Below are 54,746 nucleotides of genomic sequence, written 5' to 3' on the forward strand. Positions count from 1 at the left end.
CCAGCGCCAATGCGTCCACTTTTGTGGCGCTAGTCGAATGATGCCCAATCGGCTTCTTATAATTCGTTATCCCGAATTAATAATTCCGATCGACGAACAAGTCACGCGGGCCAAGCGCGCGGACATTCTCATACATGAGATGGTGAGCCAAAGCCGCCTGACGTTTTCGGACACACATCACGTCAATCAGATCCGACCGATTGACGCACTCACACGCGCCACCAGTAATCGCGGCGCGGCCAGCACACGTTGGCCGCTGATCTGCTATCGTCATCGGTATTCTTCCGAACGGGTGGCGACAATGGATCTCGGGCTGAAAGACAAAGTGGTGCTGATCACGGGCGGCAGCAAGGGAATCGGCTTTGCGTGCGCCCGGGCTTTCGCGCTGGAAGGTGCGAAGGTGGCGATCGTTTCGCGTGATCCCGCCAATCTGGCGCGCGCCTACGAACAGTTGAAACAGGAAGGCTTGCATGTGCATCGCACGCGCGCCGATCTGCATGAACCGCATAGCGCCGCCGACATCGTCGAGGAAGTGAGCACGGCCGTCGGCCCGATCGACGTGCTCGTCAACAGCGCCGGCGCGGCGCGTCGCTACGACCCCGAAACGCTCGATGCAGACGCGTTTCGCGCCACGATGGAAGCGAAGTATTTCCCTTACATCTACCCGCAGCAGGAAGTGCTGCGCCGCATGGCCGAGCGCGCGAAAAGCGGCGATCGTGGTGAACCCGGCACGATCGTCAACATCATCGGCATGGGCGGGAAGATCGCGAGCGATATCCATATCGCCGGCGGCGCCGCCAACGCCGCCCTGATGCTGGCCACGGTCGGCCTCGCTCATTACTACGCGCGCTACGGCATTCGCATCAACGCGATCAATCCGGGAGCGACGCTCACCGAGCGCGTCGAAGAAGCAGTCAAGCTCGAAGCAACACAACAAGGCATTCAGAGCGCGGAGGCGCTAGCGCGTGGGCAGGCCAGAGTGCCGCTTGGGCGTTACGCAAAGCCGGAGGAGATTGCAGACGTCGCGCTGTTTCTGGCGAGCCGCCGCGCGAGCTATGTGACGGGCGCGATCGTCCCGATGGATGGAGGCAGCGCGCCGCTAATCTGAGCGACACGCGTCGTGCGTCGAGGCTGTAGCACGGCGCTGCGGCTGCGGGGCGGACGGCCCTGCCGTCCGCCCCGCAGCCTGCCAGTTACAGGAAGTGGTGGCCGAGCCACCAGGCGGCGGCGGCGAGCGCCGCTGACGCCGGAATAGTCAGAATCCATGCCCAGACGATGTTGCCGGCCACGCCCCAGCGAACCGCGCTCAGCTTCTGCGTCGCGCCCACGCCGACGATCGCGCCGGTGATCGTGTGCGTGGTAGATACCGGAATACCGAGCCAGGACGCGGTGAACAACGTGATCGCCCCACCCGATTCGGCACAAAAACCGCCTACGGGCTTGAGCTTGGTAATTTTCTGACCCATGGTACGGACGATTCGCCAGCCGCCGAACAATGTGCCAACCCCCATCGACAGATAGCAGCCGCCAATCACCCACAGCGGCGGCGCCTCCGCGATCGACGACGCATAGCCCGTTGCGATCAGCAGCATCCAGATAATGCCGATGGTTTTCTGCGCGTCGTTCCCACCGTGGCCAAGGCTGTACAGACCCGCCGACACGAGTTGCAGACGCCGGAAGCGCCGGTCGACCTTGCTCGGCGGCGTACGGAAATAGATCCACGACACAGCCAGCATGAAAAACGAACCGAGCACAAAGCCGAGCAGCGGCGAAATAAAAATAAACGCCACCGTCTTGAGCAAGCCGTCGAAGTTGAGCGAACCCCAGCCAGACTTGGCAAGCGCCGAGCCGACCAGCCCGCCGATCAGTGCGTGCGAGGAACTCGACGGAATGCCATAGTGCCACGTGATCACGTTCCAGCCGATTGCGCCCACCAGGGCGCCGAAAATTACGTAATGATCGACGATGCCGGGGTCTATCGTGCCTTTGCCGACAGTCGCCGCCACTTTCAGGTGAAACACGAAATACGCGACGACGTTGAATGCCGCGGCGAAAGCCACTGCCTGCTGCGGCTTCAGGACGCCTGTCGAGACGACGGTGGCAATCGAATTGGCCGCGTCGTGAAAGCCGTTCATGAAGTCGAAAATGAGCGCGACGGCGACCAGGCCGGCCACGGCCCAGATAGCGAGTTGTATCGATTGCATTATGCGTTTTCCAGCACGATGCCTTCGATGATGTTTGCTACGTCTTCACACTTGTCCGTGATCGTTTCAAGCAATTCGTAAATGGCTTTGAGCTTGATCAGGGTTTTGACGTTGTCTTCTTCGCGAAAGAGCTTGGACATGGCCGAGCGCAATACCCGGTCGGCCTCGGACTCCAGCCGGTCGATGTCCTCGCACGCCTTGAGAATCTGGCTCGCCTGCTTCATGTCGGACAACAGGCTGACGGCGAATTGCACCCGCTCCGAAGTCGCCGTGCAGATGTGCGCAAGCTGACTTGCCTCGGAGGTGACCGACTGGACGTCGTAAAGGGAAATAGCGGTGGCGACGTCCTCCATCAGATCGAGGATGTCGTCCATCGTGGTGATCAGCTTATGGATCTCATCGCGGTCAAGCGGCGTGATGAAGGTCTTGTGCAGCAGGTCGATGGTTTCGTGCGTGAGCTTGTCTGCAGCCTTCTCGGCTTTCTGCACGTTTTGCTTATGAGTTTCGGCGTCTTGCAGGTTGTCGATCAGGAGCTCGAGTTCGCGGCTCGCCGAGACGATGCACTGTGCGTGCGCATTGAAAATATCAAAGAACTTGCCCTCGGTGGGCATGAATCGACCGAACATTGGGATCCCGAAAATTGGTCACTTAATGGCTGACATAAAACCGCCATATTGTACCGTTGCGGGCCCGATGTAGCACTTTGCAAAGCGCGGTTACAACAGCGGCTATTGCGTTTGCGCGATTTTCCGGTCGCGCCGCCGCTATTCGCGGTTAATCGCCGTAAAAATTCTGCGCGCCTGCAAAGTTGTCGAACTTCGTGTATTGGCCGTGGAACGTGAGCCGAACCGGTCCGATCGGGCCATTCCGCTGCTTGCCGATAATGATTTCCGCCGTACCTTTATCCTGGCTGTCGGGGTTATACACTTCGTCGCGGTAAATGAACAGGATCACGTCGGCGTCCTGCTCGATAGCGCCCGATTCCCGCAGATCCGACATGATCGGCCGCTTGTTCGGGCGTTGCTCCAGACCGCGATTGAGCTGCGACAAAGCGATGACTGGCACGTCCAGTTCTTTCGCGAGGCTCTTGAGCGATCGCGAGATTTCCGAGATTTCGGTGGCGCGGTTTTCACCCGACGACGATCCGCTCATCAACTGCAAGTAGTCGATGATAATGAGCCCGAGCTTTCCGCACTGACGCGACAGCCGCCGCGCGCGCGAGCGCAATTCCATCGGATTCAGACCGCCGGTTTCGTCGATGAAAATCTGCGCCTCGCTCATTTTCTGCACGGCGTGCGTGAGCTTCGGCCAATCCTCGTCGGTCAGGCGGCCGGTACGCATGCGGTGCTGATCGAGGCGGCCGACCGAGCCGAGCATACGCATGGTCAGTTGAGAGCCCGGCATTTCCATTGAGAACACAGCGACCGGCAAGCCGTATTCGACCGCGACGTACTCGCCGATGTTCATTGAAAACGCCGTCTTACCCATCGACGGACGTCCCGCAACAATAATCAGCTCGCCGCCGTGCATGCCCGAAGTCATGCGGTCGAGGTCGACAAAACCGGTCGGCGTGCCCGTCACGTCGCTCGGATTCGCCGTGTGATACAGGGTGTCGATCCGCTCGACGACCTGAGTCAGTAGCGGGCCGATTTCAAGAAAGCCCTGCGTGCCACGCGCACCGTCTTCCGCGATCGAAAACACCTTCGATTCCGCCTCGTCCAGCAATTGCCGGACTTCCTTGCCTTGCGGATTGAAAGCGTCGGCCGAGATTTCGTCGGCAACGGAAACCAGACGACGCAGCACCGCGCGGTCACGCACGATTTCCGCATAGCGCCGGATATTCGCCGCGCTCGGCGTGTTCTGCGCGAGTGCGTTCAGATACGCGAGGCCACCGACTTCTTCCGCCTTGCCCGATGTTCCGAGCGCTTCGTAAACGGTAATGACGTCGGCCGGACGCGTCGCCGCGATGAGCTTGCCGATGTGCTCGTAGATGATGCGGTGATCGTAGCGATAGAAATCGCTTTGCGACAGGAAATCGGCAATCCGGTCCCATGCCGCATTGTCCAACAGCAAACCGCCCAGCACCGATTGCTCGGCCTCGATCGAATGCGGCGGGACTTTCAGCGACTCGAGTTGGGGATCTTTGGACGGTGCGTTCATGGAGAGGAATTATCGTGGAAATCAGGCGACCGCGGCCAGCGGAACGAGCAAAAAATAACGCGCACAAAAAAGGCAGGGGCCGGTTGCCCGGCCCCTGCCCTCAGCCAGCAACAACCTGGCCAACACTATCTGATGCTTGATGCGGTCGATTCAGACGTGCTCTTAAACGTGCTCGCCGAGTACCGACACCGTCACGTCGACAACCACGTCGGTGTGCAGCGAAACCTGAATCGGGTGGTCGCCCACCGTCTTCAGCGGGCCTTCCGGCAGGCGAACTTGCGCCTTTTCAACCGCGAAGCCTTGCTTGCCCAGTGCTTCGGCGATGTCGGCGTTCGTCACCGAGCCGAACAGACGGCCGTCCACACCGGCCTTCTGGCCGATCTGAACCGTCGAACCGGCCAGCTTTTCGCCTTGAGCTTGAGCAGCAGCCAGCTTTTCAGCGGCGGTCTTTTCGAGTTCAGCGCGGCGGACTTCGAATTCGGCCAGCGCTTCCTTCGTTGCACGGCGAGCTTGCTTGTTCGGGATCAGGAAGTTACGTGCGTAACCGTCCTTGACCTTCACGATATCGCCCAGGTTGCCCAGATTGACGACTTTTTCCAGAAGAATGATTTGCATTCGGATGCTCCTTATCGCGTCGTCGGGTTAGGCCTTGTGCTGGTCGGTGTACGGCACGAGCGCGAGGAAACGTGCGCGCTTGATTGCCGTGTCCAGCTGGCGTTGATAGTGCGACTTCGTACCCGTGAGACGCGCCGGCGTGATCTTGCCGTTTTCGCCGATGAAGTCTTTCAGCGTTTCGATGTCTTTGTAGTCGATGTATTCGACGCCAGCAGCCGTGAAACGGCAAAACTTCTTACGCTTGAAAAGCGGATTTTGTTGCTGACGACGCTTGTCGAATTTCTTACCAGTCGGGCGGGGCATGTTCAGTCCTTTCCAATGTCCTGCAATGCTGTGATGTGAAATACCAGAGTTCTTGCGTTGCGGTGCTTTTTTGCCAGAAAGCCTGTGAAGAGCGTTTCCACGCCCATCGGACAGCTTTCCAGCTTACCGCTCGCCTCGCCTGCGGCTACCGCCTGCATGGTCAGTTCGACTTGCCGGGCGATACCGGCTTCGACGACTTCCGTGCGGTGGTGCAACGTGCAGCTGGCAATCGGAACGCCGGCGGGGGTGTACCGCACCGGTTCGCGTTCGACGACGCTGGCTGTGAGCTGCAGCCGGTTCATGAAGCCTTTGACAAGGGCGACGCTTGATCTGGTAGCTTAAATAGTGTGTCTTAAGCCTGCGCTTCGGACGGTTGCGTAGCAGCCGACTTCTTGGCTTCTTCGCGCTGCACTTCCTTCATCATCGGCGAAGGGCCGGTTTCGGCTTTCTTCATCTTGACGATGAGGTGACGCAGAACGGCGTCGTTGAACTTGAACGCGTGTTCCAGCTCGTCGAGCGTGGTCTGGTCGCATTCGATGTTCATGCAGACGTAGTGAGCCTTCGCGAGTTTCTCGATCATGTAGGCCAGTTGGCGACGGCCCCAGTCTTCGATACGGTGGATCTGGCCACCGTGCGACGTGATCGTGCTCTTGTAACGCTCGATCATGGCGGGCACCTGCTCGCTCTGATCGGGATGCACGATAAAGACGATTTCATAATGACGCATACACACTCCTTGTGCTGACTTTTGGATAGAAGCCACCCGGGCGTCGAACCGGTGTGGCAAGTGAGAAGCCGAAGATTGTAGCCCGATCGGGGACGGACTGCAAGACATTGCACCGTCCCGAGCTGCGATTGAGGCGTGTTTTCAACGATTTAGCATCCAACCTGAACGTGGCGCATGAACCAACGCCGTTCAAATTTAGCCTTCATGCGCTGCGGGCAGCTGCCGGCGCTGCTCCCTCACGCAGCTTCGCGGCCCGCGCCTATAGAGGCCGCTCCAAGCCTCGGCCCCATGCACAACACCGCGCCGCAGCGCAACCGAGCGCACCGCTCGCCCATGCGTGGTCGAGCGTCAGCGCTAAAGCGCGCTAATACCCCGGCCGGTTCCAATAATCCTCGCTTGCGTAGATCTCTTTCAGATAATCGATGAAATAGCGCACCTTGGCCGGCACGTAACGCTGCTGCGGGTAGACCGCCAGAATGTCGTAGTCGGGTAGCGCGAATTCGTCGAGCACCGTTTCCAGTTCACCGCGCGCGAGCTGTTGCTGGATTTCCCACGTGGACCGCCAGCCGAGTCCGAGCCCTTCGGACACCCAGCGGTGCAATAGTTCGCCGTCGTTGCAATCGAGCGTGCCGCCTACCCGCACCGTGACCAGCTTGCCGTTGCGGCGAAAATACCAGCCACGGTTCTGGCCGCCTTGCAGGTTGAATGCGAGACAGTTGTGCCGCGGCAGGTCTTCGAGCGTTTTGGGCCTGCCGTGCTGGCGAAAGTAATCCGGTGTGCCGCACACCACGCGCCGGTTTGACGCGAGTTTCACCGCCACGAAGTTCGGATCCACCGCGCCGCCGATCCGTATCGACAGGTCATAACCCTCCCGCACCAGATCCACGACGCGGTCGGTCAGGTTGAACGACACCTGCAATTCCGGCTTGTCGGCGACAAACGCCGGCGCGAGCGGCGCGACGTGCTTGCGGCCAAACGCAGCCGGCGCCGACACGATCAGATGCCCGTTCACCGCGCGCCGCCCGGCGCTCAGTTCGTTCTCGGCCTGGTCCCATTCGGTCAACAATCCGCGGCAACGTTCGAGAAAGGCCGCGCCGTCCTCGCTGACGACGAGCCGCCGCGTCGAGCGATACATCAGCTTTACGCCGAGGCGCTTTTCGAGCGCGTCGATGCGCCGCCCGAGGATCACCGGCGACACGCCCTCCTCCAGAGCCGCGGCCGCAAGGCTACCCGCGTCGGCGACGCGCACGAAGGTTTCAATCTGCTTGAATCGATCCATGTCGGTCTCCTTGCGGCTGCACGCTACCTATGCCCGCATTCCATACTTTTTGTTTCGAAATAAGCGACGCGGACTGATCTTATCAAACCTTTAGGTCAAGCCTAAAGTGCGTTCAAGAGCCTTATTCGCCAATTTCCAAACATTGAGGAGACATTCATGGCCAAGATGAGAGCCGTCGACGCCGCCGTGCTGGTGCTCGAAAAAGAAGGTATCGACACCGCGTTCGGCGTGCCGGGCGCAGCGATCAACCCGTTTTACTCGGCCATGCGTCGCGCGGGCAACATCAGCCACGTTCTCGCGCGGCACGTCGAGGGCGCTTCGCACATGGCCGAAGGCTATACGCGCGCGCAGCCCGGCAATATCGGCGTGTGCATCGGCACGTCGGGGCCTGCCGGCACCGACATGATCACCGGTTTGTACTCCGCTCAGGCCGACTCGATCCCTATTCTGGCTATCACCGGACAAGCGCCGCGCGCGCGCCTGTACAAAGAAGACTTCCAGGCCGTCGACATCGAATCGATTGCGAAGCCGGTCACCAAGTGGGCCGTGACCGTGCGCGAGCCGGCGCTCGTGCCGCGCGTGTTCCAGCAGGCTTTCCATCTGATGCGCTCGGGCCGTCCGGGACCCGTGCTGGTCGACTTGCCCATTGACGTGCAGCTCGCCGAAATCGAATTCGACATTGACACGTACGAACCGCTGCCGGTCTACAAGCCGAAGGCGACGCGCAAGCAGATCGAGGCCGCGCTCACCTTGCTCAACGATTCCGAGAAGCCGCTGATCGTCTCCGGCGGCGGCGTGCTGAACGCGGCCGCCGAGGAACTGCTCGTGCGCTTCGCCGAAACCGTCGGCGTGCCGGTGATCCCCACGCTGATGTCGTGGGGCGCGATTCCCGACGACCATCCGCTGATGGCCGGCATGGTCGGCCTGCAAACCTCGCACCGTTACGGCAACGCGACGATGCTCGCGTCCGACTTCGTGCTCGGCATCGGCAACCGCTGGGCGAACCGTCACACGGGCAGCATCGACGTTTATACGAAGGGCCGCAAGTTCGTGCACGTGGACATCGAGCCGACGCAAATCGGCCGTGTGTTCGGTCCGGACCTCGGCATCGTGTCGGACGCGAAGGCCGCGCTCGAACTGTTCGTCGAAGTCGCGAGCGAATGGAAGGCCGCAGGCAAGCTGAAGGATCGCAGCGCCTGGGTCGCCGATTGCCAGCAACGCAAGCAGACCATGCATCGCAAGACTCACTTCGACAACGTGCCGATGAAGCCGCAGCGCGTCTACGAAGAAATGAACCAGGTGTTTGGCCGCGACACGTGCTACGTGAGCACGATCGGCCTTTCGCAGATCGCCGGCGCACAGTTTCTTCATGTCTACAAGGCACGCAACTGGATCAACTGCGGCCAGGCCGGCCCCCTCGGCTGGACGATTCCGGCTGCGCTCGGCGTGCGTGCAGCGGATCCGCAACGGCCGATCGTCGCGCTCTCAGGCGACTACGACTTCCAGTTCATGATCGAAGAACTCGCGGCCGGCGCGCAATTCAAGCTGCCGTACGTGCATGTGGTCGTGAACAACTCGTACCTGGGCCTGATCCGCCAGGCGCAGCGCGCATTCGACATGGACTTCTGCGTGCAGCTCGGCTTCGAGAACATCAATTCGCCGGAGACCAACGGCTATGGCGTGGATCACGTTGCGGTAGCCGAAGGTCTCGGTTGCAAGGCGATTCGCGTATTCAAGCCGGAGGAACTCAAACCGGCGCTGCAAAAAGCACAGTCGATGCTCTCAGAGTTCAACGTGCCGGTGGTCGTCGAAGTGATTCTCGAACGCGTGACCAACATCTCGATGGGCACGGAGATCGACGCGATCAACGAGTTCGAGGAACTCGCCGTGACGCGCGAAGACGCGCCGACTGCAATCAGCATTCTCGACTGAGCTTGACGGCCGAAACCGCGGGGGCGCGATTGCACGACTGCACTGCAATCGCGCTATGAAGTTTTTCAATGACCGACCAGAGAGACCTGAGCACCATGCCCAAATTCGCAGCGAATCTCACGATGCTTTTCAACGAAGTTCCGTTCCTCGACCGCTTCGCGGCCGCAGCCGACGCGGGCTTTAACGCCGTCGAATTCCTGTTTCCGTATCCGTACCGGATCGCCGAGTTGAGCGAGCGTCTTCAGCAGAACCGGCTGAAGCTCGTGCTGCACAACCTGCCCGCGGGCAACTGGGAAGCTGGCGAGCGTGGCATTGCCTGCCTGCCCGATCGCGTAACCGAGTTCCAGGAAGGCGTTGGCCGTGCGATCGAATACGCGAGCGCGCTGAAGGTGCCGCAACTGAATTGCCTCGTCGGCATTCCGACGGCGGGTGTCGATGCCGACAAGGCGCGCGCGACCATCGTCGATAACCTGCGTTTTGCAGCGGGTGAATTGAAGAAGGCCGGTATCAGACTGCTAGTCGAGCCGTGCAACTCCTACGACATTCCGGGCTTCGCGTTGAATCGCTCAAGCGAAGGCCTCGACGTGATTCGCGCCGTGGGGTCGGACAATCTGTTCCTGCAATACGACATCTATCACATGCAACGGATGGAAGGCGAACTCGCGGCAACGATCAAAAAGAATCTGCCGCAAATCGCGCATATCCAGCTTGCCGACAACCCGGGGCGCAACGAACCCGGCACCGGCGAAATCAACTACCCGTTCCTGTTCGACCTGCTCGACACGATTGGCTACGACGGCTACGTGGGCTGCGAATACAAGCCGCGCACGAACACCAGTGCCGGCTTGTGCTGGGTGCAGAGCGTGGCCGGGCAAAGGCGCGGCGCCGCGCACGTCGCCGCCTGAACGATGCGCTGAACACCGCGTCGTGCAGATCGGGCGCGTGACGCGTCGAAAGAAGTCCCGTCAAGGGGCCGCAAACAACACTGGAAACACTGGAGATTCAGACACATGGCAAAGATCGGTTTCATCGGGCTCGGCATCATGGGCGCGCATATGGCGCGCAACCTCCTCAAGGGCGGTCACACGCTGTTCGTGAACGGCGCGTACCCGGTGCCCGAAGATCTGGGCAAGAGCACGAACGTGGTGGCCAATTCGACCGCTGTCGCGCAAGCCGCCGACATCGTCATCATCATGGTGCCCGACACGCCTGACGTGGCCAACGTTCTTTTCGCCGACGACGGCGTCGCCGCGGGCCTCACGGCAGGCAAGCTCGTGATCGACATGAGCTCGATCTCGCCGCTCGATACTCAGGCGTTCGCGAAGAAGATCAATGCGCTCGGCGTCGATTATCTCGATGCGCCGGTGTCCGGCGGCGAAGTCGGTGCACGCGAGGCAACGCTCACGATCATGGTCGGCGGCCCGGAGAAAGCCTTTGCGCAGGCAAAGCCGCTCTTCGAACTGATCGGCAAGAATATCTCGCTGATCGGCGACAACGGCGCGGGACAGACGTGCAAGGTCGCGAACCAGATCATCGTGGCGCTGAACATCGAGGCGGTGGCCGAAGCGCTACTGTTCGCATCGCGCTCGGGCGCCGATCCGGAACGTGTGCGCAAGGCGTTGATGGGCGGCTTCGCTTCATCGCGCATTCTGGAAGTGCACGGCGAGCGCATGACGAAGCGCACTTTCAATCCGGGCTTCCGGATCGAACTGCATCAGAAGGATCTGAACCTCGCACTCGACGGCGCGCGCAAGCTCGGCATCGCGCTGCCGCATACCGCGAGCGCACAGCAACTGTTCAGCATCTGCGCGGCGAACGGCGGCAAGGCGTGGGATCACTCTGCGATGGTTCGCGCACTCGAAATCATGGCGAATTACGAAGTCGCACAAGCGCCGGATACCGAAGCGAAAGCAGCTTGATCTTGCAACGTTTCTTCGCGGCCTGCGAAGCAGCAACAGCAACGGCCGCATGCATGGAGAAGCGTAAATAGCCCGGCAATACCGGTTGCCGCAGATATTGCCTCGTCAACGCTACGGCAATCGCAAGTGGGGCGCCCGGTTCGTCGCGCGGCATCGCGGCGGAACGGGCAAATCGTGCCGCTCTGGGCTGAGAGCGGCAAAGTGGGGTCCGCAGCGGCACCCGGCGGCGCCGGGGAAGCCTTGGTCGGTCAGACGTCGTCGTCGGGTGTCCGGCTGTCGGATTCATTCTCAGGTTTTCTCCGCCACTCACTGGCGTAGCGCACCCCCATGCGGCGCCGGGATGCACGCACGTTTGCATTTGCTTGCAACTTCGTTCGCTCTTCCTGATCTTTCTTGACACTTCGTCACCCGCTATCTCCTACACTCGTGTGTCGTTGCATGCATCCGGGCGCGCCTGCCGCCTGATCAACGCATTCGCGCTGTGCGGCGTGTTCCGCATCGCAACGAGTGCTTAACTCGTACGCAAAGCATGCTTGCGTACCAACATGAGGAGTGTGATCGATGGGTATTCTCAGTTTCATCAAGGAAGCCGGCGAAAAATTGTTCACCGCCGCGTCCACGACGGCCAAGGCCGAATCCGCGCCCGCCGCACCGGACCTCGCCGCGCTGAACAAGACCGCAGGCGACGCGATCGCCACTTACATCCGCAGCCAGGGTCTGAACGCAACGAATCTGCAGGTGACCTACGACGGCACGAGCCATACGGTCACCGTAGCGGGAGAAGCCGCCGACCAGCCGACCAAGGACAAGATCCTCGTGGCAGCCGGCAATGTGCAGAACGTCGACAAGGTCGACGACCAGTTGAGCGTGACCGCGCCCGCCGCAGCGCCCACGCAGTTCCACACGGTGGTGCCGGGCGACAACCTGTGGAAGATCGCGGAAAAGTACTACGGCAGCGGCGCTAAAAACGACGTGATCTTCCAGGCGAATACGCCGATGCTTAAAAGCCCGGACAAGATTTATCCCGGCCAGGTGCTGGTGATCCCGGCTGCGTAATAGTTGATCGCAAAGTTGATCGCAAACGCCCGCATCGGCGGGCAAAAACGCTGCGGTCAAACGCAACGCGGCGCTCGAAGTCATTACTCGAGCGCCGCGTTTTCTTTGAACAACTTTTGTTGAGCGCCGCGAGGCGTCAATACGTATCGAACGCTTTTTGCAGAGCGACAGGTCCGGCGCCGCCTGCGGCCAACGCCACCATCAGCAACACCCGCGCCTTGTACGGATTAAGCGAGCCGGCGCTGACAAAGCCGAGTGCATCGTCGGCAGCCGCGCCATTGCGCATCACATGCCCTGAGCCCACACGCGACGAACGCACTACCGCGACGCCCTGCGAAGCGGCATCGGCCAGAGCCTGCGTCAGCGACGCGTGAATCGAACCATTACCCGTGCCCGCAACGACGATGCCGCGCACGCCGGCTGTCACGAGCGCATCGACGGCAATGCGCGACACGCCGGCATAGCTCGCGACAATTTCCACATGCGGCCAGTTCGCACCGATCACGAATTCAGTCGACAACGTATGCGGACGTACGACGCTGCGCTGAAATTCGACGCGCCCGTCCTGCACCCAGCCAAGCGCGCCGACTTCGGGCGACTGAAATGCATCGACGGCATAGGTGCTCGTCTTGACCACGTCACGTGCACTGTGAATCTTGTTGTTGAATGCAACTAGAACGCCCTGTCCGCGCGCGCCGACATTTGCCGCGACGGTCACGGCGTTCAGCAGATTGAGCGGCCCATCGGCGGAAAGCGCGGACGCGGGGCGCATTGCCGCTGTCAGCACCACCGGTTTGTCGGACTTGACAGTCAGATGCAGCAGATACGCCGTTTCTTCGAGCGTATCGGTGCCATGCGTAACCACCACGCCGTCGATGTCGTCGTCAGCAAGCAGCACGTTGATGCGTTGCGCGAGCGCGGTCCACAGCGGCATCGCCATGTCCTTGCTGTCGACGCTCGCGATCTGCTCCGGCGCGATGCGGGCCACCGTCGACAACGACGGCACCACGGCCAGCAATTGCTCGACGCCGACCACGCCGGCCTGGTAGCCCGACGTATTGGTGGCGTCCGCGGCCGCGCCGGCAATCGTGCCGCCGGTGGCGAGCACGGCGATGCGCGGCAGCGGCGCGGCGGCGCTGGAAGAGGAAGAAGAAGTCTGTGGGTTCATGGCGGCGATTGTAAGCGATGACGCGCCGCCGGCGCGCGCCTTTAAAGCGGCCAGAAAAGCTTTCCCCGTCAGCGCTTCACACCGCCTCGCGCAACTGCGCGGCGATTTCCGCCTCGGTCAGTTGCGGTGCGAACATCTCGATCAAACGGTATGCATATGCGCGCAAAAACGCGCCCTTTCGCAAGCCGACCCGCGTCGTGCTCGCCTCGAACAGGTGCTGCGTGTCGAGCGCGACCAGTTCGCTGTCGCGCTTCGGGTCGTAGGCCATTGCCGCGACCACGCCGATACCCATGCCGAGTTCGACATAGGTCTTGATCACGTCGGCGTCGATCGCGGTCAGCACCACGTCGGGCAGCGCCCCCGCTTTCGCGAACGCCTGGTCGATATGCGAGCGGCCCGTGAAGTCCTGGTCATACGTGACGATCGGAAATTCGGCGATCTCGTCCAGCGTCAGATTGGGACGGCCGACGAGCGGATGATCTTTCGGCACGACCACGACGTGATGCCACGAATAGCATGGAAACGTGACGATGTCGGGGAAACGGTCGAGCGCTTCCGTCGAAATGCCGATATCCGCCTCGCCGTTGATGATCATCTGCGCGATCTGTTGCGGGCTACCCTGGCGCAGCGCCAGATGCACCTTCGGAAAAACCTCGGTGAATTGACGAATCACCTTCGGCAACGCGTAGCGTGCCTGCGTGTGCGTGGTCGCGACCACCAGATGGCCACTGTCCTGGTCCGCGTACTGGCGCGCGACGCGACGCAAATTTTCCGCGTCCAGCAGCATTCGCTCGATCAGTTGGTGCACCGCCTTGCCCGGCTCCGTGAGACCCGTGAGCCGCTTTCCGCGTCGAATGAAAATGTCGACGCCGAGTTCGTCCTCGAGATCCTTGATCTGTTTCGATACGCCCGACTGCGACGTGTAGAGCACGTTCGCCACTTCGGTCAGGTTCATGTTCTGACGCACGGCCTCGCGCACGAAGCGCAATTGCTGGAAGTTCATCTTGAAGAGTCCGGTTCAGCGAGAGTTGAGTTGTTCGAGTTATTTCAGTTCATCCGCGATGAGTCGCATCGGGTCATGCGCTCATTGCGCCGGGAAGACCCGCAGCGCACGCGGCACCGCCGTCACGCCGTCGCCGATCGAGAGTCGCAGCTCGCGCCATGCTTCCCGATCGAGTTCGGCTTCGAGCAGGTTGCCCTCGCGGCCCGCGAGCTCGACCCGCACGGAGCCGCCCAGTGTCACGACGCGCCGCACATCGACGACGATACCCTCGCGGTGCCCCGCCGACTGCGGATACAACTGCAAATCGTGCGGACGTACATAAGCGAAAGCCGGACCGTTGAAGTCGGTGCTGATGGCGACCGGCAACGCGGCGCCGTCTACCACGAATCCGCTCGCGTCGACGTTGCCGTGCAGTCGGTTCGCCGCGCCGAGAAACTCATACACAAACGACGTTTGCGGATGGTCGTACACGTCCTGCGGACTGCCGACCTGCTCCACGTGTCCACGATTGAGCACGACGATACGGTCTGCCACTTCGAGCGCCTCTTCCTGATCGTGCGTGACGAAAATCGTCGAGATATGCAGATCGTCGTGCAGACGCCGCAGCCAGCTGCGCAATTCCTTTCGGACCTTCGCATCGAGCGCGCCGAACGGTTCGTCGAGCAGCAGCACTTTCGGTTCGACAGCAAGCGCGCGTGCCAGCGCGATACGCTGCCGCTGCCCGCCCGACAATTCCGACGGATAGCGTTGCGCGAGCCAGTCGAGTTGCACGAGCTTGAGCAACTCATGCACCTTCTCGCGGATCACCGCTTCGGACGGACGCTCCTTCCGAGGCTTGACTCGCAGCCCGAACGCCACGTTCTCGAACACCGTCATATGACGGAACAGCGCGTAATGCTGGAACACGAAACCCACTTCGCGTTCACGCGCGCCGACGGTCGCAACGTCCTGGCCCTGCAGGACGACCTGGCCGCCGTCCGCGTATTCAAGGCCCGCGATCACGCGCAGCAACGTGGTCTTGCCGCACCCCGAGGGCCCGAGCAGCGCAACCAGTTCGCCCGGCGGAAAATCGAGCGAGACGTTATCGAGCGCGACGAAATCGCCGAAGCGCTTCTGCAGGTTACGTACGGTGATACCCATTACAGCTCTCCTTGCTTGAGCGGGTGTTGCTGCGAAGATTGCATGTTCAGCGAGTGCGCGGTCGACGGCAAAGCGGACGGCAGCGTGACGGGTCCGGCGTGCGCCGGCACGTCGCGGGCGTCCGACAGTTCCGCCGACATATGACGCTCGGCGAGCAGTTTCAGTGCGAGCGTCACGAGCGCGAGCAAGGCCAGCACCGACGCCACGGCGAACGCCGCCGAGAAGTTGTATTCGTTGTAGAGAATTTCGACGTGCAGCGGCATGGTGTCCGTCTGGCCGCGAATATGGCCCGATACGACCGACACCGCGCCGAACTCGCCCATCGCGCGTGCGTTGCACAGAATCACGCCATACAGCAGGCCCCATTTCACATTGGGCAGCGTGACGCGGCGAAAGATCTGCCAGCCGGACGCGCCGAGCACATGCGCGGCTTCCTCTTCGTCGTTACCTTGCGCCTGCATCAGCGGGATCAGTTCGCGCGCGACGAACGGGAACGTCACGAAGATCGTTGCGAGCACAATGCCGGGCACGGCGAAGATGATCTGCACGTTATGCGCTTGCAGCCACGGACCGAACCATCCTTGCGCGCCGAACATCAACACGTAGATAAGACCGGAGATCACGGGCGAGACCGAGAACGGCAGATCGATCAGCGTGGTGAGGAGCGCCTTGCCGCGAAACTCGAACTTCGCGATGCACCACGAAGCCGCGAGGCCGAACACCAGATTGAGCGGCACGGCGATTCCCGCTGTAATCGCCGTCAGCTTGATGGCCGCCAGTGCGTCCGGATCGGCGAGCGACTCCAGATAAAAGCCAAGCCCCTTGTTCAACGCCTGATAAAACACGGCGACGAGCGGCACGACGAGAAACAGCCCGAGAAACAGCAGCGCAATGCCGGTCAGAATCCAGCGTACGAGCGGCGGTTCAGTGACCGGATCGGGCCGGCGCGCAATGTTCAGTGGCGCGCGCGGAGCCACGGCGTGCGCCTTGACGCTGCCGGGGTTATCGACGTGACCTGCTGAATGGCGGCTCATTGCGCACCTCCGCCAATGCTTGCAACGCTCGCTGCGCCGGGCGCCGGACCTGCGTTGCCGCGACTCGTGCGGCGCTGCAAATACCACTGCAGCGTATTGATGAAAAGCAGCATCAGAAACGAGACGACGAGCATCACGACGGCGAGCGCCGTCGCGCCGGCGTAGTCATACTGCTCGAGCTTCGTGATGATGAGCAGCGATGTGATTTCCGACTTCATCGGCACATTGCCCGCAATGAAAATGACCGAGCCGTATTCGCCCAGTGCGCGCGCGAACGCGAGCGCGAAGCCCGTCAGCAGTGCCGGCAACACCGCCGGCAACACCACGCGCCGAAATGTCAGCCAGCGCGATGCACCGAGGCAAGCGGCAGCCTCTTCCTGCTCGCGCTCGAACTCTTCGAGCACCGGCTGCACCGTGCGCACGACGAACGGCAAACCGATAAAGGTCAGCGCGACGAGCACGCCCACCGGCGTAAAAGCGACCTTCAGACCGAGCGGCTCCAGGAATTGTCCAATCCAGCCGTTGCCCGCGTACACGGCCGCGAGCGAAATGCCCGCCACCGACGTGGGCAGTGCAAACGGCAGATCGACCACGGCGTCGACGATGCGCTTGAACGGAAACCTGTACCGCACGAGCACCCATGCGACCAGAAAGCCGAACACCGCGTTGATCAGTGCGCCGCCGAGCGCGGAGAAGAATGTCAGCCGGTACGAGGCCAACACGCGCGGCGAGCTGACGGCGCGCACGAACTGACTCCAGTCGAGGGTGGCTGTCTTCAGAAAAGTCGCCGCGAGCGGAATCAGCACCACGAGGCTCAGATAAGCCACCGTGATGCCGAGTGTCAGGCCGAAACCGGGCAAGGCGCTTGGTTTGCGGAAGGTCAACGTGGTCATGCTCGATACTCTTTCGGTTGATGCTCGTGTTGCTGGCCGCCTGGTCCTGATCGGCCAAAAGCGCGCCAGTGGCGCGCTCCGGAAAGTGCCGCGCCGTGGCGCGTCGCGTTGCCTCGGTCTGCGCCTGCCGCGGCGCGGACCTAAGCTATGTTACTGAGGCTGGTAGATCGAATCGAACACGCCGCCGTCGGCAAAGTGCGTCTTCTGCGCGTTGGCCCAGCCGCCGAACGAATCGTCGACCGTGTACAGCTTCAGCTTCGGAAACTTCGCGGTCAGTTCGGCCGGAACCTTGTTAGAACGCGGACGGTAGAAGTTCTTCGCGGCGATTTCCTGGCCCTGCTCGCTGTACAGGAAATTCAGATACGCTTCGGCCAGCTTGCGCGTGCCATGCTTGTCGACGACCTTATCCACCACCGCAACCGGCGGCTCGGCCAGAATGCTCACGGACGGCACGACGATTTCGAACTTGTCCGGACCGAATTCCTTCAGCGACAGGAACGCCTCGTTTTCCCACGCAATCAGCACGTCGCCGATGCCGCGTTGCACGAAGCTGGTAGTCGCGCCGCGCGCTCCGGAATCGAGCACGCCGGCATTCTTGTACAGCTTGCCGACAAACTCCTTGGCCTTCTGGTCATTGCCGCCCGGCTGATGCGCTGCATACGCCCATGCCGCGAGATAGTTCCAGCGCGCGCCGCCCGAGGTCTTCGGATTCGGCGTCACGATCGACACGCCGGGTTTGGTCAGATCGTCCCAATCCTTGATGTGCTTCGGATTGCCCTTGCGCACCAGAAACACGATCGTCGACGTGTACGGCGACGCGTTGTCGGGCAAGCGCTTCTGCCAGCCTTTATCGATCAAACCCTTGTTCGCGATGGCGTCGATGTCATAAGCGAGCGCGAGCGTCACGACGTCGGCCTGCAAGCCGTCGAGCACCGAGCGCGCCTGCGCCCCCGAGCCGCCGTGCGACTGCTTGAACGTGACGGTCTCGCCGGTCTTCGCCTTCCACTCTTTGGCGAAAGCCTGATTCACGTCCTGGTAGAGCTCGCGCGTGGGGTCGTAGGAAACATTCAACAGCGTCGTGTCGGCGGCTTGCGCCTGGCCTGCCGCGCCAAGGGCGCCGAGCACGGCTGCCGCGCCGAACGCGAGCGCTGCGATAAGTTTTCGGCTCCTGCCTGCAGGGCCCGCTTCGTGATGGTTCATGCCAAGTTCTCCGCGTATTGGTGCGCTGATACAGCGTGTGTGTTGTTTTGCGTCGGGTCACGTGCACATGAGCGACTGGAGGCCAGTCTATCCAGGGGCTTTCATCATTAAAAATAATGTTTATTCATTTTTTAATACGCAAAAGTGGTAATGACAGCCAGATAAGGCGTTGCGGCATGAAAACGGATGTCTTGACGCCGATTTACGACGTTGCAGCGAGGGGTCGGCTCCCAAACTTAAAGTAAAGCTTGAATTGCGTCGGATACTGTATAAAAATACAGGCACCTGTTCATCCATACAGTGGCGCCATGACCAAACTCACCGCACGACAGCAGCAGGTTTTCGATCTGATCCGCCGGGCCATAGAGCGCACCGGTTTTCCGCCCACGCGTGCGGAAATCGCCGCCGAACTGGGCTTCAGTTCGGCCAATTCGGCCGAAGAGCATCTGCGGGCGCTTGCACGCAAGGGCGTGATCGAACTCGCGGCCGGCGCGTCGCGCGGTATTCGGCTGCTTGCTGGACCGGACGAGGCGCCGCATCAGTTCACGTTGCCGCACGCCAGCATCATGCAACTGTCGCTGCCGCTCATCGGCCGGGTTGCCGCCGGTAGCCCGATCCTCGCGCAGGAACATATCGCCCAACACTATGCGTGCGACCCGGCGCTCTTCTCGAGCAAGCCCGATTACCTGCTCAAGGTGCGCGGGCTGTCCATGCGCGACGCGGGTATCTTCGACGGCGATCTGCTCGCGGTGCAGAAAAGAAGCGAGGCCAAAGACGGCCAGATCATCATTGCCCGACTTGGCGACGACGTCACGGTCAAGCGCCTGAAGCGCCGCGCGAACGGTATCGAGTTGATTGCCGAGAACCCCGATTACGAGAACATCTTCGTTGAGACAGGCAGCGCGGATTTCGCGCTGGAAGGCATCGCTGTCGGGCTGATCCGCCCGGGCGAATTCTGATAGCACGGGGTTGGCTCAATGAGCGACAAGCTCAGTGCGTCATTAGCCAACCGCTCGCCTGCTCACCGACTAAAGCAGTACTCATGTTGAATCGCCCGGAGAGACTCATGGAACGCCTTGCCCGCCTGTTGCCATTTCGCCAGTTCGGCCGTCTGCGCCATCTGCGCAAGCTGGTGCCTTGCTCACTGATCGAAGCGTCCACGGCCGCTACCGCGTCGCTGTTCGACTCGCCCGCTCACGGGTCCGACCTGCGGGCTGCGTTGCCGTCTTCACTGCCCGCATTCGCTCGCGTGTCGCTGAATTCGGGGCTCAATACTGCCGAGCCTGAGCGCCGTGCGCCGGTGCGCGTGTACCACGGGCCGTCGCGGCTCATCATGGTCGGCACCGTAGACGCGGTGTGCCGCATGATTGACCGTTGCATCGCCGAGGAAACCAACGTCCACGGTGCGGTGTTCGAGTCCTGATGAGTTGTGAGGTGTGGGGCGCGTCGCTCACATGGTTTGTGGCAGCGCACGGATCGTTTCAGCGCGGTTGCGGTCCACGTTAGATCACACCTGATGGAGATTTCCGCTCGATGGCAGTTTCGACACCCAGGAAGCGCAGCACACGTCCGCTTGCAGTCACGCTTATTGTCACGTTGATAGTGATCGCGTTGATCGCGGCGTTGGGCTTCGCTTATGCCTCCCCGTATATCGCGCTCAATAACCTCAAACGCGCCGCCGACGCACGTGACGCGCAGACGGTGAATCGGTACGTCGATTTTCCCGCGTTGCGCGAGAGCCTGAAGCAGCAAGTCACGGGCTTGCTGACGCGGCGGCTGGACTCACACGGAAACGGCAATCCGTTGGCTGCGATCGGCGCGATGATTGGCGTCGCATTGATCGGCCCGCTCGTCGACGCGTATGCAACACCCGACGGCGTGGCTGCGCTGTTGAACGGCATGCCGCCGCGCGGCAAGCCGGGTGAGCGGCCCAATGCCGCGCCGGTCACCGGCAATCCGCCCGCCGCGAATGCGCCCGCCCCCGAATCGTCCGGTGCGGACAGCCGCACGCCCGGCGGCGCTACGGGTGATCCGAACGGCAACGCGGTTAGCAGGGCCACCCCGCCGCAACCGCCGCAACCGCCGCAAACCACAGCCGGCTATCGCGGCATCAACGAGTTCGCCGTCACATACCAGCACGGTGCGGGGGACGCGCGTTACTCCGCCATCTTCATGCGCGAGGGTCTTTTCACGTGGAAGCTGGCGGCGGTCAATCTGAACGAGTGAGCGCCAGCGGCTTGTCAGATCGAACGCGCACGCGGCCGATCTGACGCAATGCACTCGTAATGCACGCGCCGCCCGCTACTCCGTCCTCCGCGTTCATCCGGCCCAAAGCTCACGAGCACCCACCCGCACGAAGGCTGCACGCCTGGCGCGGGTGGTCGTGCACCCGAACCGCATCGTCAGGCCGCTTCCTGCTGCTGCTCATGCGCTGAAGAGCACGCGACCAGAATGCTGCATGACACCCGGTCGAGCAGCGGTGTATTGCCAGCACCCATCCACCACCGGGACAAGCCTGTGCGGCAACGGTGGCCCACCACCACCAGGTCGACGTGCAACTCGTTGGCAAGATTGGCGATCTCGTCGATCGGATGGCCGAACGCAAAGTGACCCTGCGCGTTGACGCCGCGCTCGGTCAGCCAGTCCACGCCCTCTTGCAGGATGTCCCGCGCCGTCTTTTCGAAGCTGCCGCACGCGACGTCGGTCAGCAGGCCCGCGCTTTGCGCAATGCTCGAGCGCATGTCGACCACCGAAAGCAGATGCGTTTGCGCCTTCAGATCCAGCGCAAGGTCGGCGCCGCAACGCAGAGCCTTGCGGCCTTCGCGCGAGCCGTCGTAGCACAGCAGGATTTTCTGGTAGCTCGCCATCGTTTTTCCCCTTTCCGCAAAAGCGCGGTCTGAATCAATCATGGTGCGCCGCAATTCAGCTTGCAAGGGATGGAAAACGCTAAGTGCGATCGATGCACGCCCCGCCCTTGTGCATAGGAGGCACACTCAGTGAGGACAACGCTAGCGACGCCTCTGCGGCAGTGCAAGAACGCGGCGCGTGGCGCGCTCCTTAACCCGCCATTTCCCCGCTGATGACCTAGAATGAGCAGCCTTCCCGTCGATTCGCCTCTTTTGCCTGAGCCTCGATCCCTATCCATGCCCGACACCGCTATCGAATTCCAGCAGGTTGAAAAAAGTTACGGCGAAAAGAAAGTTGTCGACGGACTGTCGTTTCATGTCGACGTCGGAGAGTGTTTCGGCCTGCTTGGACCGAACGGCGCCGGCAAGACCACCACATTGCGCATGCTGCTCGGCATCGCCGCGCCCGACGGCGGCTCGATCCGCCTGTGCGGCGAGCCGATTCCCGGCCGGGCGCGCATCGCGCGGGCACGCGTGGGCGTGGTGCCGCAGTTCGATAATCTCGATCCCGACTTTACCGTCCGCGAAAACCTGCTGGTGTTCGGCCGCTACTTTGGCCTGAGCGCCGCGCAATGCCGCGCGATGGTGCCGTCGCTGCTGGAATTCGCGCGGCTGGAGAGCAAGGCCGACGCGCGTGTGAGCGAACTGTCGGGCGGCATGAAGCGGCGCCTCACGCTCGCGCGGGCGCTCGTCAACGATCCCGACGTACTGATCATGGACGAGCCGACTACCGGCCTCGACCCGCAGGCACGGCATCTCATCTGGGAGCGACTGCGCTCGCTGCTCGCGCGTGGCAAGACGATCTTGTTGACCACCCACTTCATGGAAGAGGCCGAGCGGCTATGCGACCGGCTGTGCGTGATCGAAGAAGGACGCAAGATTGCGGAAGGCGCGCCAAGGGAGTTGATCGAGTCGGAAATCGGCTGCGACGTCATCGAGATCTTCGGCCCCGATCCGTTCGCATTACGCGATGAGCTTGCGCCGCTCGCACAGCGAACCGAGATCAGCGGTGAGACGCTCTTCTGTTATGTGAACGACGCCGGGCCAGTGCATGCGCGACTGAAGCAGCGAGCGGACCTGCGCTATCTGCACCGCCCGGCGAATCTCGAGGACGTATTCCTGCGTCTCACGGGTCGTGAGATGCAGGACTGACTTCCATCGACACTGCACGAGACACGCAATGGATGCACGCACTTACCGAAGCAACGAAGCCACGCCACCCATGCAGGCCCCTTTCGCCGCGTTGCCCGCGAACGCAGTCAACTGGATTGCGGTGTGGCGCCGCAATTACCTTGTGTGGAAGAAGCTTGCGCTCGCCTCCATGTTCGGCAATCTCGCCGATCCGATGATCTACCTGTTCGGCCTCGGCTTCGGTCTCGGGCTGATGGTCGGCCGCGTCGACGGCGTGTCGTATATCGCCTTCCTCGCAGCGGGCACCGTTGCGTCGAGCGTCATGATGTCCGCGAGTTTCGAGTCGATGTATTCGGGCTTCTCGCGCATGCACGTGCAACGCACGTGGGAAGCAATCATGCACACGCCGTTGACGCTCGGCGATATCGTGCTTGGCGAAGTGATCTGGGCGGCCAGCAAGTCGGTGCTGTCGGGCGCCGCGATCATGCTGGTGGCGGGCGCGCTCGGCTACGCCAATTTTCCGTCAGTGCTGCTCGCGTTGCCCGTAATCGTGCTGACCGGCCTAGCGTTCGCAAGTCTCGCGATGGTCGTGACCGCGCTCGCGCCGTCGTACGACTTTTTTATGTTTTATCAAACGCTGGTGTTGACGCCGATGCTGTTGCTCTCCGGCGTGTTCTTTCCGATTTCGCAGTTGCCTGCCGCCGCGCGGGGTGCGGCCGAGGTCCTGCCGCTGGCGCACGCGGTCGATCTGATACGGCCTGCGATGCTTGGTCGCCCGCTCGACAACGCCCTGTGGCACGTGGCCGTGCTGGCGGGTTATGCGGTGGGCGGGTTTATCGTCGCCGCCGTGCTGTTTCGGCGCCGGATGATGAAGTAACTCGTGCCCCGCGTCAGATGGGCGCGGACAATTAGAGGGCGGCTGACCCGAGCGGTCAGCGCCCTCGAATGAACTTGTTGCACGGACGCGAGCTCAGTCCTCTTCGTCGGTCCAGGGAATGTCGACGTCCGAGATGAACGCGACTGTCGCAAACGGGCCGCCTTCGTGACGCCCGATCTTGCCGTCGGCACGCTGCCATTCCACCCGGAACATCGTGCCCGGATCGTCGGCAATCAGCCGCACGGTGCGGATTTCGTCCGGATCGGCGTCCTCAACCGGACCGTCGAGCGAGATCTGCAGTTCTTGCGGCCAGAGACCGTCGGCCGGATCGTAAATCTTGTCGCCGTCCGGAATCAGTGTGAATGCTTCGACGCCGATCGTCGCCGAGGCGTCAACGATCATTTTGGCTAGCGCGCGCAGCAGCGCCGTGGCCCGTGCCGAATTTGCCTGACGGATCGCAAGGTCCCCGCGCGTCAGCGCCTGCTCGAGTTTTGGGTTTGTTTTTTGTTGCGCCATTCGATGTCCTGAGTGCTATCGCCGAGTGTGAACAGTGCGGCTGAAAACCCGCCGCCGCTGCCGATTTTCCGGGCTGCATCCTACCATTCGTGCGCGCCGCGCCACGCGCAGAAGCACGACACGAAGGCAGAAGCCCGTCCTGCTCACCACAGTTTAGGTCGTGATTTGCCGACAGGGAGGGACATTTGCCTTTCGTTGCATGTCCCAGCGAACTCAAGGCGCCGGATTCGGCTGCAGCTGATGCAGGGCGTCGATTTCATCTAGCACGTCCTGCGACAGCTTTACGTCCACGCTCGCAATGTTCTCCTTCAACTGATCGAGCGAGGTCGCACCGATCAGATTGCTCGTGACGAACGGCCGGCTATTGACGAAGGCCAGCGCCAACTGAGCGGGCGACATGCGATGGCGCTTTGCCAGTTCGACGTAACGCGTGGTAGCCTGGATCGCCTGGGGCTTGCTGTAACGCTGGAAGCGCTCGAACAGCGATATGCGTGCGCCAGCCGGCCGCGCGCCGCCTTCGTACTTGCCCGACAGCCAGCCGAAGGCAAGTGGCGAATACGCGAGCAGGCCGATGTTGTCGCGGTGCGCGTACTCGGAAAGCCCCGCCTCGTAAGTGCGGTTGAGCAGACTGTACGGGTTCTGGATGCTGACGATACGCGGCAAGCCGAGCTTTTCCGACGCGCGCAGGAACTGCGCGACGCCCCACGGCGTTTCGTTCGACACGCCCACGTGGCGCACCTTGCCCGCCTTGACGAAGTCGGCGAGCACTGAGAGCGTTTCGTCGATAGGCACGGTGTATTCGTCGTCGACCCACGGATAGGCCGGACGGCCAAACGTCATCGTATTGCGATCCGGCCAGTGCAACTGGTACAGATCGACGTAGTCCGTTTGCAGACGCTTCAGGCTGTCGTTCAGCGCCTCAGTCAGGTTTTTACGGTCGAACTGGTTGGTCTCGCCGCGGATATGTCGCGGGTTATGCGGCTGGCGAGCGGGGCCCGCGATCTTCGTAGCGAGCACGATTTTCTCGCGCGCGCTGCGATGCTTCGCGAGCCATGTGCCGATAAATCGCTCGGTCGAGCCTTGCGTCTCGGCGCGCGGCGGCACCGGATACATCTCTGCGGTATCGATCAGGTTGACGCCATGATCGAGCGCGTAGTCGATCTGAGCGTGCGCGTCCTGCTCTGTGTTCTGCTCGCCCCACGTCATGGTGCCGAGTCCGATCAGGCTGACCTGCACATCCGAATCGCCGAGTCTGCGGTATTCCATGGAAGCTTTCCTGTTAGTTGTATGAACATAAACCGGTGACGTTACCATGCCCGCGCGATGCCTGCAGCACGGCTAGAATGCCGTGCTGGCGTGCAATGCAAGCGCGCCTCGCCCAACATTCCTTGCGCCGGTGCATCACGATGAATCCCGAACACCTCGAACTGCTGGTCACGCGTGTGATGCCCTACGGCAAATACAAGGGTCGCCTGATCGCCGACCTGCCCGGCCATTACCTCAACTGGTTCGCGAGCCAGGGCTTTCCGCCGGGCGAGATTGGACGGCTGCTCGCGCTGATGCACGAGATCGATCACAACGGTTTGTCGTCGCTGATCGAACCTTTGCGCAAGCGCTGATGCGTTCTTCCGATCAACTGCATCGCATGATAAGGGCGGCGGCGCGCTGTTCTGTTGCGGAAGATTAACCATGTGTTACCGCGCAATGGATGCGCCGGCGCGGTTTCGATCGCCACATGCAGCACCCGCCTTGGAGTACCGGTGCGGCGCAAGGACGCGCGTTGCTCAGCCAAGCGGTGCGATCGTAATGCGCGGACACAAATGCGGCTGAACTCTCAGGCTCGCGACCTTTCTGATCCTCTATGTGAGGACGGGAGGCGATTGTGAGCAGGATGTTTGCATCGATGGCATTGCTGGCCGTGGTCGCGGGCGTCAGCGGATGCGCAGTCGCGCCCGGCTATGACTACGCCTACGCCCAACCCTATTACCCCGCGTATGGCTATGGATATGGGACACCCTACGCGCCGGTGTACGGCACGGTCGGTATCTGGGGCGGCTGGGGCGGACCCTGCTGCTACTACCACGGCGGTGGCGGACACTGGGGCGGCGGTTGGCACGGCGGTCACGGCGGGTGGCATGGCGGCCATGGGGGCGGATATGGGGGATATGGCGGATCCCATGGCGGCAGTTCGTGGAGCGGCGGCGGGCATGGCGGACGCAGTCATTGAATCGAGCGGTCGATTCGGCGACTGGGGACGACTGGGGACTTAAGGCGCCTGACCGTGCATTCAAACTGCTGATCGGCAAATCCACCGAGCGTGCGCCACGCGGGCGCTGCCGGGGTGAATCGCCCGCATTGCGCTAAAATTGCGGTTTCGATTCAAGCCTTTGGCCGCCCCATGTCTTCAGCTAGTACTCCCAGTCCGCGCCGCGTCAGTGTCGCCCCCATGATGGACTGGACCGATCGTCATTGCCGGTCGCTTCATCGCATGATCTCGCGTCATACGTGGCTCTACACGGAAATGGTGACGACCGGCGCACTGCTGCACGGCGACGTGCCACGCCATCTCGCTTTCACGCCCGACGAAGCGCCCGTCGCGTTGCAACTCGGGGGCAGCGAGCCTGACGATCTCGCGCGCTCGGCGAAGCTTGGCGAGCAGTGGGGCTATGACGAAATCAATCTGAATTGCGGCTGCCCATCGGAGCGTGTGCAGCGCGGCGCGTTCGGCGCGTGTCTGATGAACGAGCCGCAGCTGGTCGCCGACTGCGTGAAGGCGATGCGCGACGTCGTCTCCGTGCCCGTCACGGTCAAACATCGCATCGGCGTGGATGCCGTAGAGGTTTACGGCTTCGTGCGCGACTTCGTCGGCACGATCGCGGAGGCTGGTTGCAACGTCTTTATCGTCCACGCGCGCAACGCGATTCTCAAAGGGCTGAGCCCGAAAGAGAACCGCGAGATCCCGCCGCTCAAGTACGACTACGCGTATCAATTGAAGCGCGACTTTCCGCAACTGGAAATCATCATCAACGGTGGGATCAAGACGCTCGACGAAGTGCAGACACATCTCGCACACGTCGACGGCGTGATGCTCGGCCGGGAGGCGTACCACAATCCGTATCTGCTGGCCGATGTGGACGCGCGCTTTTACGGTTCTACCGAAGCGCCGCTCACGCGCGAGCAGGTCGAGGCGAAGCTCATCGAATATTGCGCAGCCGAGATAGCCCGCGGCACTTACCTTGGTGCGATCACTCGTCACGCACTCGGTCTCTATCGAGGCGAAGCGGGTGCACGCGGCTGGCGCCGCGTGCTCTCCGACAGCAAGCGCCTTGCCGCGCGCGACCTCGCTATCTTCAACGAGGCGAGACAACATCTGCGTGAGCCAGCCGAAATTTTTGAATAAAGGACTAGGCAAACGCGGAACCTGTTCGTATAATCTCGTTTCTTCGTTGGCGAGTCAGGTTTTCCGGCAAGTCAAAGCAGATTTCAGTGGTGGCTGTAGCTCAGTTGGTAGAGTCCAGGATTGTGATTCCTGTTGTCGTGGGTTCGAGCCCCATCAGCCACCCCAAAGAATTTCGGCAGTAAAGTGGAATGGATTGGCAAGCGGCGTTGTGAGAAATCACAACGCCGTTTTTGTTTTGGGTCTTTGATTATGGTCTCGGCTTCCGTGAGCTGCCAGCTATCTGCCCACCGACCACCCCCTAAAACCCTTTCCCGATCAGGTCTTCAACTCGCATCTACCGCTTGGCGATCGGGGCCAGACCGCCGCTCAGCCGCGCCCGCTCTACGACTGCCCGATTATTTCACCAGCGGGAATAGTAATTTCAAATTATCAGCACAAATTCTCGATAGTAGGGGTATACACTGCCTCCATCGACGTTGCAGACACAGCCCCGGCTCCTGCGACGTCATCCCGAAAGTCGAACATCATTGGAGGTACATCATGAAGACCAAATTTATCGCCGCCCTTCTCGTTGCCGTTTCCGCCTCGATCGCTGCACCGGCTTTTGCAAGCGGCTACGGCCCGGCGCCGTTCTATCGTCCGTCGGTCGGCGCACCGGCTTCGCAACAAGGTCAGAATGCGCAGACTGTCGCGGCTGAACGCGCTAACGCCGAATCGAACGCTTACGGTGGCGTGAACAATGCGTCGTCGCAATCGGGCACGCGTGAACCGGCATCGGGTCCGCAGTCGGTTTTCTTCGGCCACTAAGCATTCGCTGTCGAGCTTGCTGCACTTAGCGGCAAGCACACAGAGGGCGCCGAGCATCGGGTTCCGATGCCGGCGCCCTCTTCCGTTTACGGGCTTAAGCGGCCTCAACCCGCAACACCGGCGTCGATGACTTCGCGCGCGGCGCGAAAGCCTGCTTCGGCCGCAGCGTGCTCAGTGGGCCACAGGCTGTCGATATGCACCAGCCGCCAGTCGACCACCACTGCGCTTCCCCGCAGCACCCGGAAATGCGCCTTGACGCCGGTGAGCACCTGCTCGACCGCGACTTCGATGTCGTAGTCCTGATAGCGCTCCTGGTAATCTCCCATGTCGAGCCCTTTCGGCTCCATCTTCACCTCCACGTCTGCCGTGCTTCCCGAGGACGTTCGCAGCGCCCAGCGTGCGCGCCGCGTCAACGCGATACTTGCGCTGCGCGAACGCCGTCACATGCGCTGACGCCGCATCGCGTAATCGCCGGCATTCATGCTTAATCGCAATCGCCTGAAAGGTACTGCCTGCCGTTACAGGTGATCTCGACTTCGTCCCCGCTTGCCTCGGCGACGAGCCCGCAGGCCAGCAGTTCAGCGGTTACGGTCTGTGGCAATCGCGGCGGCGGCTGACCCACGCCGACCTCGTTCAAGCGGCGCAACGCTTCGATCGCTTCGGGACTCAATGACTTCGACATGGCTGCCTCCGTCGAAATGGCTAAATTCATCCTAGCAAGTTTCGAGAGCGAATGCAGTCGCATTAGCGCATCGTCATGGCCGAATGGCTTTGCGCGTGAATTTTCGCCGGCACGCCGGGTCTACCCCGAACTCGCGCAATCCGACCGGCCGCGAAGCACGCACAAGGAGAAGGAGATGAAGCGAAGCACTCTGACAGCTCTGACCGCAGTCGCCGCACTGGCAGCGATGTGGGTAGGCGAAACGGCGCCGTGGGCAGGAACGGCCAAAGCGGCCGAAGCGGCGCAAGCCGGATCAACGGCCTCCAAAGGCTCCGCTGCGCGGGCAAAGCAGCCGGCCGCGCCGGGCGACGCCGCGTCGTCGATGGCGAAGCCGCCCGAGGCGGCCTCCGGCTCGACCGGATCGAGCAACCCGGACAACATGCCGATCAAGCGTCCGCGCAAGCCGACCAACGACAAGATGATGCACGAGCCGCCCGCGAGCGGTGCGAACGCGAAATAGCGCGGCGCTTACAGGCGCGCGATCGAGACCTCCGTCGACTTGACGAGCGCGACGACTTCCGAGCCGACCTGCAGGTCGAGTTCGTCGATCGAGCGCGTGGTGATCACGGAGGTCACGATGCCAAACGGCGTGTCGACATCGACTTCGGACACAACCGGTCCACGGATGATTTCCTTGACCTTGCCTCTGAACTGATTGCGTACGTTGATTGCGGAAATGCTCATTGCGAGTGGCTCCAGAGAAGCGATTAAAAACGGTCAGTCAAGGAATGTCAGACAGCCCAGCGGACGTCTGTAGGCCGCCGGAAGCGGCCCTGGCTACGCGTGCCGCGTGCGTCTTCGGTCTGCCCGGACAATGCGTCGTCATTTGGCGCATTTTTCAGAACGCGCTGCAGCACGTGTTCTTCGAGGGCCGCGAAGCCCGCGGACGCACGCGCTCGCGGGCGCGCGAGCGGCACCGGCTGATCCAGCGCGATGCGCCCTTCTTCGATCAAAAGGATGCGGTCGCCTAACGCGACGGCCTCGTGCACGTCATGCGTGACGAGCAAGGCGGTGAACTTGTGCTCGCGCCACAAGCGCTCGATCAGCGAGTGCATTTCGATGCGCGTCAGTGCATCGAGCGCGCCGAGCGGCTCGTCGAGGAGCAGCAACTGCGGACGATGCACGAGCGCGCGCGCCAACGCGACACGCTGACGTTGACCGCCCGACAGCTGAGCGGGCCAGTCGTCGGCGCGCTCCAGCAATCCAACTTCGGCCAGCACCGCACGCGCGTCTTCCCGCGCGCTGCGGGGCAAGCCCAGCATCACGTTCTGCAACACGCTCTTCCACGGCAACAGCCGTGCGTCCTGGAACATGATGCGAGTGTCGAGCGGCCGGCCATCTTCGGCACGCTTTTCGAGCACGCCGGCCGTGGTCTTCTCCAGACCGGCGACGAGACGCAGCAACGTCGATTTTCCGCAACCGCTACGGCCGACAATCGCGACGAAACTTCCGCGCTCGATCGACAGGTCGAAGTCCGTCAGCACCTTGCGCTCGCCATACTGCTTGCCGACGCCGCGCAACCGGACCGAATAGTCGGCCGCGTTGCTCGTGCGGTGTGGTCCGCTTGCTTCGCCAGCAGTGGTTGCGTCGCGCACATAGCCGTGGGCTGTGTCGCGTTGCTGTGAGTCCGCGGCCAGGTCGGCGTCGCGATCGGCGATGCGCGGCTGCGCCAGTTCCGCTTCGAGATCGCTGCCCGCAATGCCGCCGAACGACGACGAAAATGTCGTTGCGCTCATGCCTTGCCTCCCCGTTGATAGGCCGGATGCCAACGCAGCGACACGCGCTCCAGGCTTTTTGCCAGCACGTCGGCGATTTTGCCGAGCGCCGCGTACAGCAGAATGCCGACCACGACGACATCGGTTTGCAAGAATTCGCGCGCATTCATCGTCATGTAGCCGATGCCCGACTGCGCAGAAATCGTCTCTGCGACGATCAGCGTCACCCACATCAGCCCGAACGCGAAGCGCACGCCGACGAGAATCGACGGCAAGGCGCCGGGCAGGATCACATGGCGGTAAAGTGCGAAACCCTTCACGCCGTAGCTGCGCGCCATCTCGATGAGATTGGAATCAACCGAACGGATGCCGTGAAACGTGTTCACATAGACCGGGAAAAACACACCCAGCGCTACGAGAAAAACCTTCGCCTGCTCCTCGATGCCGAACCACAGGATCACGAGCGGGATCATCGCGAGCGCCGGGATATTGCGGATCATCTGCACGGTCGAATCGAGTGCGATTTCGACCGGCTTGAAGAGGCCCGTGGCGAGTCCGAGTACGAGACCGATCCCACCGCCGATCGCGAATCCGGACACCGCGCGCCACGTGCTGACCTTCGCGTCAGCCCACATCTCGCCCGACTGGATCAGCGACCACGCGGCCTTCACGACGGCGAGCGGTTCGGGGAGAACGCGCGTCGACAGCACGCCGCTGCGCGCGGCGGTTTCCCATGCGAGGAGAATCAGAAGCGGTGCGATCCACGGCGCGAGCGACGCGCCGACTTGCCGTAACGACCCGAAAGCGGACGCCAGCACGAAACTGAAGCCGGCGCCGCCGCGCGCGCTCTCGTCCCGATCCGCACTTACAGTGGATTGAGCCATGGTTACTTCCCTCATTGCGTGTCGAAGATGCCGTACCGATGCGGGCGACGCTCAGCTCGCGCTCGCCGCCTTCGGTAAATAGTTGTTGCCGACGATCTCGCCGAACGGTCCCGACAGCGGCCCGTCCGAAGTCTTGCTCTGCCGGTTCGGCAGCAGCGGGAACACGAGTTCGGCAAAGCGATACGACTCTTCGAGATGCGGATAGCCGGACAGGATGAACGTCTCGATACCGAGGTCCGCGTATTCCTTCATGCGCGCCGCCACCTGCTCCGGGTTGCCGACGAGCGCGGTGCCCGCGCCGCCTCGCACGAGACCTACGCCGGCCCACAGATTCGGATAGACCTCGAGTTCGGCGCGCCCGCCCCGTTTGCCGCCGTGCAGCGCGGCCATGCGGCGCTGGCCTTCGGAATCCATCTTCGAAAACGATGCTTGCGCACGCGCGATGGTTTCGTCGTCCAGCTTGCTGATCAGCTTGTCGGCTGCGGCCCATGCTTCTTCTTCGGTCTCGCGCACGATCACGTGCAGGCGAATGCCGAACCGGATCGTGCGGCCGTGCGCGGCGGCGCGGGCGCGAATATCGGCGATCTTCCTGGCAACCGCGGCGGGCGGCTCGCCCCAGGTCAGATAGGTGTCGATATGCTCGCCCGCCATGTCGTGCGCGGCCGGCGACGAACCGCCGAACCACAGCGGCGGATGCGGCTTCTGCACCGGCGGATACAAGGCCTTGCCGCCTTTCGACTTCAGATGCTTGCCGTCAAAGTCGATCGCGTCGTTCGTATGCGCAGCCGTCAGCAGCTTGCGCCAGATGTGCAGGAATTCATCGGTGATCTCGTAGCGCGTGTCGTGGTCGACGAACACACCATCGCCCTCGAGCTCGGCCGCGTCGCCCCCCGTCACCACATTGATCAGCAAGCGCCCGTTCGACAGACGGTCGAACGTGGCCGCCATGCGTGCCGCAAGTCCCGGCGACGAAATGCCCGGCCGGATCGCGACGAGAAACTTCAGGCGCTTCGTCGCGGCGATGAGGCTGGATGCAACGACCCATGCGTCCTCGCACGAACGGCCGGTCGGCAGCAGCACGCCTTCGTAGCCGAGCGTATCGGCGGCGACGGCGATCTGCTGGAAGTAGTCGTAATCGGCTGCACGCGCGCCTTGCGACGTACCGAGATAGCGGCTGTCGCCATGAGTCGGAATGAACCAGAACACATTCATTTACTGCTCCCTGCGAATTCAGAACTGGATTGAATGAAGACGGTGCATGCCGCGCGGCAAAACCAAACGCCAGCGCAGGCGCGGGCCGCGCGCATACAGCCGGTCATCGGACATGAGCCGGGCGATGCATCGCTAAAGAACGGAAGATGCGGTATCGACGCTAAGGGCGACGGCGGCAAGCGCCGTCTACATGGAGAAAGAGTCTATGGAGCGGAGCGCGGCTTTTGAACGATTTTTTTGAGCTTAGGTTTTCCACTTCCGTGATTAGCCCGACGCTAAAGCATACGAACGCGACGCTTCGAGCAACCGGAAAAGCCGCCACCGCTGGCTATAATGGCGCACGTTTCCAATAATCCGGTGCGGGCAACGCGAACCACGCGCCTGTACCCTGGCGGTGCAATGCATGCAAAAACTCATCCTGCCGTTCGTCGCCGGTTTTCTGGCTTCTCTGTTCTTCCATGAATCGACGCTGGCGCTGCTGAATGCAGCCGGTGTGATCGACAAAAGCGGTTTTTCGACTGCCCCGTTTCTACCGCTCGGCCTGCCCGAGTTCATTGCTAACGCAATCTGGAGCGCGTTCTGGGCCGTACTCATGGCGTGGCTCTTACGCGTGGCTCCCGAGCGACGCGCGCCGTGGCTGCCCGCGTTCGTGTTCGGCGGCATCGTGTTGACGGCGGCGAGCGTGTTCGTCGTGGATCCGCTGCGCGGCATCTGGCCAAGCGGCAACATGCTGCCGCGCCTCGCCATGGGCTTCGCCGCGAACGCAATGTGGGGCTGGGGCGCGCTCGTCTTCATGCGCGCCTTCATGGCCAGCGAAGAGGTGGATTGAGTCGGCCTAGGCGGTTCGTCGCGTCCCCCTGCGCCTTAACCGTGCAGATCCCGCAACGGATGTTCGTTGGCCGGCCACGGGCTTTCGAACATTTTCGCGACATCGGCGGCGCTCACGTCCTCAATGCGCGCGAAGCGCCAGTGCGGCGCGTTGTCCTTGTCGATAATGCGCGCGCGAATCCCTTCCACCGCGTCGCCTTGCAGGAAACTCGAACGCGTGAGATCGAGATCGCCGCGCAGCACTTCGGCCATCGAGCCTTCCGCGCGCGTCACCACCTCCAGCGAAACGGCCATGGAAAGCGGTGAGCGCTCCCGCAACACGGCGATGGTCTGCTCGGCCCAATCGGCAGTCTCGCGATCGCACTTCTGCTGAAGCGAGGCGAGAATGCGCGGCACGTCGGGCAGCGCAAAATGGCGGTCGATCAAGCGCCGCGCGCGGGCAAGCGGCGACTCCTCCGGCAGCGGCGCGACCTGATAAGCGCGGCTTTCCCGCTCGACGCACGCAACCACGTCCGCGCCGCGCTCGAACAGTTCGCTGCGCAACGTGTCGATGAGCGCGGGCAGCGCGGCATCGTCGATATAGAGATCGGCGAGGCCGGCGTACAACGCGTCGGCGGCGCCCATCGCTTCGCCGGTCACTGCGAGATAGCGGCCGATCGCGCCGGGCGTGCGCGCGAGAAACCAGCTCGCGCCGACATCCGGGAAAAGGCCGATGCGCGTTTCCGGCATCGCCATTTTTGTCGACTGGGTAACGACGCGCAGACCGCCGGTACGATGCGCGCCCTGCGAGATGCCCATGCCGCCGCCCATCACCACGCCGTTCGTCAACGCGATGTAGGGCTTCGGGTAAGTGAAGATCGCGTGATTGAGCCGGTATTCCTCGATGAAAAACGCGTCGCGCGCTTCGTGCTCGCCACGCTTGGCCGACTCGTAGAGGAAGCGGATATCGCCGCCCGCGCAGAACGCGCGAGGATGCTGGCTGCGCACGACAACCGCGAGCACATCGGGATTTTCGCGCCAGTCGTCGAGCGCGGCATGCATCGCGCGGATCATGCCGGGCGACAGCGCGTTCAGCGCCTTCGGCCTTTCAAGCTCGATGAAACCGATGCAGTTGGCTACGTAAGTCGCGACTTCGTCGCTAGCTTCGGGCGAGGCGGAAAGAGACATGAAAGACAACGCACGGCGGCGCAAAGACGTGGAAACCCAACGTTATCATGGCCGGCGACTCGGAGTCGGTTCGGGGTGCAAGGCGCAGCCTCGCCTGAGTTCGGGTGGGGACGTCGCCAAGTTAGGCGTTGACTCGCCGCCTAACGCGTCTTCTTCGTTGCTCGACGCCGCGTAGCCGCGGGTTCTGCATCTGGGCCGTCGTGTGCCTTGGATTGCACCTCTGCTTGCGCTTTGACTGGCGCATTGTCTTGCGAAGAGCTTTGCGCCCCCGTGGCACCGGCCCTCTTCCTGCGCGAGACTGCCCCGCTAGCGTTCGAGCGTGCGATGCCATCTGGATCTGCATCCATACCGCCCGCCCCAAGCCAGGTGTCCAATGCGATTCCCACGACGGTGTCGAGTGGCGCCGACGGAAAAACCGGACACGTCAGATGGAGCGCAACGATGCCGTGCAACGTCGCCCAGAAAGCGTCGGCCCAGACCCTCGCATCCACCGATGCAGCAAGACGCCCCGCCGCTTTCAGTTCGTCGAGTGCGGAAATCATGAATTGCAAGGCCGCGGCGCCCGGGTCGTCTTCCGTGCCGGGCAGTTCCGCCTGACCCCGCGTTTTCGCCTCGCTCGCAACTGACGGGTCGGACACCGCTGCGGCCGCCTTCGCACCGAGCGCCGCGCCGGTATAGCTCGGATCTTCCATGAAGATCAACCGGTACGTTTCCCGATGAGCGACGCCAAAGGCGACATAAGCCCGCCCCATTCCCTTGAGCCGTTCAGCCGGGTCGGCAATGGCCGCGAGCGGCTCGAAGGTCTGCAGCAACTGCGCATAGCCTTCCGCGCACAGCGCCCTTGCAATCTCGTCGCGGCTCGCGAAGTGCAAATACAGCGCAGCGGGCGAATACTCGATCGCTTCGGCGATCTTCCGCATTGAGAGCGCGGCAAAGCCTTCACGCATCACGATATGTCGTGCGGCTGCAAGGATGCGCTCCCGCAACGCCTGCTTCTCCCGGTTCTTTCTTTCAGCGATTCCCATGCAAGGCATTTTCCGGTTGACAAACTGAAAAGTCAAATTAAACTGAACACCGTTCACTGAACACTGTTCACAAAACATTGACCGCTCAACAGCTGGCGTGCATCGAGGCGCGCCGCGTCACCTGAAAGGTACCGTCATGCACAACGAAGGAAAGGTAGGCTTGTTCGGAGCCGCCGGCGCCGCCGGCCGGATCATCGCGGCATCGCTTGGCGCGGCAGGCCGCGACTACCGCGTAGTCGGGCGGTCGCGGGAAGCGCTGGTCGCCGCTTTCGGCCACGATCCGCACGCGGAGATCGTCACGTGGAATCCGGACGATCCCGCTTCGATCAGCGTCGCGGCGCAGGGGCTGCAGAGCGTCGTCTATCTGGTCGGCGTGCCCTACGACCGCTTCGCCGAACACCCGCCGCTAATGCAGAAAACGCTCGCAGGCATCACGGCAGCGGGCGTGGAACGCTTCGTTCTGATCGGCACCGTCTATCCCTACGGTCGTGCGGGCAGCAATCCGATCGCTGAGGACCATCCTCGCGAGCCGCACACGTTCAAAGGAAAAATGCGGCTTGCCCAGGAAAATCTGGTGTTGCAGGCGCACGGGAAAAACGGACTGTCGACGCTGGTTCTGCGGCTACCGGATTTCTACGGCCCGGGCATCGAGCGCAGTCTGCTCAACGGCGTATTCGAAGCTGCCGCAAATGGACAGCGCGCGCAGATGATCGGCCCCGTGGATGTGCCGCATGAATTCATTTATCTGCCGGATATCGGAGCGGTGGTCGAGACGCTTACGCGCACGCCCGAAGCGTATGGGCGCTGGTGGCACCTTGCCGGCGCGGGCACCATCACGCAGCGCGAAGTGGCACGACAGGCTTATGCACTGGCAGGCGGCCAGCCGAGATTGATGGTGGCCGGAAAGACGATGCTGCGCGTGCTCGGCCTCTTCAATCCGCTGATGCGTGAGCTGGTCGAGATGAATTACCTGATGACCGAACCGATCGTGCTCGACGACTCTGCGTTGACGAAGCTGATCGGTCCGATCGCGAAGACGTCTTACGAAGAAGGTATCCGCCAGTGCATGGCCGCCGCGCTCGGTTCTGCTCAACCTAGCGAGCCGCGTTCCCCGGCGGAAAGTGCCCGCTCTTGAGCAGCACAGGCGTGCCGTTACTGATCTGCAAGTGCTCGCGCGCCACGGCTTCTATGCGCGGGCGTCCGGCGTCGAATGCGCGCATCCAGCCTTCCAGGTCTTCGGAATGTGCGCCGAAGTGATCTTCTAGCGCCTCGACAGAGATTGCGCACGGCACGGGCTCACCGTCCACCAGCGCGGGAAAGACAACGGTCAGATTGGAATCGCGGTAGGCTGGCGCGCTCGCGGGAAACCTGATTTCCATGGTCGCCTCATCAGAAGTATCCGGCACACAACCGGAGCCCGCGAGAACCGGCCGGCCCCGGACGACCTGAATATGGTACTCGCGCGGCCGGACCGAGGTCCACCCCGCCGAGGCGCAGGAATCGCGAGATGCGTCGGCATGAGTTCGAGTGCGGGCTTGCTCGTCAGGCGACCTCATTACTTGCCTCGAAGCAGACGTTCGCCGCTCATGACTTGCCTCCCAGCAGACGGTCGACGTAATTGCGCGCGGCCTGTTCAACGTAGGCGAGCGCCTCTTCTTCGCTGCCGAACCGTTGCTGATCGCCGAGATCCAGCAGCGTCTCGATCCGGTGTGCATCGTCCGGACCAAGCTGGGCCAGGCTGACCGAGCCGACGTAGGTGCCGGCGGTGCCGCCCGTGCCGCCCGTGCCCTCGTCGCTGGACGCCGGCACGAGGCGCGCGGCGGCACTGATGTAGTAGCCGCGGTAAGGGCCGCTGACCCGTTCAGCCATGTTCGTTCTCCTCGTTTGCGATAGATCAGGTAAGGCGCGCGACGATCGAATAAGTTCTGTACGTTTTCACGGTTGCACCTGTCGAATCCGTCAGGTCGAACCGACTTTACGGCACGTTCCGTGCTGTCTCAGTGCCTCCATTTCGAGTTCAGCGAGCGCAATATGGGAAAATATTTTCTGCACGATCACGAACTGCCCGAGCCGGATGCGGCGAACAAATGGTTTGCGTATGCCGAAAGCCATGATATCGACATCGCGAAAGCCATCAGCATCTGGGAAGACGCGGCCACTGAAAGCGGCGCCGAAAGCCGCCGCCTCGTCAGCGCGGCGGGCATTACTGTCGAAACGCCCTGAGCTTGCGCCTGCGCGTAGCAAGCCAACCGATCAAAGGAAATAATCACGATGCATCTCATGACGCAACGGCCGGGCCGAAGTCATTCACCGCGTGGCAACGCGCGGGCTCTGCTGCGCCACACGTCCCTTGTTCTTGCATTGCCAGTGGCAGTTGCGCTGGGCGCGGGCCTGGCGGGGTGTGCGTCGTCGAACACGACGTCGCTCATCAATCTGCCGAACGGCCAGACCGGCTTCGCCGTCAATTGCAGCGGTGCCGACGCCGGTTCGAGCTGGGCCTCATGCTATGTGCAGGCGGGCAAGGCGTGCGGCGCGACCGGCTATGACATCGTGTCGAAAGACAACGACGAAGGCGGGACCGCGGGCGGCAGCGTGACGAACGTCGTGTCGGCCAACGTCAAGAACCGCTCGATGATCGTGCGCTGCAAGTAAGAGCCGACAAGAGCCGACGTCACCAGCAAGCCCCGGCAAAGCTCGATCGCATGTACAACGGATGCAGCCAGAGCCTTCGCGGTGACTCGGGCTTGCGCTTCAATGCGCCTGCATCTTCGAGAACATGTTCAGCACGGCGACTCCGGCAATGATCAGCCCGAGCCCGATGACGGCCGGCACATCGGGCACCTGCCCATAGAGCAGCAGCGCAACAAGCGTAATCAGCACGATGCCCGCGCCCGACCACACGGCGTAGACGATGCCGACCGGAATGCTCCTGAGCGTTAGCGACAGGCAGTAGAAGGCGACTCCGTAGCCGAGTACCACCACCGACGACGGCACGAGCCGCGAGAAACCGTCCGACGCTCGCATGGCGGTAGTGGCAATCACCTCGGCCACGATCGCGATACCAAGCAATGCATAAGGCGGCAGCCGCATCGGCTCAGACCTTTGCAAGCGCGAGCTTGCTGTAGTCGTGACCGAGGTGCGCGCAAAGGGCTTCCACTACGAACTCATGATCGGCACGCTGGGGCAGTCCGGACACCGTGACCGAACCGATCACGCCCGCGCCCGCGACCGTCAACGGAAACGCGCCGCCGTGCGATGCATATTCGGTGGCAGGCAGACCGTGCTTGTCCGCGAGCGTGCTTCCGGCCTGCTGCATTTTCAGGCCGATCGCATACGAGCTGCGCCGGAAATGCGCGACCGTGTTGCCCTTGCGGCGTGCCCAATCGACGTTGTCCGGCGTCGCGCCGTCGAGCAGGCTGAAGAACAGAGGCTGACCGAACGTGCGCACGTCGATGGCGGCAGGAATGCCACGCGCTTTCGCGACCTCATGCAGATAGGCGCCGATTTGCCATGCGCGGTCAGCATCGAATTGGGGGAACACGAGCGCGTGTTCCTGAGCGGCAATGATCTGCAGGTCGTGAGCGATGTCCATGAAGTTCCGGGAGCAAAGTGTGAGTGCGGGCTTGTCGTCGTGCATTCGCGACCGACTGTGTGTGGATTCGTCGTGAGTCCCACGCAAAAGGCGTGACGGCGCGCCGGGAATTTCCGATTCTAGCGCAGCGTCTTGCAGCGGCCTGGCGCGATGCGACGCCGCCCACGCATCGCGCGACGTTTCGCCGAAAGGCGCCTGTTAAACGACTATCGCATCGACTATTGCATCGGCCCCTGATCTGGTCTATAATCTTTTCTTCGACGGACGCGGGGTGGAGCAGTCTGGCAGCTCGTCGGGCTCATAACCCGAAGGTCGTAGGTTCAAATCCTACCCCCGCAACCAAAAGTTGGAACGTCGAAAACAACATTGAAGGCTTGCCAAACCGGCAGGTCTTTTTTGTTTGCGCGGCCATTTTTTCACGTCGATATTTCTGGCATGGGTCGATGCTCCATGAGCTGGGTCGTCAAGCGCACGCATGGTCACACATAAGCGCACGTACGCCCATTCACCCCTTCCGCTTGCCAGCGCCGCCCCATCACGCGTCACCATCTCTGCCCACGGTAAAACGCCGCCCCAGTGATAAACTCCTAGCACTCTTTCTCGTGCCCTTCCTATGAAATTCTGTTCTGTCTGCGGCCACGGCGTCAGCCTGAGCATTCCGCCGGGCGACAACCGCGAGCGCTTCGTATGCGGCAGTTGCGGCACGGTGCACTATCAGAATCCGCGCAACGTCGTCGGCACCGTTCCGGTCTGGGACGACAAGGTGCTGCTATGCCGCCGCGCGATCGAACCGCGCTACGGCTACTGGACGCTGCCTGCAGGTTTCATGGAAATGGGCGAGACAACGGCCGAAGCCGCTTCGCGCGAAACGCTCGAAGAAGCCGGCGCGCGCGTCGAGGTACAGAGCCTCTTCTCGCTGCTGAACGTGCCGCATGTGCATCAGGTGCATCTCTTTTACATGGCGCGCCTGCTCGATCTGGACATTGCCGCGGGCGAGGAGAGTCTCGAAGTGAAGCTCTTCGAAGAAAGCGACATTCCGTGGGACGAGATTGCGTTTCCCACTGTCGGACAAACGCTGCGCTTCTTTTTCGCCGACCGCGCGGCCGGCAGCTTCGGCCTGCATACGGGCGACATCTTCCGCTCGCTGCGCGAAGGCTGAGCGGTACGCATGGTTCCCTGGCTCGGACCCGACGATCCGTTTCCGCCCGTCGAGCGCGCGCTCGGTGCGGCAAGCGGCGCACCCGGCTTGCTTGCCGCAAGCGGCGATCTGCTGCCGTCACGCCTGATCGACGCATACCGTCACGGCATTTTCCCGTGGTATTCGGACGGCCAGCCCGTGTTGTGGTGGAGCCCCGATCCTCGCATGGTCCTGCGCCCGGCCGAGTTCAAGGTGTCGCCGTCGCTGCGTAAAACGCTCAAGCGCGTGCTGCGCGACGACGCGTGGGAAATCCGCGTCGACCAGGATTTCGCTGCCGTGATGCGCGCCTGCGCAGAGGCGCCGCGGCGTGGCCAGCGCGGCACCTGGATTACTGCCGACGTGGTAGAAGCCTATTCGTCGCTGCATCGCGTGGGAGACGCGCACAGCATCGAAACATGGTTCGAAGGCGAGCGCGTGGGCGGCTTGTACGGTGTCTCGTTCGGCAAGATGTTCTTCGGCGAATCCATGTTCGCCAACGTCACGGACGCCTCGAAAATGGCACTGGCCGCGCTTGTCGGGCACTTGCGCCGTCACGAAATAGAAATGATAGACTGCCAGCAGAACACGTCGCATCTGGCGTCGCTCGGCGGTCGCGAGATAGCGCGCAAAGCATTCATCGCTCATGTTCGCGCGTCTGTCGACGCACCGCGCATTGCCTGGCGCTTCGACAAGACCGTGTTGCTCGATGTGCTCGCGCAAGCGGCGTAGGAAGAATCAGGCCGAATCCGGATCCGTTCAACGAAACGCGCGGATCACGTGCTGCACAATGAGCCGCACAACGAGCTGCGCAATGAGCTGCAACACGCTCTGCAAGACAAGTTGCAACGCACGCCGGGTTTGCATTACCAGAGATGCTTCGAGAGCTGCCAACGTGACTCATCCTAACGAGCTGCCTCTTTCTCCGCTTTCGGCGCTGCAATTTTATGCAACGGCGCCCTATCCCTGCAGTTATCTCGACGGGCGTATCGCGCGCTCGCAAGTCGCGACGCCCAGTCACCTGATCAACTCGGACGTCTATACGGACCTCGTCAAGGCGGGCTTCCGGCGTTCGGGCGTGTTCACTTATCGTCCTTATTGCGACGGTTGCCGCGCATGCGTGCCGGTGCGCGTGCCGGTCGACAGGTTCGAGCCGAACCGCACCCAGCGGCGCGTCTGGAAAAAGCATGGCGGCATGATCGCCACCGTCGCGCCGCTTCACTACGACGAGGAACACTACGCGCTCTATATGCGCTATCAGTCGGCGCGGCATGCGGGCGGCGGCATGGACCGCGACAGCCGCGACCAGTACGAACAGTTTCTGCTGCAAAGCCGGATCAACTCGCGACTCGTCGAATTCCGGGAACCGCTGCCGGGCGATCCCGAATCGCCCGGTCTTCTGCGCATGATCAGCATGATCGACATTCTCGGCGACGGGCTCTCGTCCGTGTACACGTTCTTCGAGCCGGGACTGCCGCATACGAGCTTCGGCACGTACAACATCTACTGGCAGATCGAGCAGGCGCGCAGCCTGAAGTTGCCGTATGTGTACCTCGGGTACTGGATCCGCGAGAGTCCGAAGATGGCCTACAAGGCCAACTTCCGGCCGCTCGAAGGTCTGATCGACGGCGTATGGCGCGTGCTCGATCCCGCAGGCGCAGATCTTCCGCAGGTCGACGCGGCGTCGAGGGGCAAACGCGGGCCGCTGCTGCCTTAGCTGCAGACTTTCCGCGGCCTTAGCTGCGGACTTAAGCAGCGAGCGCGACCCCTGCCCCGCCATATCTCATTGACACCGCAAAGCCGGTAAAATAGCGGGTTCCCATTTTTTGGCCGCCCGGCTCCGTCCTGTGTTCAGTTCCCTCTATCCGCTCATACGCGCCCAACTCTTTCGCATGGACGCGGAAGACGCTCATCACCTGACTTTGCGTGTTCTCGGCGCCGCGGGCCGCACCGGCCTCGCCGGCGCGCTCGCCGCGCGCGTGCCGGACGCCCCGCGCACGGTGATGGGGCTGACGTTCCGCAATCCCGTGGGGCTTGCAGCAGGGCTCGACAAGGACGGCGCGTCGATCGACGGGCTCGCCGCGCTCGGCTTCGGCTTCATCGAAGTGGGCACGGTCACGCCGCGCGCGCAGCCCGGCAATCCGCGGCCGCGCATGTTCCGTCTGCCCGAGGCGAACGCCGTGATCAACCGCATGGGCTTTAACAACGCGGGCGTCGACCAGTTCGTGAAAAACGTGCAGGCCGCGCGCTATCGCGGCATTCTCGGCCTGAACATCGGCAAGAACGCCGACACGCCGATCGAGCGCGCCGCTGAAGACTATCTGTATTGCCTCGAACGCGTCTATCCGTTCGCGAGCTACGTGACGGTCAACATTTCGTCGCCGAATACGAAGAACCTGCGCCAGTTGCAAGGCGCGGGCGAACTCGACGCGCTGCTCGCGGCGCTCAAGGACAAGCAGCAGCGTCTCGCCGACATGCACGGCAAGCTGGTGCCGCTCGCGTTGAAGATCGCACCCGATCTCGACGACGAGCAGATCAAGTCCATCGCCGACACGTTGTTGCGCCACCGCTTCGAAGGCGTGATCGCGACCAACACCACGCTGTCGCGCACCGCCGTCGCAGGCATGCAATACGGCGACGAAGCCGGCGGCCTGTCGGGCAAGCCGGTGTTCGACGCGTCGAACGAAGTGATCCGCAAGCTGCGCGCCGAAGTCGGTGAGGCAGTGCCGATCATCGGCGTGGGCGGGATCTTCTCCGGCGACGATGCGCGCGCGAAGCTCGCCGCCGGCGCCTCGCTCGTTCAGCTTTATACCGGCTTCATCTATCGGGGACCGACGCTCGTCGCCGAATGCGTGCAGGCGCTTCGCTGACTCGAGGCACGCGAACCCAGGTACGCGAACCCAGGCATGCGGCGAGCGGGTAATACAGGCATGAACAAACGGTATTTAGCGTTCGGCAGTCTGCTTTGTTAAGCTTTCGTCCGCTAAAACGACATACGAACAAAAAGGAACACAATGCAACTCGGGTTGTTGAAGAAAATTTTCGTCGCCGCTCTGATCGGCGCTTCGTTCACCGCGGTCACGGCCCATGCCGACGACCTGCTGGATCAGGTCAAGCAACGCGGCACGCTGCGCATCGGCCTCGAAGGCACATTCCCTCCGTTCAATTCAAAAGCGCCGTCGGGCGAACTGGTCGGCTATGACGTCGACATCGCCAAAGCAGTGGCGGCGAAGCTCGGCGTGAAGCCGGAATTCGTCACGACCGAATGGAGCGGCATCATTGCGGGTCTTCAGGCCGGCAAGTTCGACGTGATCGTCAACCAGGTCGGGATTACGGATGCGCGCAAGCAGGCGCTCGATTTCTCGCCCGCTTATACCTACTCGGCCGCCCAGCTGATCCAGCGTAAGGACGACACGCGTCAGTTCAAGTCGCTCGACGATCTGAAGGGCAAGAAGCTCGGCGTCGGCCTTGGCACCAACTACATGGACATGGCGAAGTCGGTGCCGGGCATCGACGTGAAAACGTACCCGGGCGCACCCGAATATCTGCGAGATCTGGCGGCGGGCCGTCTCGACGCGGCGCTCAACGACCGTCTGATGCTCGCGTATCTGTTGAAGAATTCGCAGTTGCCGCTGCGCACCGGCGCGAATGTCGGCGCGGGCAACCCGTCGGGCATTCCGTTCAAAAAGAACAATCCGAAGTTCGCCAAAGCAATCGACGACGCGATGACGCAGCTCGAAGCAGACGGCACGTTCGCGAAGATTTCGGACAAGTGGTTCGGCATCGACGTGAGCAAGCCGATCAAGTAACCGGCTCTGCATGAAACGAAGGGCGGCATCTCCCGAATGCCGCCCTTCGCACTGTTGCAGCACGCGCCCGGTCCGGGCGATGTGCGTCTCGCGCGCCAAACCGAGCACCCCTCATGTCCACCACTTCCCTGCTCGTTCAATCGCTTCCTGTGCTCGCGCAGGGCGCTGTCCTCACGGTCAAGTTCGCAGTTCTGTCGATGTTCTTCGGCCTGATCGCAGGCGCCGTGCTTGCGCTGATGGGCGTGAGCCACAGTCGCACATTGAACTGGATTGCACGCATTTACGTGAGCGTGATGCGCGGCACGCCGCTGCTCGTGCAGATCTTCGTGATCTATTATGGCTTGCCGAGCTTCGGCATTTCGCTCGACCCAACGCCGGCCGGCGTGATCGCGCTGTCGGCAAACGTGGCCGCGTATCTGTCGGAAAGCATGCGCGGCGCAATCCTCGGTATTCACCAGGGGCAATGGCTCGCCGCCTACAGTCTCGGACTCTCGCGGCGCCAGACGCTGCGCTACGTGATCGCGCCGCAAGCTCTGCGCATTGCGGTGCCGAGCCTGTCGAACAGCTTGATCAGCCTGATCAAGGATACTTCTTTGGTCTCCGTGATTACGGTGACCGAACTGCTGCGTAGCGCGCAGGAAATCATCGCATCCACGTATCAGCCACTGCCGCTCTATCTTGCGGCAGCAGCAGTCTACTGGGTGCTATGCCAGATACTCGAACTGCTGCAGCGCTGGTATGAACGGCGGCTCGCCTTGCCCTCCAGGCACTGAGCACTTGGCGGGCATCCGACACCGAGCGTGCAGCCGGCGTCATTCGCCCGCAAATCTAAGCCCTAAGGCTGCGCGCGCCGCATCAGCCATCGCGATCATCTGCAACGACTTGCTGTGCGGCATTACCGGGCTCTCGATCTGTCCCGCCCGGATCAGCTCGCAGAAATGCGCGGTCTCGTAGTTCAGGCCGCCGCCTTCGAACGGTTCTTCGAGCTCGATCACGCGACCGTCGGCGTAGCGGACGGTCGCGCGCGACGGATTCCACCACGGTTCGTGAATCGTCACGTGCCCGCTCTTCGCCATCAGTAGCGCGTCGCCCTTGCCGTGCAGATCGAGGCCGCAGAAGAGTTGCGCGATGCCGCGCTCATGCTGGCTGTTCAGGCTCGCGAACGTATCGACGCCGGTCGCACCGAGGCGCCCGAGCGTTTGCACGTCGAGCGGCGCGCCCAGCCAGTCGACGGCGAGAAACATCTCGTAGATGCCGATATCGAGCAGCGCGCCGCCCGCATGCTCGAACGACAGCGAAGGATGATCGCCGGGCACGCCCGGCACCGAACAGCCTGCCCGCACGAGCCCGACTTCGCCAATCGGATCGTCTTTTAGATGCGCCTGCAACTTTCTGTACAACGGATAGAACGGCGGCTTCATCGCTTCCATGAAAAGGCGTTTCTCGCGACGCGCGGCGTCCTGAATGCGCTCGAGTTGTGGCCTGTTGATCGCGGCGGGCTTTTCGCACAGCACGTGCAGGCCGGCTTGCAGTGCCGCGATGGCGTAATCAGCGTGGCTGTCCTGAACGGTCGCGACATAGAGCGCGTCGATCCCGCTGGCGAGCAGCGCATCGAAGCTCGCGCAGAGCCGGCCGCCGAATTCGTCGGCGAAAGCCTGCGCCGGCCCGGCACGGCGCGACCACAACGCCGCAAGGCGCGCGTCGGGCACATACGCGAGCCCTTGAGCGAACCGGCGCGCAATGCGGCCCGTACCGACGATTCCCCAACGGATCGTGCCGTCCGATGGGATGGCTTGCGTTGCGTCTGTGGTGGCCTGGGTGGTGGCGTTAGTGGCGGCGTTTGCCGGGGCATGTGTGCCCGCGTTGATCACAGCGTTTGTCACGATCACCTGGCGTCCCTGCGGTTAAGAGCAAGGCGCTATTGTCGCGCATGCCGCCCGCAGGTGTGTCGACTTAGGGAAACGCAACGCGCCGGTGACGCTGCAAGCCTGACCGTCAGCCAATCGGCGCGCCGCTGCGGCTACGCGCGCAGCAGCGCCAGGAGCCACACGTCGGCTCGGCGTTATCCCGCGTTTCCGCCATGCGCAGGCGGGACCGGCGGCGCTGCGGCGAAGGTGCCGGCGATCTCTTCGGTCGTGAAGTCGATCATCGCCATCGACGCGAGCTCGGCTTCTTTCGGATCGCGCCGCTCTATCGCTTCGACCACGCGCCGGTGCGAATTCACTGCGCTTTCCCACATCCCTTCCCGCTCGTTGACGATCGGGTCGCCCGTCGACAGCGCCCCGCGAATGATCGCTGCCATCTGCTTGAAGAACTGATTCCCGCTCGCGACGACGATGCGCGTATGAAAGAGTTCGTCGGCTTCCTGATACCCCGGTTCGGCCGGACGGATCACGCGAAACGCCTCGAACGCGTCGCGCACCGCAGCGATGTCGGCGGCGCTGCCGCGCGCCGCAGCCTGCGCCGACGCCCGCGGCTCGATCAGAATGCGAAACTCGATCACGTCGCGCAGAAACACTGGATCGGGCTTCGCGCGAAAACGCCAGTTCACGACGTCTTCGTCGATCATGCGCCAGTCGCTCATCGGCCGGATGCGCGTGCCGATCTTCGGCCGCACATCGAGCATGTCGCGCGCGAGCAGCATCGACAGCGCCTCGCGCATGACGGTGCGGCTCACGTCGAACTCCTTCGACAGCACGTCTTGCGGCGGCAGTATCGCGCCGTACTTCTCCTCGACGATGCCCGTGACGAGCCCGTCCATCACCTTGCTGACCAGTGATCGATCTTTGTTTCCCTGTTCCATGACCCTCTCCCCGAAGCGGTGTTCGCCCCCGCGTAGCCTGTTGATAAACCGACGTTCTTTGTGTGTTTTATCGTCACGTGGTGTTCATCCACGATACGTTGCTAGCTTCACAACGGTTACGCCAGTTGGGACACTTCCTGACAGGGTTATCCCTCTGAAGAATTGTTTCTTCCATGTAACGCGCTACGTGCCAAAGGGCCACAAGCTTGCGTTTCAAGCATGCCTGCGGCCTCGACTTTGCATCGTGCGACGACGCACGTTGAGCGACAAATTGTCTGAACCGAAATGGTCTCGAATCAGTCATGGCTTTCCGCATACGGTGGACCCGGGTTCAACGTGTTCGCAGTGCGCGGATGCGGGCAATGCATGTGCCGCTGTCGGTGTCGCAAGTCGCGAACCGGCAACGGACCCATAGCGACCGCCGAAGAAAACGAGCGGTGCGTGTTCGCCAAGCGAAAACACCAACACCTCGCCGACGAACAACGTGTGGTCGCCGCACGGATGCCGGTCCACTACGCGCGCTGCGAAGCGGGCTGCCGCATGTTCGAGAAGCACTACGTCCGCAAGTCCGTCGACGCCGGCAAAGCGCGGCGCAAGCCGGCTCTGCGGCTCGCCCGCGAAGTGGCGGCTGTGCGCCTCCTGGGCGTCCGACAACACGCTCACACCGAACACCGCGCAGCCCATCAGACGCTCGTGCATGCGCGCGCGCTGTCCGACCGACACCACGATCAGCGGCGGCCTGAGCGAACCCGACATGAAGGCGTTCGCAGTCATCGCGTGCAGGTGTTCGCCGCTGCCGGTTGAGATCACGACGACGCCGGTCGCGAAGCGCCCGAGCGCGTGGCGAAAGCCGCGCTCGTCGAAATCCGCGCCTGCTGCGCGCGGCTCGTCAAGCCGAAGTGCGTCGGCGTGCATGGCCGCTCTCCTGACCGAAGCGATATGCGTCAAGCGGCTTGTGCGCGATGAAGTGAAACCACCAGGCGTCGCTGTCCTCTACGTCGTCCGGAATGCGCCGGCCGTCGCAACTGCCGAACACCGCATTGCACTGCAAGCCCACCTGCGCGAGTTGCCGGCGCTGTTCGCGAAGCGTGGTATAGACGATCACAATGCCGAAGTTGTGAGCCGCCGCTGTCTTGACCGAGTAACCACCGTAGTCGTGGTTCAGCTTCACGTTACGCACGTAATTCAACGTGCCGAGCTGGAAGCGGCGAATTGAACGCAGCGTGCGCCAGCCGAGTTTGAGCGGATTGGAGGTGAACTGCGGCAGCAGTTGCCAGATGTTCTCGCGATAACCGGGGCCGCCGCGATTGTGCGACGAGAACAGAACATAACCGCCCGGCCGCACCACGCGATTCATTTCTTCGAGGATCTTCACGCGACCGTCGTAGTCCACGCAGTCGATACCGTTCCAGCTAAACGCAGCCAGCCCGTAATGATTCGACGGCAGCTCCGACATGTCGCGCGCATCCATATGGCGCAAGTCGCGGCCGGGATAGCGCGACCTCGCAATTTCCAGCAGCTTTGGCGTGTAGTCGACGCCGGTGTAGTCGTTCGAGATTGCCAGCATCAACGCAATGGTGCGCCCGGTGCCAATGCCGATGTCGAGCAACGGTGTTGCTGCGCAGCGCGGCGCGAGCCACTGGAACGCCGCCTCCTCGCCGGCGTCGGAGAAGGTCTTGCCGGCGGCGAAAACGCGCGCCGCGTCGCGCGAATTCCACGCCACGCGATTGATGCGGTCGAGGTCGGATTGTGTATTCACGGCACTCCTCCAGCGTATCGGAGTGCGCCGCAAAAGTGATGAAGGTCGGCTTGCCAGACGGCGCACTGGCGAGCAGATCGGGACGCCGCGCCGTGAACGCCGAGGCGAGTGGCACGCTGTCCCACGAGTTTCATCACGCTTCTCCGGTCAGGCGAAATGCACGCGCATGCTTGACGAGCCATTGCGCCGCGCGCGTACGGGGCCCGCTGCAATGCGTCGCGACAGTTTCGCCGGCTTCGAGCCTGGCGGCACCAGACTTCTCGCCAAACTGGCTGCGATAGAAGTCCTCGAAATGCGACATCACGTTTTCCTGCGCGCTCGCGGACAGAATGGCGTGGTCGGTGCGCTCGCAAAAGAGCACGCGAACGTGGTTCAATCGCTTCAATCTGATGCCACGCACTCCGAAATATTTCTCGAGTTCTTCAACACCTTCGTCCAGCACGCCATAAAGAAGGCGCGTCTCGACGCCTCGCGCGTCGAGCGCCGCAAACGGACGACGCTCCTCGTTCGCGCCAAGCTGCAGTCCTGTAATTCGCTCGATACGATCGGCAAGCGTCGCTCGTAAAAGCGCTGCAACACGGGTCGCCAGTTCGCGCGCAACGGGCCAGCCGCCCGTCTGCCCTTTAACGACGCGCAGCCATTTGCGCGGCTCGCACATCGAGCGAAGATAGCTGCGCGTAGAGCCGATCGCCGCGACTCGCACGGTCGGCTTGCCGTTTTCATCGCAGATATTGCGCCACATGAATTTCTGCAGGTTGACGAGCATCGCGCCCGTCACCGCGGGCTCGCGCGATGCGGCATGAAGACCGACGTAGGCGCCCGCGCAGATGCCAAGCAGCACCGCACCGCGGTGGCCACGCGCCGTCAGCCAGCGTGCGGCGCAGGCGGCATCGTCAACGCCGTTCTGCGCGTATAGCGCGTCGAGCGTGACCGCATCGAGCGAAGGCTGACTGTCGCCGAGTCCGCCGAGATCGACGCGAAGCGAGGCAATACCTTGCCGTGCGAGACGCCGCGCAAAACGCACGCCGAGCCGCGCGTTGCCGATTCTGGACACCGCGCCCGTGTTGACTATCAGCACCGCGGGGGCGCTTGCGCCGCCGCTCGTCGCTGAATGAGCATGAGGCACGCAGTAGATGCCGAATAGTCTGCCGTTGTCGATCGACACGGGCGTTTCGGTCACGCCCGCTTCGACGATGTGGCCTTCGGCATCGCCTGCGTATGCACTCCCGCTCGACACCGCTGCAGGGCTGCCTGTCGAATCTCCCGCCAGCCAGTTCTCGACCGACTCGAACGCCGCGTGCGGTATCTCGCTGTCGAGCGCCTCCATCATGAACTTGCTGTATTCGTCGAAGCCCTGGCGCTCGACCTCGACGCCCTGCTCCCGATAATGCGTGACGAGTGCATCGACGCGTGCAGCGTCCAGCGAATCGAGTACCAGCACGCGCCTCGCGGGTGACGGCGCATCGCGCCGCAAGTCGACCGCATGCAAGCTTTCGATGGTTTCGCGATAGAGGCGAAAGCCGTACGCCACGACGTACTCGTCGGTGTCCGGCTCGGGCGTGCAATCCATTGCCGCGGGCATCGACAGCCATTGACGATATCCGGCACGCAACTCACGCTGATAATTTTTGCCGGACAGCACGGGCGAGAGCAGCACGAGACCGTCGACGTCGCCCAGTTCCTGAGCGGCAAGCGCGGCGAGTGTGCCGCCCAGCCGCAAGCCGCACAAGCTCACGTGCTCGATGCCCGTCGATTGCCGCAGCAACGCCACGGCCTTCCTGATGCTGTCGATCCACGCGCGCCAGAGGCCCGGCTCGCTTGCATCGCCTGCGGAGTCACCCGTGCCCGGATAGTCGAAGCGCAGTACCGGCACGCCGCGCATCGCGAGGCGCTCGGCGAGCCGGCGCATGCCACGGTAGGTGCAAAGCGCGTCGTAGCCGAATGGGTAGCAGAGCACCACGCCATGCGGCCCGGCTGCGGGATGCAACCAGCCGAACTGGCCATCGAACACTACTGGCCTCACGCTACGCTCCTCACAAGTCTTCTTTCGGACATTACAGCAAAGCCCGCCCCTCGCCTCTGTACGCCCCGCCACACTGCCGCGGGCTGCATTGCTTCTGCCGCTCTGCAATACGCAACCCACACGCGTCGTGCCGCCAGGCTGCCGACTCAACCGCCAGGCGGCATGCGGGCGCCAAGCGTCGAGCGTGTGGCAAGCAGCAGGTGGTACAAGAAGCGCGCGCGCAGCCGGTCGCGCAACGCGTAATGTTTCGACAGCAGAACGCGCCACGCGGCGCGCGCGTCACCGGCGCGCGCATACGCGGAAGCGGCGCGCGGTGCGACGCGCCGCAGCGCATCGTCGCGCGCGGCATGTGCGGCAGCGGGCACATCGCTCGCGCACAACTGCGCGAACGCGTGCATCGCGGGCAACGCATGCGTCGAGATCGACAAGGCCGTCTCGCGCGAAATGGAAACGAACTCGTCGACGAAGCAGACGGCTGCCGCCTGTACGCACAAGCGCAAACCGAAATCGAAGTCGCAGGCTTCGCCCACTTGCGCCGCGAGCCGATAACCGACACGTCGAGCGGCCAGCGTATCCACCAGATAGCCGTTGTTCGGGAACATCTGGTCGATGCCGGCGAGCGCGGGCACGGTGAGCCGCCCCGCACGCTCAGGCACGCGGCGGTAGTCGCGATTGAGCCGCGCGGTGGCTTCCGGCCGTGGCGTGCCGTCGTCGGCGATCACGCGCTGTTTGCCGAATGCGGCGGTCAATTGCGGATCAGTGCGCCAGCACGCATCGAGCGTACTCAGCGCATGCGGTTCAAGCAGATCGTCGTCGTGCAGCAACACGAGCCGCGCGCCGCGCGCGCGAGCGAAAAGGCGGTTCACATTGGATGCCTGCCCAAGCCTCGGGCGGTTGCGTTCGTAGCGGATCGGATGCCTCGCGCGAGCCCGGCAACGCTTGACCATCTGCGCCGTGCGCTCGTCGCTCGAATCGTCGCCGATCACGATTTCGAACTCGCCGTATGTCTGCGCCTCGCAACTTTCAATCGCTTCCTCGAGCAGACCCGGTCGATTGCAGGTCGGTATGCAGATCGAGATGAGCCGCGGGTTCAATTCTTTCGATTCCTTCACGCTGTCCTCGCGATGCCCGTTCACCGGCCGTATGCGGTCGAAGCTGATTTAACCGCGACGTAGAGCGCCCATCTGTACGCCCCGCCACACACGCAAGCGGCGCGCAAGCGCACTATGCAAGCCAGCGACAAGCCGACGCCCTCGTGCGGGACGCGCTCGTGGGTGCGGCTGCGCACCGACAACGCCCTGCACCAACCGCACCATTGCACGACATTCCCGCGGACAGCGCACCATGGAAAGAAGTATCGTCAGGAACATCGTCATCAACTTTGCAGGAGCGATTGCTCCGACGTTCATTTCCCTCGTCACGGTGCCCGCCTATATCCATCTGATGGGCGTGGAACGCTATGGCGTCATCAATCTGGTGTGGACGCTGATCGGCTACTTCAGCGTACTGGATCTCGGCACTAGCCTCGCCACCGAAAATCAGATCTCCAAAGCGCGCGCCGCTAACGACGACTCCCTCGAACGCATCTTCTGGAGCGCGTGGTTCATGAACCTCGGCACCGGCATCGTGGGCGGGCTCATCATTTACGCGGGCACGGTCGTCTACATCACGCATGGTGTGAAGATCGAGCCGGAATTCCAGCGCGAGGTGATGGCGAGCCTGCCGTGGATTGCGGTGGCCGTCCCCATTGCCAATGTGTCATGGGTGTTCGCGGGCGCGATCAATGGAGTCGAACGCTTCGCGAGCTTCAACGTTAATCAGACGCTTGGCACCGCGCTCTTCCAGTTGTTGCCGCTCGCGGCGATCTTCTGCTTCTCGCCATCGCTTGCCGTGGTCATTCCGGCCGCGGTTCTCGCACGGCTCTTCGCCGGTCTGATGCTCGGTGCCGCGGCGTTTCGTGCGATCGGCATTCGACGCGTGCGTATGCCGCAATGGCGTGTGATGGCCGAACTCTTTCGTTACGGCCGCTGGATGCTGCTCTTTTCCGGCGCCGGCATGATCGCATCGACACTCGACCGCGTGCTGGTCGGCGCGCTGCTCGGCGCGAGCTTCGTGACTTACTATGCGACGCCGCAGAACCTGATCACGCGTCTGAACCTGCTGCCTGTCGCGATGGTGCGCACACTGTTCCCGCGTTTATCCGCCGTGTCGCGCGCGGACGCGGACGCGATCGCGCATAGCGCGCTCGCATTGTTGAACGGCGCATTCACGCCTTGCCTGATCGTCGCAATGTTTGCGCTCAAGCCCTTCCTTGTCGTGTGGCTCGGGCCGACGGTGGCCGCTGCGGCGCCCGTCGCCTGCGTGCTGATACTCGCCGTGTGGCTCGGCGGGCAGGCGGGCATTCTCGGCATACTCATCCAGGCGCAGACCAGTCCCGCCGCTATCGCGGGTGTGAGTTGGGCGCAACTGCCTGTGTTCGCCGGCGCGCTGTGGTGTGGCATCCACTGGTTCGGCATCATGGGCGCGGCGGTCGTGGTGGTGTCGAAGGCGCTGTTCGACTACGGCGTGCTGCTTCACTTCGCCCGGCTGCACGTGGGCTCCATCGTGCGCAATATGGTGGTGCATCTCGCGTTTTTGCTGGTGGCACTCGCGCTCGCCGAGTCGATCAGCGCGCCGTCCTCACTGATTGCCGCCGCGCTCGTGCTGGTGTGCGCGAATCTGGCTCTGTCGCTGCATGGCTCCAGTGAATTGCGCGGCCTCGTGTACAAGCTCTGGACCAGGCTGACTTTATCCGCAAGCTGAAGTCTGATCACACCTTCACGACATATCGCTCAGGTCCACGGATCATTCGTGGACGTTGCACCTACGAAGTCACGCGGACCCGTTGAAAAATACGCCCGCTGTGTGCGCAACGCCGCGCTTACAGCGGCGCCGAGTGGCTCACACTTTCCGCCATGCCGACGCGAGCGGCGTCGATATCGCGCGTGGCAATGGTGGCGAAGCGGCGTGGCTGGCAACTCGCAAGCGTGCGTTCGTAGATCGCCAGATAGCCGTCGCTCACGCGCTGCACGCTGAACTTCTCGAGATCCTGCACCGCCCGTGCGGCCAATTCGGCGCGCCTCGCCGGATCGGTGAGAAGCCGCTCAAGCGCGTTTGCCAGCGTCACCGGATCATGCGGCGGCACGAGCACACCCGCCTCGCCGCCGTCGAGCATCTCCGGAATGCCGCCCACGCGCGTCGCGACGATTGCGCATCCCTGCTCGCGCGCCTCGCACAGCACGAGGCCCGCCGGTTCGTTGTGCGAGGCCAGCACAAACACATCGGCCTGCGCGAGATAAGCCCGCGGATCGGCAACGAAACCTTCGAAGCGCGCATGCCGCCCGAGGCCGAGTTGCGACGCGAGTTGCTCCATCGCGGCGCGGTCGGGGCCTTCGCCCACGAGATACAGCATCGCGCCGGGCACGCGCTCGCGCAGCGCGGCAAACGCGTGCAACAGGTCGCGGATACCCTTGCGTTCATACATGCCGGCGAGCGTCACGACGCACGGATGAGTCAGTAAAGGTAAGCGCGGCGCGATCGCGTCGGCGAGCCGCGGCGTTCCGAGCGCACCGTTACGCACGACGCTCAGGCGCGACTTCGGAATACCGCGCCGCTCCATCGCGGCAGATACCGCTTCGCTGACAGCGACAACGCGGTCGCCGACACGCATCATCGTCGCGCTCTTCTGAAATTCGTTGTGCACCGTTGTAATCAGCACGAAGCGT

General features: G+C 62.6%; 61 protein-coding genes, 2 tRNA genes and 1 pseudogene (1 of these 64 running past the window's edge). 28 read left to right on the plus strand and 36 right to left on the minus strand.

The window, feature by feature from the left end:
• The first annotated feature begins 301 nt into the window (after window positions 1-301).
• Window positions 302-1,108, plus strand: coding sequence for an SDR family NAD(P)-dependent oxidoreductase (locus BCA01S_RS00005; protein ID WP_027775182.1), 807 nt, complete (start codon window positions 302-304; stop codon window positions 1,106-1,108).
• Window positions 1,109-1,193: 85 nt separating this feature from the next.
• Here BCA01S_RS00005 and BCA01S_RS00010 read toward each other — a convergent pair whose 3' ends face one another.
• The 8 genes from BCA01S_RS00010 to BCA01S_RS00045 all read right to left on the minus strand — a co-directional run bounded on the left by BCA01S_RS00010 (window position 1,194) and on the right by BCA01S_RS00045 (window position 7,288).
• On the minus strand, window positions 1,194-2,204 hold the full coding sequence (locus tag BCA01S_RS00010; protein ID WP_027775183.1) for an inorganic phosphate transporter: 1,011 nt from the start codon (window positions 2,202-2,204) through the stop codon (window positions 1,194-1,196).
• On the minus strand, window positions 2,204-2,830 hold the full coding sequence (locus BCA01S_RS00015) for a DUF47 domain-containing protein (RefSeq protein WP_020065811.1): 627 nt from the start codon (window positions 2,828-2,830) through the stop codon (window positions 2,204-2,206). The genes BCA01S_RS00010 and BCA01S_RS00015 overlap by 1 nt, the downstream gene beginning before the upstream one ends.
• Before the next feature lie 148 nt (window positions 2,831-2,978).
• Window positions 2,979-4,364 (minus strand): replicative DNA helicase, encoded by a 1,386-nt coding sequence (locus tag BCA01S_RS00020; RefSeq protein ID WP_020065810.1) that lies wholly within the window; start codon window positions 4,362-4,364, stop codon window positions 2,979-2,981.
• A 162-nt stretch (window positions 4,365-4,526) separates the two neighbouring features.
• Window positions 4,527-4,979 carry a 50S ribosomal protein L9 gene (gene rplI / locus BCA01S_RS00025; RefSeq protein ID WP_020065809.1) on the minus strand — a complete coding sequence of 151 codons (453 nt, stop codon included), beginning with the start codon at window positions 4,977-4,979 and terminating at the stop codon, window positions 4,527-4,529.
• Between the two features lie 27 nt (window positions 4,980-5,006).
• Window positions 5,007-5,282 (minus strand): 30S ribosomal protein S18, encoded by a 276-nt coding sequence (gene rpsR / locus BCA01S_RS00030; protein WP_006048825.1) that lies wholly within the window; start codon window positions 5,280-5,282, stop codon window positions 5,007-5,009.
• A 2-nt stretch (window positions 5,283-5,284) separates the two neighbouring features.
• A complete protein-coding gene (priB, locus tag BCA01S_RS00035) occupies window positions 5,285-5,584 on the minus strand; it encodes a primosomal replication protein N (protein ID WP_020065808.1) in 300 nt (99 codons plus the stop codon).
• Between the two features lie 50 nt (window positions 5,585-5,634).
• Window positions 5,635-6,009, minus strand: coding sequence for a 30S ribosomal protein S6 (rpsF, locus tag BCA01S_RS00040; protein ID WP_006048823.1), 375 nt, complete (start codon window positions 6,007-6,009; stop codon window positions 5,635-5,637).
• 364 nt (window positions 6,010-6,373) lie between these two features.
• Window positions 6,374-7,288, minus strand: a complete 915-nt coding sequence (locus BCA01S_RS00045; RefSeq protein WP_027775184.1) for a LysR family transcriptional regulator — start codon at window positions 7,286-7,288, stop codon at window positions 6,374-6,376.
• A gap of 156 nt (window positions 7,289-7,444) precedes the next feature.
• Here BCA01S_RS00045 and gcl point away from each other — a divergent pair, with 156 nt between their 5' ends.
• The 4 genes and pseudogenes from gcl to lysM all read left to right on the plus strand — a co-directional run bounded on the left by gcl (window position 7,445) and on the right by lysM (window position 12,195).
• Window positions 7,445-9,220, plus strand: a complete 1,776-nt coding sequence (gene gcl / locus BCA01S_RS00050; RefSeq protein WP_027775185.1) for a glyoxylate carboligase — start codon at window positions 7,445-7,447, stop codon at window positions 9,218-9,220.
• A gap of 95 nt (window positions 9,221-9,315) precedes the next feature.
• Complete coding sequence (gene hyi / locus BCA01S_RS00055; RefSeq protein WP_027775186.1) at window positions 9,316-10,125, plus strand: hydroxypyruvate isomerase; 810 nt, start codon at window positions 9,316-9,318, stop codon at window positions 10,123-10,125.
• Between the two features lie 84 nt (window positions 10,126-10,209).
• Window positions 10,210-11,139 (plus strand): annotated as a pseudogene (locus BCA01S_RS00060) (2-hydroxy-3-oxopropionate reductase); the annotation flags it as partial.
• A gap of 561 nt (window positions 11,140-11,700) precedes the next feature.
• The gene (lysM, locus tag BCA01S_RS00065) at window positions 11,701-12,195 is read left to right on the plus strand and encodes a peptidoglycan-binding protein LysM (RefSeq protein ID WP_027775188.1); all 495 of its coding nucleotides are present in this window, start codon (window positions 11,701-11,703) and stop codon (window positions 12,193-12,195) included.
• Between the two features lie 136 nt (window positions 12,196-12,331).
• Here lysM and BCA01S_RS00070 read toward each other — a convergent pair whose 3' ends face one another.
• The 6 genes from BCA01S_RS00070 to BCA01S_RS00095 all read right to left on the minus strand — a co-directional run bounded on the left by BCA01S_RS00070 (window position 12,332) and on the right by BCA01S_RS00095 (window position 18,633).
• Entirely contained in the window at window positions 12,332-13,363 is a 1,032-nt protein-coding gene (locus BCA01S_RS00070; RefSeq protein WP_027775189.1) for an asparaginase, read from the minus strand.
• 76 nt (window positions 13,364-13,439) lie between these two features.
• Window positions 13,440-14,366, minus strand: a complete 927-nt coding sequence (locus tag BCA01S_RS00075; protein WP_020065801.1) for a CysB family HTH-type transcriptional regulator — start codon at window positions 14,364-14,366, stop codon at window positions 13,440-13,442.
• Window positions 14,367-14,447: 81 nt separating this feature from the next.
• Entirely contained in the window at window positions 14,448-15,506 is a 1,059-nt protein-coding gene (locus BCA01S_RS00080; protein WP_027775190.1) for a sulfate/molybdate ABC transporter ATP-binding protein, read from the minus strand.
• The gene (gene cysW / locus BCA01S_RS00085; protein ID WP_027775191.1) at window positions 15,506-16,540 is read right to left on the minus strand and encodes a sulfate ABC transporter permease subunit CysW; all 1,035 of its coding nucleotides are present in this window, start codon (window positions 16,538-16,540) and stop codon (window positions 15,506-15,508) included. Before cysW ends, BCA01S_RS00080 begins: the two co-directional genes overlap by 1 nt.
• Complete coding sequence (cysT, locus tag BCA01S_RS00090; protein ID WP_020065798.1) at window positions 16,537-17,433, minus strand: sulfate ABC transporter permease subunit CysT; 897 nt, start codon at window positions 17,431-17,433, stop codon at window positions 16,537-16,539. Before cysT ends, cysW begins: the two co-directional genes overlap by 4 nt.
• A gap of 150 nt (window positions 17,434-17,583) precedes the next feature.
• Window positions 17,584-18,633, minus strand: a complete 1,050-nt coding sequence (locus BCA01S_RS00095; RefSeq protein ID WP_027775192.1) for a sulfate ABC transporter substrate-binding protein — start codon at window positions 18,631-18,633, stop codon at window positions 17,584-17,586.
• Between the two features lie 308 nt (window positions 18,634-18,941).
• On the opposite strand from BCA01S_RS00095, the gene lexA reads away from it, so the two are divergent.
• From lexA to BCA01S_RS00110, 3 genes are all read left to right on the plus strand, one after another.
• Window positions 18,942-19,592 carry a transcriptional repressor LexA gene (gene lexA / locus BCA01S_RS00100; protein WP_027775193.1) on the plus strand — a complete coding sequence of 217 codons (651 nt, stop codon included), beginning with the start codon at window positions 18,942-18,944 and terminating at the stop codon, window positions 19,590-19,592.
• 107 nt (window positions 19,593-19,699) lie between these two features.
• Entirely contained in the window at window positions 19,700-20,056 is a 357-nt protein-coding gene (locus tag BCA01S_RS00105) for a hypothetical protein (RefSeq protein WP_027775194.1), read from the plus strand.
• Window positions 20,057-20,166: 110 nt separating this feature from the next.
• On the plus strand, window positions 20,167-20,859 hold the full coding sequence (locus tag BCA01S_RS00110; RefSeq protein WP_027775195.1) for a DUF2939 domain-containing protein: 693 nt from the start codon (window positions 20,167-20,169) through the stop codon (window positions 20,857-20,859).
• A 176-nt stretch (window positions 20,860-21,035) separates the two neighbouring features.
• Here the strand turns inward: BCA01S_RS00110 and BCA01S_RS00115 are convergent, their stop codons facing one another.
• On the minus strand, window positions 21,036-21,500 hold the full coding sequence (locus BCA01S_RS00115; RefSeq protein WP_020065794.1) for a universal stress protein: 465 nt from the start codon (window positions 21,498-21,500) through the stop codon (window positions 21,036-21,038).
• Window positions 21,501-21,776: 276 nt separating this feature from the next.
• On the opposite strand from BCA01S_RS00115, the gene nodI reads away from it, so the two are divergent.
• Window positions 21,777-22,691, plus strand: a complete 915-nt coding sequence (gene nodI, locus BCA01S_RS00120) for a nodulation factor ABC transporter ATP-binding protein NodI (RefSeq protein ID WP_027775196.1) — start codon at window positions 21,777-21,779, stop codon at window positions 22,689-22,691.
• A 28-nt stretch (window positions 22,692-22,719) separates the two neighbouring features.
• A complete protein-coding gene (locus BCA01S_RS00125; protein WP_027775197.1) occupies window positions 22,720-23,547 on the plus strand; it encodes an ABC transporter permease in 828 nt (275 codons plus the stop codon).
• Between the two features lie 93 nt (window positions 23,548-23,640).
• Here BCA01S_RS00125 and BCA01S_RS00130 read toward each other — a convergent pair whose 3' ends face one another.
• Entirely contained in the window at window positions 23,641-24,063 is a 423-nt protein-coding gene (locus BCA01S_RS00130; protein WP_020065791.1) for a hypothetical protein, read from the minus strand.
• A gap of 213 nt (window positions 24,064-24,276) precedes the next feature.
• The gene (locus BCA01S_RS00135; protein ID WP_027775198.1) at window positions 24,277-25,329 is read right to left on the minus strand and encodes an NADP(H)-dependent aldo-keto reductase; all 1,053 of its coding nucleotides are present in this window, start codon (window positions 25,327-25,329) and stop codon (window positions 24,277-24,279) included.
• Window positions 25,330-25,469: 140 nt separating this feature from the next.
• Here BCA01S_RS00135 and BCA01S_RS00140 point away from each other — a divergent pair, with 140 nt between their 5' ends.
• The 5 genes from BCA01S_RS00140 (at window position 25,470) to BCA01S_RS00160 (ending at window position 28,270) form a co-directional block, all read left to right on the plus strand.
• Window positions 25,470-25,682: a DUF3820 family protein gene (locus BCA01S_RS00140; protein WP_006048800.1), complete on the plus strand. Its 213-nt coding sequence runs from the start codon at window positions 25,470-25,472 to the stop codon at window positions 25,680-25,682.
• A 263-nt stretch (window positions 25,683-25,945) separates the two neighbouring features.
• Window positions 25,946-26,290: a hypothetical protein gene (locus BCA01S_RS00145; RefSeq protein WP_084166707.1), complete on the plus strand. Its 345-nt coding sequence runs from the start codon at window positions 25,946-25,948 to the stop codon at window positions 26,288-26,290.
• Window positions 26,291-26,461: 171 nt separating this feature from the next.
• Entirely contained in the window at window positions 26,462-27,463 is a 1,002-nt protein-coding gene (gene dusA / locus BCA01S_RS00150; protein WP_027775200.1) for a tRNA dihydrouridine(20/20a) synthase DusA, read from the plus strand.
• A gap of 89 nt (window positions 27,464-27,552) precedes the next feature.
• Window positions 27,553-27,628, plus strand: a tRNA-His gene (locus BCA01S_RS00155).
• Window positions 27,629-28,003: 375 nt separating this feature from the next.
• Window positions 28,004-28,270 (plus strand): hypothetical protein, encoded by a 267-nt coding sequence (locus tag BCA01S_RS00160; RefSeq protein ID WP_020065786.1) that lies wholly within the window; start codon window positions 28,004-28,006, stop codon window positions 28,268-28,270.
• Between the two features lie 104 nt (window positions 28,271-28,374).
• Here the strand turns inward: BCA01S_RS00160 and BCA01S_RS00165 are convergent, their stop codons facing one another.
• Together BCA01S_RS00165 and BCA01S_RS00170 are read right to left on the minus strand one after the other, a co-directional pair.
• Window positions 28,375-28,617, minus strand: a complete 243-nt coding sequence (locus BCA01S_RS00165) for a DUF6566 family protein (protein WP_027775201.1) — start codon at window positions 28,615-28,617, stop codon at window positions 28,375-28,377.
• A gap of 137 nt (window positions 28,618-28,754) precedes the next feature.
• On the minus strand, window positions 28,755-28,952 hold the full coding sequence (locus BCA01S_RS00170) for a hypothetical protein (RefSeq protein ID WP_027775202.1): 198 nt from the start codon (window positions 28,950-28,952) through the stop codon (window positions 28,755-28,757).
• Window positions 28,953-29,127: 175 nt separating this feature from the next.
• Between BCA01S_RS00170 and BCA01S_RS00175 the strand changes: the two genes are divergently transcribed.
• Complete coding sequence (locus BCA01S_RS00175; RefSeq protein ID WP_027775203.1) at window positions 29,128-29,451, plus strand: hypothetical protein; 324 nt, start codon at window positions 29,128-29,130, stop codon at window positions 29,449-29,451.
• 8 nt (window positions 29,452-29,459) lie between these two features.
• On the opposite strand, the gene BCA01S_RS00180 is transcribed toward BCA01S_RS00175, so the two are convergent.
• Genes BCA01S_RS00180 through ssuD form a run of 4 tightly spaced genes read right to left on the minus strand, consistent with a single transcriptional unit; the run spans window position 29,460 to window position 32,802 of the window.
• Window positions 29,460-29,675: a TOBE domain-containing protein gene (locus BCA01S_RS00180; protein WP_020065782.1), complete on the minus strand. Its 216-nt coding sequence runs from the start codon at window positions 29,673-29,675 to the stop codon at window positions 29,460-29,462.
• Window positions 29,676-29,722: 47 nt separating this feature from the next.
• Complete coding sequence (locus BCA01S_RS00185) at window positions 29,723-30,727, minus strand: ATP-binding cassette domain-containing protein (protein ID WP_027775204.1); 1,005 nt, start codon at window positions 30,725-30,727, stop codon at window positions 29,723-29,725.
• A complete protein-coding gene (ssuC, locus tag BCA01S_RS00190) occupies window positions 30,724-31,590 on the minus strand; it encodes an aliphatic sulfonate ABC transporter permease SsuC (protein ID WP_027775205.1) in 867 nt (288 codons plus the stop codon). The genes BCA01S_RS00185 and ssuC overlap by 4 nt, the downstream gene beginning before the upstream one ends.
• Before the next feature lie 51 nt (window positions 31,591-31,641).
• The gene (gene ssuD / locus BCA01S_RS00195) at window positions 31,642-32,802 is read right to left on the minus strand and encodes an FMNH2-dependent alkanesulfonate monooxygenase (RefSeq protein ID WP_027775206.1); all 1,161 of its coding nucleotides are present in this window, start codon (window positions 32,800-32,802) and stop codon (window positions 31,642-31,644) included.
• Window positions 32,803-33,205: 403 nt separating this feature from the next.
• On the opposite strand from ssuD, the gene BCA01S_RS00205 reads away from it, so the two are divergent.
• Window positions 33,206-33,631: a hypothetical protein gene (locus BCA01S_RS00205; RefSeq protein WP_020065778.1), complete on the plus strand. Its 426-nt coding sequence runs from the start codon at window positions 33,206-33,208 to the stop codon at window positions 33,629-33,631.
• Between the two features lie 35 nt (window positions 33,632-33,666).
• Here BCA01S_RS00205 and BCA01S_RS00210 read toward each other — a convergent pair whose 3' ends face one another.
• Both BCA01S_RS00210 and BCA01S_RS00215 read right to left on the minus strand, forming a co-directional pair.
• Window positions 33,667-34,797 (minus strand): enoyl-CoA hydratase/isomerase family protein, encoded by a 1,131-nt coding sequence (locus BCA01S_RS00210; protein WP_027775207.1) that lies wholly within the window; start codon window positions 34,795-34,797, stop codon window positions 33,667-33,669.
• A 140-nt stretch (window positions 34,798-34,937) separates the two neighbouring features.
• Complete coding sequence (locus tag BCA01S_RS00215) at window positions 34,938-35,822, minus strand: TetR/AcrR family transcriptional regulator (RefSeq protein WP_027775208.1); 885 nt, start codon at window positions 35,820-35,822, stop codon at window positions 34,938-34,940.
• Between the two features lie 136 nt (window positions 35,823-35,958).
• Between BCA01S_RS00215 and BCA01S_RS00220 the strand changes: the two genes are divergently transcribed.
• The gene (locus tag BCA01S_RS00220; protein ID WP_027775209.1) at window positions 35,959-36,957 is read left to right on the plus strand and encodes an NAD-dependent epimerase/dehydratase family protein; all 999 of its coding nucleotides are present in this window, start codon (window positions 35,959-35,961) and stop codon (window positions 36,955-36,957) included.
• Here the strand turns inward: BCA01S_RS00220 and BCA01S_RS00225 are convergent.
• Together BCA01S_RS00225 and BCA01S_RS00230 are read right to left on the minus strand one after the other, a co-directional pair.
• Entirely contained in the window at window positions 36,917-37,201 is a 285-nt protein-coding gene (locus tag BCA01S_RS00225; RefSeq protein ID WP_027775210.1) for a DUF1488 family protein, read from the minus strand. The genes BCA01S_RS00220 and BCA01S_RS00225 overlap by 41 nt on opposite strands.
• 205 nt (window positions 37,202-37,406) lie before the next feature.
• Entirely contained in the window at window positions 37,407-37,691 is a 285-nt protein-coding gene (locus tag BCA01S_RS00230) for a hypothetical protein (RefSeq protein WP_027775211.1), read from the minus strand.
• A 162-nt stretch (window positions 37,692-37,853) separates the two neighbouring features.
• Here BCA01S_RS00230 and BCA01S_RS00235 point away from each other — a divergent pair, with 162 nt between their 5' ends.
• Together BCA01S_RS00235 and BCA01S_RS00240 are read left to right on the plus strand one after the other, a co-directional pair.
• A complete protein-coding gene (locus BCA01S_RS00235; protein ID WP_027775212.1) occupies window positions 37,854-38,045 on the plus strand; it encodes a hypothetical protein in 192 nt (63 codons plus the stop codon).
• Between the two features lie 48 nt (window positions 38,046-38,093).
• Complete coding sequence (locus tag BCA01S_RS00240) at window positions 38,094-38,474, plus strand: hypothetical protein (RefSeq protein WP_027775213.1); 381 nt, start codon at window positions 38,094-38,096, stop codon at window positions 38,472-38,474.
• Between the two features lie 99 nt (window positions 38,475-38,573).
• On the opposite strand, the gene BCA01S_RS00245 is transcribed toward BCA01S_RS00240, so the two are convergent.
• Together BCA01S_RS00245 and BCA01S_RS00250 are read right to left on the minus strand one after the other, a co-directional pair.
• A complete protein-coding gene (locus tag BCA01S_RS00245; protein ID WP_408254060.1) occupies window positions 38,574-38,906 on the minus strand; it encodes a DMT family transporter in 333 nt (110 codons plus the stop codon).
• 10 nt (window positions 38,907-38,916) lie between these two features.
• Window positions 38,917-39,414: a heme-degrading domain-containing protein gene (locus BCA01S_RS00250; RefSeq protein WP_027775215.1), complete on the minus strand. Its 498-nt coding sequence runs from the start codon at window positions 39,412-39,414 to the stop codon at window positions 38,917-38,919.
• Between the two features lie 265 nt (window positions 39,415-39,679).
• Here BCA01S_RS00250 and BCA01S_RS00255 point away from each other — a divergent pair.
• The 7 genes from BCA01S_RS00255 (at window position 39,680) to BCA01S_RS00290 (ending at window position 45,170) form a co-directional block, all read left to right on the plus strand.
• Window positions 39,680-39,756 (plus strand) — tRNA-Met (locus BCA01S_RS00255).
• A gap of 271 nt (window positions 39,757-40,027) precedes the next feature.
• A complete protein-coding gene (locus BCA01S_RS00260; RefSeq protein WP_027775216.1) occupies window positions 40,028-40,573 on the plus strand; it encodes an NUDIX hydrolase in 546 nt (181 codons plus the stop codon).
• Between the two features lie 9 nt (window positions 40,574-40,582).
• Window positions 40,583-41,320, plus strand: a complete 738-nt coding sequence (gene aat / locus BCA01S_RS00265; protein WP_027775217.1) for a leucyl/phenylalanyl-tRNA--protein transferase — start codon at window positions 40,583-40,585, stop codon at window positions 41,318-41,320.
• Window positions 41,321-41,483: 163 nt separating this feature from the next.
• Window positions 41,484-42,305, plus strand: a complete 822-nt coding sequence (locus BCA01S_RS00275) for an arginyltransferase (RefSeq protein ID WP_027775218.1) — start codon at window positions 41,484-41,486, stop codon at window positions 42,303-42,305.
• Window positions 42,306-42,435: 130 nt separating this feature from the next.
• Window positions 42,436-43,458, plus strand: coding sequence for a quinone-dependent dihydroorotate dehydrogenase (locus BCA01S_RS00280; RefSeq protein ID WP_027775219.1), 1,023 nt, complete (start codon window positions 42,436-42,438; stop codon window positions 43,456-43,458).
• Between the two features lie 144 nt (window positions 43,459-43,602).
• Entirely contained in the window at window positions 43,603-44,397 is a 795-nt protein-coding gene (locus BCA01S_RS00285; protein ID WP_020065762.1) for a cystine ABC transporter substrate-binding protein, read from the plus strand.
• Window positions 44,398-44,510: 113 nt separating this feature from the next.
• Window positions 44,511-45,170, plus strand: coding sequence for an amino acid ABC transporter permease (locus BCA01S_RS00290; RefSeq protein WP_027775220.1), 660 nt, complete (start codon window positions 44,511-44,513; stop codon window positions 45,168-45,170).
• Between the two features lie 39 nt (window positions 45,171-45,209).
• Here BCA01S_RS00290 and BCA01S_RS00295 read toward each other — a convergent pair whose 3' ends face one another.
• The 6 genes from BCA01S_RS00295 to BCA01S_RS00320 all read right to left on the minus strand — a co-directional run bounded on the left by BCA01S_RS00295 (window position 45,210) and on the right by BCA01S_RS00320 (window position 52,094).
• Entirely contained in the window at window positions 45,210-46,187 is a 978-nt protein-coding gene (locus BCA01S_RS00295; RefSeq protein WP_027775221.1) for a Gfo/Idh/MocA family protein, read from the minus strand.
• 272 nt (window positions 46,188-46,459) lie between these two features.
• Entirely contained in the window at window positions 46,460-47,200 is a 741-nt protein-coding gene (locus BCA01S_RS00300) for a FadR/GntR family transcriptional regulator (RefSeq protein WP_027775222.1), read from the minus strand.
• A gap of 300 nt (window positions 47,201-47,500) precedes the next feature.
• On the minus strand, window positions 47,501-48,115 hold the full coding sequence (locus tag BCA01S_RS34285) for a flavin reductase family protein (RefSeq protein WP_084166709.1): 615 nt from the start codon (window positions 48,113-48,115) through the stop codon (window positions 47,501-47,503).
• A complete protein-coding gene (locus BCA01S_RS00310) occupies window positions 48,090-48,959 on the minus strand; it encodes a class I SAM-dependent methyltransferase (protein ID WP_027775223.1) in 870 nt (289 codons plus the stop codon). The genes BCA01S_RS34285 and BCA01S_RS00310 overlap by 26 nt, the downstream gene beginning before the upstream one ends.
• Before the next feature lie 133 nt (window positions 48,960-49,092).
• Entirely contained in the window at window positions 49,093-50,982 is a 1,890-nt protein-coding gene (locus BCA01S_RS00315; RefSeq protein ID WP_027775224.1) for a serine aminopeptidase domain-containing protein, read from the minus strand.
• Between the two features lie 146 nt (window positions 50,983-51,128).
• Window positions 51,129-52,094: a glycosyltransferase family 2 protein gene (locus BCA01S_RS00320; protein WP_244145924.1), complete on the minus strand. Its 966-nt coding sequence runs from the start codon at window positions 52,092-52,094 to the stop codon at window positions 51,129-51,131.
• A gap of 232 nt (window positions 52,095-52,326) precedes the next feature.
• Here BCA01S_RS00320 and BCA01S_RS00325 point away from each other — a divergent pair, with 232 nt between their 5' ends.
• A complete protein-coding gene (locus BCA01S_RS00325) occupies window positions 52,327-53,784 on the plus strand; it encodes an oligosaccharide flippase family protein (RefSeq protein ID WP_027775226.1) in 1,458 nt (485 codons plus the stop codon).
• A gap of 118 nt (window positions 53,785-53,902) precedes the next feature.
• Here the strand turns inward: BCA01S_RS00325 and BCA01S_RS00330 are convergent, their stop codons facing one another.
• Window positions 53,903-54,746, minus strand: partial view of a glycosyltransferase family 4 protein gene (locus BCA01S_RS00330; protein ID WP_027775227.1) — the 3' portion only. Its footprint extends 311 nt past the window's final position; 844 of the gene's 1,155 nt are visible here — the last part of the coding sequence; its start codon lies beyond the right edge, outside the window — the gene reads right to left on this strand; its stop codon occupies window positions 53,903-53,905.

Origin of the sequence: Paraburkholderia caledonica NBRC 102488 (assembly GCF_000685095.1) — a bacterium.
Classification (GTDB): Bacteria; Pseudomonadota; Gammaproteobacteria; order Burkholderiales; family Burkholderiaceae; genus Paraburkholderia; species Paraburkholderia caledonica.

Coding starts and splice junctions, on each gene's coding strand:
- BCA01S_RS00185 (WP_027775204.1), bottom strand. CDS start 30,727: ATGAGCGCAACGACATTTTCGTCGTCGTTCGGCGGCATTGCGGGCAGC.
- ssuC (WP_027775205.1), bottom strand. CDS start 31,590: ATGGCTCAATCCACTGTAAGTGCGGATCGGGACGAGAGCGCGCGCGGC.
- nodI (WP_027775196.1), top strand. CDS start 21,777: ATGCCCGACACCGCTATCGAATTCCAGCAGGTTGAAAAAAGTTACGGC.
- lysM (WP_027775188.1), top strand. CDS start 11,701: ATGGGTATTCTCAGTTTCATCAAGGAAGCCGGCGAAAAATTGTTCACC.
- ssuD (WP_027775206.1), bottom strand. CDS start 32,802: ATGAATGTGTTCTGGTTCATTCCGACTCATGGCGACAGCCGCTATCTC.
- BCA01S_RS00205 (WP_020065778.1), top strand. CDS start 33,206: ATGCAAAAACTCATCCTGCCGTTCGTCGCCGGTTTTCTGGCTTCTCTG.
- gcl (WP_027775185.1), top strand. CDS start 7,445: ATGGCCAAGATGAGAGCCGTCGACGCCGCCGTGCTGGTGCTCGAAAAA.
- BCA01S_RS00175 (WP_027775203.1), top strand. CDS start 29,128: ATGAAGCGAAGCACTCTGACAGCTCTGACCGCAGTCGCCGCACTGGCA.
- BCA01S_RS00110 (WP_027775195.1), top strand. CDS start 20,167: ATGGCAGTTTCGACACCCAGGAAGCGCAGCACACGTCCGCTTGCAGTC.
- BCA01S_RS00220 (WP_027775209.1), top strand. CDS start 35,959: ATGCACAACGAAGGAAAGGTAGGCTTGTTCGGAGCCGCCGGCGCCGCC.
- BCA01S_RS00115 (WP_020065794.1), bottom strand. CDS start 21,500: ATGGCGAGCTACCAGAAAATCCTGCTGTGCTACGACGGCTCGCGCGAA.
- BCA01S_RS00170 (WP_027775202.1), bottom strand. CDS start 28,952: ATGTCGAAGTCATTGAGTCCCGAAGCGATCGAAGCGTTGCGCCGCTTG.
- BCA01S_RS00285 (WP_020065762.1), top strand. CDS start 43,603: ATGCAACTCGGGTTGTTGAAGAAAATTTTCGTCGCCGCTCTGATCGGC.
- BCA01S_RS00235 (WP_027775212.1), top strand. CDS start 37,854: ATGGGAAAATATTTTCTGCACGATCACGAACTGCCCGAGCCGGATGCG.
- aat (WP_027775217.1), top strand. CDS start 40,583: ATGGTTCCCTGGCTCGGACCCGACGATCCGTTTCCGCCCGTCGAGCGC.
- BCA01S_RS00080 (WP_027775190.1), bottom strand. CDS start 15,506: ATGGGTATCACCGTACGTAACCTGCAGAAGCGCTTCGGCGATTTCGTC.
- BCA01S_RS34285 (WP_084166709.1), bottom strand. CDS start 48,115: ATGCACGCCGACGCACTTCGGCTTGACGAGCCGCGCGCAGCAGGCGCG.
- BCA01S_RS00160 (WP_020065786.1), top strand. CDS start 28,004: ATGAAGACCAAATTTATCGCCGCCCTTCTCGTTGCCGTTTCCGCCTCG.
- cysW (WP_027775191.1), bottom strand. CDS start 16,540: ATGAGCCGCCATTCAGCAGGTCACGTCGATAACCCCGGCAGCGTCAAG.
- BCA01S_RS00300 (WP_027775222.1), bottom strand. CDS start 47,200: ATGGAACAGGGAAACAAAGATCGATCACTGGTCAGCAAGGTGATGGAC.
- BCA01S_RS00015 (WP_020065811.1), bottom strand. CDS start 2,830: ATGTTCGGTCGATTCATGCCCACCGAGGGCAAGTTCTTTGATATTTTC.
- BCA01S_RS00215 (WP_027775208.1), bottom strand. CDS start 35,822: ATGGGAATCGCTGAAAGAAAGAACCGGGAGAAGCAGGCGTTGCGGGAG.
- BCA01S_RS00070 (WP_027775189.1), bottom strand. CDS start 13,363: ATGAACCCACAGACTTCTTCTTCCTCTTCCAGCGCCGCCGCGCCGCTG.
- BCA01S_RS00075 (WP_020065801.1), bottom strand. CDS start 14,366: ATGAACTTCCAGCAATTGCGCTTCGTGCGCGAGGCCGTGCGTCAGAAC.
- cysT (WP_020065798.1), bottom strand. CDS start 17,433: ATGACCACGTTGACCTTCCGCAAACCAAGCGCCTTGCCCGGTTTCGGC.
- BCA01S_RS00105 (WP_027775194.1), top strand. CDS start 19,700: ATGGAACGCCTTGCCCGCCTGTTGCCATTTCGCCAGTTCGGCCGTCTG.
- hyi (WP_027775186.1), top strand. CDS start 9,316: ATGCCCAAATTCGCAGCGAATCTCACGATGCTTTTCAACGAAGTTCCG.
- BCA01S_RS00020 (WP_020065810.1), bottom strand. CDS start 4,364: ATGAACGCACCGTCCAAAGATCCCCAACTCGAGTCGCTGAAAGTCCCG.
- rpsR (WP_006048825.1), bottom strand. CDS start 5,282: ATGCCCCGCCCGACTGGTAAGAAATTCGACAAGCGTCGTCAGCAACAA.
- BCA01S_RS00140 (WP_006048800.1), top strand. CDS start 25,470: ATGAATCCCGAACACCTCGAACTGCTGGTCACGCGTGTGATGCCCTAC.
- BCA01S_RS00225 (WP_027775210.1), bottom strand. CDS start 37,201: ATGGAAATCAGGTTTCCCGCGAGCGCGCCAGCCTACCGCGATTCCAAT.
- BCA01S_RS00135 (WP_027775198.1), bottom strand. CDS start 25,329: ATGGAATACCGCAGACTCGGCGATTCGGATGTGCAGGTCAGCCTGATC.
- BCA01S_RS00180 (WP_020065782.1), bottom strand. CDS start 29,675: ATGAGCATTTCCGCAATCAACGTACGCAATCAGTTCAGAGGCAAGGTC.
- rpsF (WP_006048823.1), bottom strand. CDS start 6,009: ATGCGTCATTATGAAATCGTCTTTATCGTGCATCCCGATCAGAGCGAG.
- lexA (WP_027775193.1), top strand. CDS start 18,942: ATGACCAAACTCACCGCACGACAGCAGCAGGTTTTCGATCTGATCCGC.
- BCA01S_RS00290 (WP_027775220.1), top strand. CDS start 44,511: ATGTCCACCACTTCCCTGCTCGTTCAATCGCTTCCTGTGCTCGCGCAG.
- BCA01S_RS00045 (WP_027775184.1), bottom strand. CDS start 7,288: ATGGATCGATTCAAGCAGATTGAAACCTTCGTGCGCGTCGCCGACGCG.
- BCA01S_RS00005 (WP_027775182.1), top strand. CDS start 302: ATGGATCTCGGGCTGAAAGACAAAGTGGTGCTGATCACGGGCGGCAGC.
- BCA01S_RS00130 (WP_020065791.1), bottom strand. CDS start 24,063: ATGGCGCAACAAAAAACAAACCCAAAACTCGAGCAGGCGCTGACGCGC.
- BCA01S_RS00125 (WP_027775197.1), top strand. CDS start 22,720: ATGGATGCACGCACTTACCGAAGCAACGAAGCCACGCCACCCATGCAG.
- BCA01S_RS00165 (WP_027775201.1), bottom strand. CDS start 28,617: ATGGAGCCGAAAGGGCTCGACATGGGAGATTACCAGGAGCGCTATCAG.
- BCA01S_RS00250 (WP_027775215.1), bottom strand. CDS start 39,414: ATGGACATCGCTCACGACCTGCAGATCATTGCCGCTCAGGAACACGCG.
- BCA01S_RS00210 (WP_027775207.1), bottom strand. CDS start 34,797: ATGTCTCTTTCCGCCTCGCCCGAAGCTAGCGACGAAGTCGCGACTTAC.
- BCA01S_RS00240 (WP_027775213.1), top strand. CDS start 38,094: ATGCATCTCATGACGCAACGGCCGGGCCGAAGTCATTCACCGCGTGGC.
- dusA (WP_027775200.1), top strand. CDS start 26,462: ATGTCTTCAGCTAGTACTCCCAGTCCGCGCCGCGTCAGTGTCGCCCCC.
- priB (WP_020065808.1), bottom strand. CDS start 5,584: ATGAACCGGCTGCAGCTCACAGCCAGCGTCGTCGAACGCGAACCGGTG.
- BCA01S_RS00230 (WP_027775211.1), bottom strand. CDS start 37,691: ATGGCTGAACGGGTCAGCGGCCCTTACCGCGGCTACTACATCAGTGCC.
- BCA01S_RS00010 (WP_027775183.1), bottom strand. CDS start 2,204: ATGCAATCGATACAACTCGCTATCTGGGCCGTGGCCGGCCTGGTCGCC.
- BCA01S_RS00325 (WP_027775226.1), top strand. CDS start 52,327: ATGGAAAGAAGTATCGTCAGGAACATCGTCATCAACTTTGCAGGAGCG.
- BCA01S_RS00095 (WP_027775192.1), bottom strand. CDS start 18,633: ATGAACCATCACGAAGCGGGCCCTGCAGGCAGGAGCCGAAAACTTATC.
- rplI (WP_020065809.1), bottom strand. CDS start 4,979: ATGCAAATCATTCTTCTGGAAAAAGTCGTCAATCTGGGCAACCTGGGC.
- BCA01S_RS00260 (WP_027775216.1), top strand. CDS start 40,028: ATGAAATTCTGTTCTGTCTGCGGCCACGGCGTCAGCCTGAGCATTCCG.